This is a genomic window from Azospirillum agricola, assembly GCF_017876095.1.
GTDB classification, from domain to species: domain Bacteria; phylum Pseudomonadota; class Alphaproteobacteria; order Azospirillales; family Azospirillaceae; genus Azospirillum; species Azospirillum agricola.
Genome location: NZ_JAGINM010000011.1, coordinates 1 through 53899 on the forward strand (window position 1 = coordinate 1; position 53899 = coordinate 53899).

57 protein-coding genes (1 of these 57 cut by a window edge) are annotated in these 53899 nt (G+C 69.4%); 19 read left to right on the top strand and 38 right to left on the bottom strand.

Annotation, left to right across the window (positions count from 1 at the left end; all coding sequences use genetic code 11):
* Nucleotides 1-91: 91 nt before the first annotated feature.
* The 11 genes from J2847_RS17165 to J2847_RS17215 all read right to left on the bottom strand — a co-directional run bounded on the left by J2847_RS17165 (nt 92) and on the right by J2847_RS17215 (nt 8335).
* Complete coding sequence (locus J2847_RS17165; protein ID WP_209780134.1) at nt 92-259, bottom strand: hypothetical protein; 168 nt, start codon at nt 257-259, stop codon at nt 92-94.
* A 702-nt stretch (nt 260-961) separates the two neighbouring features.
* Nucleotides 962-1414, bottom strand: a complete 453-nt coding sequence (locus J2847_RS17170) for a DUF2155 domain-containing protein (RefSeq protein ID WP_325169434.1) — start codon at nt 1412-1414, stop codon at nt 962-964.
* Nucleotides 1415-1487: 73 nt separating this feature from the next.
* On the bottom strand, nt 1488-1937 hold the full coding sequence (locus J2847_RS34185; protein ID WP_233474591.1) for a hypothetical protein: 450 nt from the start codon (nt 1935-1937) through the stop codon (nt 1488-1490).
* A gap of 71 nt (nt 1938-2008) precedes the next feature.
* Entirely contained in the window at nt 2009-2767 is a 759-nt protein-coding gene (locus J2847_RS17180; protein WP_209780135.1) for a class I SAM-dependent methyltransferase, read from the bottom strand.
* Nucleotides 2768-2894: 127 nt separating this feature from the next.
* Nucleotides 2895-3386: an outer membrane lipid asymmetry maintenance protein MlaD gene (mlaD, locus tag J2847_RS17185; protein WP_085555069.1), complete on the bottom strand. Its 492-nt coding sequence runs from the start codon at nt 3384-3386 to the stop codon at nt 2895-2897.
* A gap of 29 nt (nt 3387-3415) precedes the next feature.
* Nucleotides 3416-3811, bottom strand: a complete 396-nt coding sequence (locus J2847_RS17190) for an NADH:ubiquinone oxidoreductase subunit NDUFA12 (RefSeq protein WP_209780136.1) — start codon at nt 3809-3811, stop codon at nt 3416-3418.
* 140 nt (nt 3812-3951) lie between these two features.
* The gene (locus tag J2847_RS17195; RefSeq protein ID WP_209780137.1) at nt 3952-4614 is read right to left on the bottom strand and encodes a LysE family translocator; all 663 of its coding nucleotides are present in this window, start codon (nt 4612-4614) and stop codon (nt 3952-3954) included.
* Nucleotides 4615-4651: 37 nt separating this feature from the next.
* Nucleotides 4652-5548, bottom strand: coding sequence for an LpxL/LpxP family acyltransferase (locus J2847_RS17200; protein ID WP_209780138.1), 897 nt, complete (start codon nt 5546-5548; stop codon nt 4652-4654).
* Nucleotides 5532-6554: a tetraacyldisaccharide 4'-kinase gene (gene lpxK, locus J2847_RS17205; protein ID WP_209780139.1), complete on the bottom strand. Its 1023-nt coding sequence runs from the start codon at nt 6552-6554 to the stop codon at nt 5532-5534. Before lpxK ends, J2847_RS17200 begins: the two co-directional genes overlap by 17 nt.
* Before the next feature lie 40 nt (nt 6555-6594).
* Nucleotides 6595-7878 (bottom strand): 3-deoxy-D-manno-octulosonic acid transferase, encoded by a 1284-nt coding sequence (locus tag J2847_RS17210; RefSeq protein WP_209780140.1) that lies wholly within the window; start codon nt 7876-7878, stop codon nt 6595-6597.
* A 121-nt stretch (nt 7879-7999) separates the two neighbouring features.
* The gene (locus J2847_RS17215; RefSeq protein ID WP_209780141.1) at nt 8000-8335 is read right to left on the bottom strand and encodes a GIY-YIG nuclease family protein; all 336 of its coding nucleotides are present in this window, start codon (nt 8333-8335) and stop codon (nt 8000-8002) included.
* Between the two features lie 101 nt (nt 8336-8436).
* Between J2847_RS17215 and J2847_RS17220 the strand changes: the two genes are divergently transcribed.
* Nucleotides 8437-9051, top strand: a complete 615-nt coding sequence (locus J2847_RS17220) for a DUF2239 family protein (RefSeq protein ID WP_209780142.1) — start codon at nt 8437-8439, stop codon at nt 9049-9051.
* A 10-nt stretch (nt 9052-9061) separates the two neighbouring features.
* On the opposite strand, the gene J2847_RS17225 is transcribed toward J2847_RS17220, so the two are convergent.
* Both J2847_RS17225 and J2847_RS17230 read right to left on the bottom strand, forming a co-directional pair.
* Nucleotides 9062-10060: a glycosyltransferase family 4 protein gene (locus J2847_RS17225; RefSeq protein WP_209780143.1), complete on the bottom strand. Its 999-nt coding sequence runs from the start codon at nt 10058-10060 to the stop codon at nt 9062-9064.
* On the bottom strand, nt 10057-10902 hold the full coding sequence (locus J2847_RS17230) for a UDP-2,3-diacylglucosamine diphosphatase (protein WP_411800599.1): 846 nt from the start codon (nt 10900-10902) through the stop codon (nt 10057-10059). Before J2847_RS17230 ends, J2847_RS17225 begins: the two co-directional genes overlap by 4 nt.
* A gap of 234 nt (nt 10903-11136) precedes the next feature.
* On the opposite strand from J2847_RS17230, the gene J2847_RS17235 reads away from it, so the two are divergent.
* A complete protein-coding gene (locus J2847_RS17235) occupies nt 11137-12069 on the top strand; it encodes a diacylglycerol/lipid kinase family protein (protein ID WP_233474593.1) in 933 nt (310 codons plus the stop codon).
* Between the two features lie 79 nt (nt 12070-12148).
* Here the strand turns inward: J2847_RS17235 and J2847_RS17240 are convergent, their stop codons facing one another.
* From J2847_RS17240 to J2847_RS17255, 4 genes are all read right to left on the bottom strand, one after another.
* A complete protein-coding gene (locus J2847_RS17240) occupies nt 12149-13504 on the bottom strand; it encodes a TldD/PmbA family protein (RefSeq protein WP_209780145.1) in 1356 nt (451 codons plus the stop codon).
* 110 nt (nt 13505-13614) lie between these two features.
* On the bottom strand, nt 13615-14091 hold the full coding sequence (locus tag J2847_RS17245) for a DoxX family protein (protein WP_209780146.1): 477 nt from the start codon (nt 14089-14091) through the stop codon (nt 13615-13617).
* A 133-nt stretch (nt 14092-14224) separates the two neighbouring features.
* On the bottom strand, nt 14225-15751 hold the full coding sequence (locus J2847_RS17250) for a UbiD family decarboxylase (RefSeq protein WP_209780147.1): 1527 nt from the start codon (nt 15749-15751) through the stop codon (nt 14225-14227).
* 228 nt (nt 15752-15979) lie between these two features.
* Nucleotides 15980-16636 carry a class I SAM-dependent methyltransferase gene (locus tag J2847_RS17255; RefSeq protein WP_209780148.1) on the bottom strand — a complete coding sequence of 219 codons (657 nt, stop codon included), beginning with the start codon at nt 16634-16636 and terminating at the stop codon, nt 15980-15982.
* A gap of 192 nt (nt 16637-16828) precedes the next feature.
* On the opposite strand from J2847_RS17255, the gene J2847_RS17260 reads away from it, so the two are divergent.
* On the top strand, nt 16829-17602 hold the full coding sequence (locus J2847_RS17260; protein WP_233474594.1) for a CHAP domain-containing protein: 774 nt from the start codon (nt 16829-16831) through the stop codon (nt 17600-17602).
* Nucleotides 17603-17865: 263 nt separating this feature from the next.
* On the opposite strand, the gene ubiA is transcribed toward J2847_RS17260, so the two are convergent.
* Nucleotides 17866-18789: a 4-hydroxybenzoate octaprenyltransferase gene (gene ubiA / locus J2847_RS17265; RefSeq protein ID WP_209780150.1), complete on the bottom strand. Its 924-nt coding sequence runs from the start codon at nt 18787-18789 to the stop codon at nt 17866-17868.
* A 237-nt stretch (nt 18790-19026) separates the two neighbouring features.
* Here ubiA and J2847_RS17270 point away from each other — a divergent pair, with 237 nt between their 5' ends.
* The 3 genes from J2847_RS17270 (at nt 19027) to J2847_RS17280 (ending at nt 21711) form a co-directional block, all read left to right on the top strand.
* Nucleotides 19027-19428 carry a response regulator gene (locus J2847_RS17270; protein WP_209780151.1) on the top strand — a complete coding sequence of 134 codons (402 nt, stop codon included), beginning with the start codon at nt 19027-19029 and terminating at the stop codon, nt 19426-19428.
* An 84-nt stretch (nt 19429-19512) separates the two neighbouring features.
* Nucleotides 19513-20301: a 16S rRNA (uracil(1498)-N(3))-methyltransferase gene (locus J2847_RS17275; protein WP_209780152.1), complete on the top strand. Its 789-nt coding sequence runs from the start codon at nt 19513-19515 to the stop codon at nt 20299-20301.
* Nucleotides 20302-20346: 45 nt separating this feature from the next.
* Nucleotides 20347-21711, top strand: coding sequence for a glutamate--cysteine ligase (locus J2847_RS17280; protein WP_209780153.1), 1365 nt, complete (start codon nt 20347-20349; stop codon nt 21709-21711).
* Nucleotides 21712-21940: 229 nt separating this feature from the next.
* On the opposite strand, the gene J2847_RS17285 is transcribed toward J2847_RS17280, so the two are convergent.
* Nucleotides 21941-22786, bottom strand: coding sequence for a BglII/BstYI family type II restriction endonuclease (locus J2847_RS17285; protein WP_085557206.1), 846 nt, complete (start codon nt 22784-22786; stop codon nt 21941-21943).
* A 191-nt stretch (nt 22787-22977) separates the two neighbouring features.
* Here J2847_RS17285 and J2847_RS17290 point away from each other — a divergent pair, with 191 nt between their 5' ends.
* From J2847_RS17290 to J2847_RS17310, 5 genes are all read left to right on the top strand, one after another.
* Nucleotides 22978-25983, top strand: a complete 3006-nt coding sequence (locus J2847_RS17290; protein ID WP_209780154.1) for a response regulator — start codon at nt 22978-22980, stop codon at nt 25981-25983.
* Between the two features lie 239 nt (nt 25984-26222).
* Nucleotides 26223-27074, top strand: a complete 852-nt coding sequence (locus J2847_RS17295; protein WP_209780155.1) for an electron transfer flavoprotein subunit beta/FixA family protein — start codon at nt 26223-26225, stop codon at nt 27072-27074.
* Nucleotides 27075-27099: 25 nt separating this feature from the next.
* Nucleotides 27100-28179 (top strand): electron transfer flavoprotein subunit alpha/FixB family protein, encoded by a 1080-nt coding sequence (locus J2847_RS17300; RefSeq protein ID WP_085555048.1) that lies wholly within the window; start codon nt 27100-27102, stop codon nt 28177-28179.
* A 27-nt stretch (nt 28180-28206) separates the two neighbouring features.
* The gene (locus J2847_RS17305) at nt 28207-29508 is read left to right on the top strand and encodes an FAD-dependent monooxygenase (protein ID WP_209780156.1); all 1302 of its coding nucleotides are present in this window, start codon (nt 28207-28209) and stop codon (nt 29506-29508) included.
* Nucleotides 29505-29798 carry a ferredoxin family protein gene (locus J2847_RS17310; protein ID WP_209780157.1) on the top strand — a complete coding sequence of 98 codons (294 nt, stop codon included), beginning with the start codon at nt 29505-29507 and terminating at the stop codon, nt 29796-29798. Before J2847_RS17305 ends, J2847_RS17310 begins: the two co-directional genes overlap by 4 nt.
* A gap of 98 nt (nt 29799-29896) precedes the next feature.
* Here the strand turns inward: J2847_RS17310 and J2847_RS17315 are convergent, their stop codons facing one another.
* On the bottom strand, nt 29897-30307 hold the full coding sequence (locus J2847_RS17315) for a response regulator (protein ID WP_209780158.1): 411 nt from the start codon (nt 30305-30307) through the stop codon (nt 29897-29899).
* Between the two features lie 213 nt (nt 30308-30520).
* Here J2847_RS17315 and J2847_RS17320 point away from each other — a divergent pair, with 213 nt between their 5' ends.
* A complete protein-coding gene (locus J2847_RS17320; RefSeq protein ID WP_209780159.1) occupies nt 30521-30820 on the top strand; it encodes a hypothetical protein in 300 nt (99 codons plus the stop codon).
* 74 nt (nt 30821-30894) lie between these two features.
* Here the strand turns inward: J2847_RS17320 and nifW are convergent, their stop codons facing one another.
* From nifW to J2847_RS17350, 6 genes are all read right to left on the bottom strand, one after another.
* A complete protein-coding gene (gene nifW / locus J2847_RS17325; protein ID WP_085555045.1) occupies nt 30895-31230 on the bottom strand; it encodes a nitrogenase-stabilizing/protective protein NifW in 336 nt (111 codons plus the stop codon).
* A 12-nt stretch (nt 31231-31242) separates the two neighbouring features.
* Nucleotides 31243-32100, bottom strand: coding sequence for a serine O-acetyltransferase (gene cysE / locus J2847_RS17330; protein ID WP_209780160.1), 858 nt, complete (start codon nt 32098-32100; stop codon nt 31243-31245).
* Between the two features lie 38 nt (nt 32101-32138).
* Nucleotides 32139-33266, bottom strand: coding sequence for a homocitrate synthase (gene nifV, locus J2847_RS17335; protein ID WP_209780161.1), 1128 nt, complete (start codon nt 33264-33266; stop codon nt 32139-32141).
* Between the two features lie 185 nt (nt 33267-33451).
* Nucleotides 33452-34666 carry a cysteine desulfurase NifS gene (gene nifS / locus J2847_RS17340; protein WP_209780162.1) on the bottom strand — a complete coding sequence of 405 codons (1215 nt, stop codon included), beginning with the start codon at nt 34664-34666 and terminating at the stop codon, nt 33452-33454.
* Between the two features lie 14 nt (nt 34667-34680).
* Nucleotides 34681-35625: a Fe-S cluster assembly protein NifU gene (gene nifU, locus J2847_RS17345; RefSeq protein WP_209780163.1), complete on the bottom strand. Its 945-nt coding sequence runs from the start codon at nt 35623-35625 to the stop codon at nt 34681-34683.
* 42 nt (nt 35626-35667) lie between these two features.
* Nucleotides 35668-36054, bottom strand: a complete 387-nt coding sequence (locus J2847_RS17350) for a HesB/IscA family protein (RefSeq protein ID WP_209780164.1) — start codon at nt 36052-36054, stop codon at nt 35668-35670.
* A 459-nt stretch (nt 36055-36513) separates the two neighbouring features.
* Between J2847_RS17350 and J2847_RS17355 the strand changes: the two genes are divergently transcribed.
* Nucleotides 36514-37008, top strand: coding sequence for a hypothetical protein (locus tag J2847_RS17355; RefSeq protein WP_209780165.1), 495 nt, complete (start codon nt 36514-36516; stop codon nt 37006-37008).
* A gap of 89 nt (nt 37009-37097) precedes the next feature.
* Here the strand turns inward: J2847_RS17355 and fdxB are convergent, their stop codons facing one another.
* The 6 genes from fdxB to nifE all read right to left on the bottom strand — a co-directional run bounded on the left by fdxB (nt 37098) and on the right by nifE (nt 41409).
* Nucleotides 37098-37391, bottom strand: coding sequence for a ferredoxin III, nif-specific (gene fdxB, locus J2847_RS17360; RefSeq protein ID WP_209780166.1), 294 nt, complete (start codon nt 37389-37391; stop codon nt 37098-37100).
* Nucleotides 37392-37468: 77 nt separating this feature from the next.
* A complete protein-coding gene (locus J2847_RS17365; RefSeq protein ID WP_209780167.1) occupies nt 37469-37669 on the bottom strand; it encodes a CCE_0567 family metalloprotein in 201 nt (66 codons plus the stop codon).
* Nucleotides 37670-37685: 16 nt separating this feature from the next.
* Nucleotides 37686-38156: a NifX-associated nitrogen fixation protein gene (locus J2847_RS17370; protein ID WP_209780168.1), complete on the bottom strand. Its 471-nt coding sequence runs from the start codon at nt 38154-38156 to the stop codon at nt 37686-37688.
* 3 nt (nt 38157-38159) lie between these two features.
* Complete coding sequence (gene nifX / locus J2847_RS17375) at nt 38160-38615, bottom strand: nitrogen fixation protein NifX (RefSeq protein ID WP_233474595.1); 456 nt, start codon at nt 38613-38615, stop codon at nt 38160-38162.
* Nucleotides 38600-39994 carry a nitrogenase iron-molybdenum cofactor biosynthesis protein NifN gene (nifN, locus tag J2847_RS17380; RefSeq protein WP_209780169.1) on the bottom strand — a complete coding sequence of 465 codons (1395 nt, stop codon included), beginning with the start codon at nt 39992-39994 and terminating at the stop codon, nt 38600-38602. The genes nifX and nifN overlap by 16 nt, the downstream gene beginning before the upstream one ends.
* Before the next feature lie 5 nt (nt 39995-39999).
* Nucleotides 40000-41409: a nitrogenase iron-molybdenum cofactor biosynthesis protein NifE gene (nifE, locus tag J2847_RS17385; protein WP_209780170.1), complete on the bottom strand. Its 1410-nt coding sequence runs from the start codon at nt 41407-41409 to the stop codon at nt 40000-40002.
* A 274-nt stretch (nt 41410-41683) separates the two neighbouring features.
* Between nifE and J2847_RS17390 the strand changes: the two genes are divergently transcribed.
* Nucleotides 41684-42193 carry a hypothetical protein gene (locus tag J2847_RS17390; RefSeq protein ID WP_209780171.1) on the top strand — a complete coding sequence of 170 codons (510 nt, stop codon included), beginning with the start codon at nt 41684-41686 and terminating at the stop codon, nt 42191-42193.
* A 142-nt stretch (nt 42194-42335) separates the two neighbouring features.
* Here the strand turns inward: J2847_RS17390 and nifK are convergent, their stop codons facing one another.
* From nifK to J2847_RS17410, 4 genes are all read right to left on the bottom strand, one after another.
* Complete coding sequence (gene nifK / locus J2847_RS17395) at nt 42336-43895, bottom strand: nitrogenase molybdenum-iron protein subunit beta (protein WP_209780172.1); 1560 nt, start codon at nt 43893-43895, stop codon at nt 42336-42338.
* 31 nt (nt 43896-43926) lie between these two features.
* Nucleotides 43927-45366, bottom strand: coding sequence for a nitrogenase molybdenum-iron protein alpha chain (gene nifD / locus J2847_RS17400; protein WP_085555033.1), 1440 nt, complete (start codon nt 45364-45366; stop codon nt 43927-43929).
* Between the two features lie 181 nt (nt 45367-45547).
* A complete protein-coding gene (nifH, locus tag J2847_RS17405) occupies nt 45548-46450 on the bottom strand; it encodes a nitrogenase iron protein (RefSeq protein ID WP_085555032.1) in 903 nt (300 codons plus the stop codon).
* Between the two features lie 253 nt (nt 46451-46703).
* Nucleotides 46704-48032, bottom strand: a complete 1329-nt coding sequence (locus J2847_RS17410) for a hypothetical protein (protein ID WP_209780173.1) — start codon at nt 48030-48032, stop codon at nt 46704-46706.
* Nucleotides 48033-48222: 190 nt separating this feature from the next.
* On the opposite strand from J2847_RS17410, the gene J2847_RS17415 reads away from it, so the two are divergent.
* The 4 genes from J2847_RS17415 (at nt 48223) to J2847_RS17430 (ending at nt 51689) form a co-directional block, all read left to right on the top strand.
* The gene (locus J2847_RS17415; RefSeq protein ID WP_325169435.1) at nt 48223-49104 is read left to right on the top strand and encodes an NAD(+)--dinitrogen-reductase ADP-D-ribosyltransferase; all 882 of its coding nucleotides are present in this window, start codon (nt 48223-48225) and stop codon (nt 49102-49104) included.
* A gap of 86 nt (nt 49105-49190) precedes the next feature.
* Complete coding sequence (draG, locus tag J2847_RS17420) at nt 49191-50084, top strand: ADP-ribosyl-[dinitrogen reductase] hydrolase (protein WP_209780174.1); 894 nt, start codon at nt 49191-49193, stop codon at nt 50082-50084.
* Between the two features lie 6 nt (nt 50085-50090).
* On the top strand, nt 50091-50519 hold the full coding sequence (locus J2847_RS17425; RefSeq protein WP_209780175.1) for an ArsC/Spx/MgsR family protein: 429 nt from the start codon (nt 50091-50093) through the stop codon (nt 50517-50519).
* 87 nt (nt 50520-50606) lie between these two features.
* Nucleotides 50607-51689, top strand: a complete 1083-nt coding sequence (locus J2847_RS17430) for an anhydro-N-acetylmuramic acid kinase (RefSeq protein WP_209780333.1) — start codon at nt 50607-50609, stop codon at nt 51687-51689.
* 7 nt (nt 51690-51696) lie between these two features.
* On the opposite strand, the gene aat is transcribed toward J2847_RS17430, so the two are convergent.
* A complete protein-coding gene (gene aat / locus J2847_RS17435; protein WP_209780176.1) occupies nt 51697-52335 on the bottom strand; it encodes a leucyl/phenylalanyl-tRNA--protein transferase in 639 nt (212 codons plus the stop codon).
* Nucleotides 52336-52473: 138 nt separating this feature from the next.
* On the opposite strand from aat, the gene J2847_RS17440 reads away from it, so the two are divergent.
* The gene (locus tag J2847_RS17440) at nt 52474-53235 is read left to right on the top strand and encodes a ribonuclease T2 family protein (protein WP_209780177.1); all 762 of its coding nucleotides are present in this window, start codon (nt 52474-52476) and stop codon (nt 53233-53235) included.
* A gap of 4 nt (nt 53236-53239) precedes the next feature.
* Here J2847_RS17440 and J2847_RS17445 read toward each other — a convergent pair whose 3' ends face one another.
* Nucleotides 53240-53899, bottom strand: partial view of an NAD(P)H-hydrate dehydratase gene (locus J2847_RS17445; RefSeq protein ID WP_209780178.1) — the 3' portion only. 240 nt of this gene lie beyond the right edge of the window; 660 of the gene's 900 nt are visible here — the last part of the coding sequence; its start codon lies off the right edge, out of view — the gene reads right to left on this strand; the stop codon is at nt 53240-53242.

Here is a 53899-nt window from a genome sequence, read left to right on the forward strand (position 1 = left end):
GCGCAGATCCTCACCTGCGCGCCGCTCCGATGTCCCTGCTGTCGGTGCTGGCTCGTCCCGCACCGGCGGGAGTAGAACTGCCAAAGTAGTGCTAGAAGGGACCGAACCGGTCATAGGCCCAGACCAGGGCCACGATGGCCGCCAGCCAGACGGCGGCGTTCCGCAGCGCCGTCCCCCGGTTGCGCCGCAGCGCTCCCGGCACCACCAGAATGGCGACCATCGCCAGCGCGATCAGCGACATCCAGTCCGCGGTGTCCATGCCTGCTCCACTCTCCCGGTTGCGCCGCTTGCCGAGCGGCCCCTTCCATATGGGGTGGAATCCGCCACTCACAATCATCGGCATACTTGCGTATGCTTTTCTTGGGTGGAGGGCCGCCTGTCCGGCCAGTTTTCCAAGAATTGCCGGATGACGGCCGAGACGACGGGACAAAAGGCCGCACGCCGGAGCCCCCCTGCATTTGCCGCTTTGCCATGCAACCCTCGCCACCGACCACCGCAAAAGATGAGCGGCCCGGTCGGTTATGGCGAAAGGCCAATTTTTATTCCCTTGGGCAAGGAAACGCGCTATCTCAGGGGCGCCTCGTGCGGACGTGGCGAAACCGGTAGACGCAGCAGACTTTAATTGGAGTGCGCCTGGGGAAATCCAGGACGTAGAACCGCTCAAATTCGGGGAACGCTAACGGCATCCGCCCAGGCCAATCCCGAGCCAAGCCCCGGTTCCGGGGAAGGTGTAGAGACTAGACGGGCGGCACCTAAGGCCGGAAGGCGAGGGTGAAGGGATAGTCCAGACCACGAACGCCCGGCCGGGGGACGCCGGTCCGGGCGGCGGCGAAAGCCGAAGCTGGTAAGAAAATCTGTTTCTTTCTGAGAGTGGGGGTTCGAGTCCCCCCGTCCGCACCAAAAACCTCCAGACCATAGGGCTGTCACGCCGGAGCGTCACTCCCGGATCGGCGGCCGCCCGTCAGGCGTTTCCGCAGGACAGCACCCACACATCGTAGATGGCGTGCTCCATCGCCGACAGGGCGGGGCTGGACGCGAACATCCAGCCGCTGAACACCGGCTCGGCCTGCTCGCCGGGTTTCATCTCGACCACCTCCAGGAAGGCGGCGGATTCCGGCGGCTCGATCGGCGGGTTCTCCTTGCAGGCGCGCAGGGTGATGCGCAGGCTGCCCATCGTCCTGGTCTCCCCCACCGCGATGGTGAAGGTGGAGGTGCGGGCCGTCACCTTGTCCAGCCATTGCAGCTTGGCGCTGGACCGGGCGAGCATCTGCTCGGGCGCCGGGGCGGCGGCGGCGGGAAGGGCGCCAAGCGCGACGGCGGCGGGCGCAAGCAGAAGCGCGGCCGCAAGGGCCGCGCTCTTCAACCGGGCGGACGACGGAGTTTGCGGCTTCGTCGGCGTTTGGAACTTCGTCACGTCGGGTCGCTTCCGTGGTTTCGGACGGCGCTTGAGACAGGCTCCGCCTTCTATCCCGGAACGGCGCCGCCGTCTACTGCGCGGAGGTGCCCGACGGGGTGGTCGTCGTGGTGGTCGTGGTCGTGCTGCCGTCCGGCGAGGTGGTGGTCGTGCTGTTGCTGCTGCCGGACGTGCCGGTGGTGGTGGAGCTGTTGCTCGGCGTCGACCAGCTCGTGCCCGAGGTGCCGGTCCCCGAGGTGCCGGTCGTCGTCGGTTTCCGCTTCACGGCCTCGCGATGGTGGGTGGACGACTTCGTGGCCGAGCTGCCCGACCCGGCGGTGCCGTTGCGCTCCTCGACCTTCTGGGTCGTGGCGCCGGCACCCGCCCCGGCCACGCCGCCGACCACGGCGCCCACCGGGCCGCCGACCACCGCGCCGGCGGCCACCCCGCTCAGGGCGCCCGTCGACGCTTTCTCCTCCATGGTGTTGCCGCACGCGGTGGTCAGCAAGCCCAGGCCCAGCACGGCCAGAACAGACACGCGCATCGCACATCCTCCTGCGTTCTTGACATCCGTTGCAGGGGAAACGGGCAAGCGTGACCTTTGGTTCCGGACCCTTACGCCGAGGCGTCGGCGGCGAAGCGCAGGCGGACGTAATCGGCGGTCCAGCGTCCCTCCGCGTCCCGCAGCTCCGGCGCTACCGCGTCGAGGACCTCGGCGACCAGCGCCGGTCGTTCCGCTTCCGAAACACGATTGAGAAAGCTTTGCGCGAAGGTGGCAAGCCAGCCGGCCATGTCGGTCGGCAGCGGCGTCGGGCGAGGGATCAGCGCGATCGAGCGGACGGCGAAGCCGGCGCCCTCCAGCTTTTCGCGGTACTCCTCCGGCGTCGGGAAATACCAGGGGTTGGCGGCGCGGCCGTCCAGCCCCCGGCGGTCGAGCGCCGCTTCCAGCGCCGTGACGATGCGGCCGACGTTGCCGGCCCCGCCGAACTCGCCGACGAAACGCCCGCCGGGCTTCAGCGCCCGCGCCACCCCGGCGACCACCGCGTCCGGCCGCGTCATCCAATGCAGGGCCGCGTTGGAGAAAACGGCGTCGAACTCCGCCGCGAAGGGCAGGGCATGGCCGTCCACCACCCGCGCGTCGAGCCCGCGCGCCTTGGCCGAGGCGACGAACTCGGGGCTGGAATCGGCGCCGACCACCAGGCAGCCCAGCGCCGCCAGCCGCTCGGTCAGTGTGCCCTCGCCGCAGCCGAGGTCGAGGATGCGCTCGCCCGGACGCGGGTCGAGCAGCTCCACCACCGGCATGCCCAGCTCCGGCACGAAGCCGGCGTGGTGCTTGTAGCCGCCGGCTTCCCAGCGTTGAGCGGTGGTGGTCATGGCGGGGTCCTTTCCCTGGCGGAATGATCGAACCGGCTGATCCGGTTCCGAAACGACAAAGGGGGCCGAACGGCCCCCTTTGCATGAACATCGATCCGGCGATGCCGGGGGTTCACATCTTCGGCGGCTACATCTTCGGTGGCTGGGCGCCGGCGGCCTGGTCGGCCGGCTTGCTCATGCTTTGCAGCGAGAAGATGACCTGCCCAAGAAGCTGTTCCAGCCCCGGCGTGCTCTGGGTGTACTCGATGCGGCCGTTCGGCTGGATCGTGTCGGGGTCGCCACCCGGCTCCAGCGACAGGAACTTGCCGCCCAGCAGGCTTTCCGAGGCGATCACCGCCGCCGTGTCCTTGGGCAGCTTGACCGTGTTGTCGAGCGACAGGTGGACGACCGCCTGGTAGCTCTTGGGGTCGAGCGTCAGGGCGGAGACGGAGCCGACCTTGACCCCGCTGATCCGCACGTCGGCGCCGCTTTGCAGCCCGGTGATGCTGGAGAAGTTCGCGGTCAGCTCGTAGCCCTGCACCTTGCGCAGGTCGGCGCTCTTGTAGGCGAAGGCGAGGAAGACGGCGGCCGCGGCGAGCACGACGCCGCCCAGCACGGTTTCGATCACGTTCCGGCGCATGGGATGATCCTAGTCCGACTGCCGGCCGATCAGGCCGGAGTCCAGGGCTCGTAATCGCCGGTCGCGGCAACGCGCTGCCCGCCCGCCAGGGCGTGGCCGGGCGGCCGGTAGGCCTGCACCGAGCCGGACAGGTTGGGCAGATGCTCCTGCTGCCACGGCTTGTGGAAGGCGCTGTTGCCCTCGGGCAGCGGGTCCTTGGTGGTGTGGTGCAGCCAGGCGTGCCATTCCGGCGGAATCTTCGACGCGTCCGGCTCGCCGGCGTAGATCACCCAGCGGCGCTCGCGGACGCCGCGCTGCGGCGCGTCCTTGCCGCGGTAATAGACGTTGCCGAAGCGGTCGCTGCCGACCTTGGCGCCCCGGCGCCAGGTCACGTACCGGATGTGAATGTTCGCCAGTTTGGTGAACAGGGAGAGAGGCTCGCTCATCGTCGCTCACGAATTCGGGGGCTGGACCGCCCCGTTCGAAAGGGGCCGTTGGAATGCGGGCCGCACTATGACACCGCAACTCCCCGCCGTCCACACCCGCCGTCCACGCCGGATCACCCGCGTTCGCCGGCGCTTGGGGGTCAGGCGAACCGGCGGTCGGTCAGCAGCAGGCGCACGGCGAAGCCGAGGAACAGCACCCCGGCGAAACCGTCGAGCGCCGTCCGCACCCGCGCGCTGGCCAGCACCCGCCGCGCCGCGCCGGCGCTCAGCGCCGCGACCCCGGCCAGATAGATCCCGCCCAGCACGGTGATGATGTTGCCGAGGATGAAGATCTGCACGGCCACATGGCCGAGCGCCGGGGCGATGAACTGCGGAACGAAGGCGAGCTGGAACAGGATGACCTTGGGATTCAGCAGGTTGGTCAGCAGCGCCTGGAGGAACACCGCCGTCGGCGGCGCCGAGTCGGCCGCCTGGACCGGAGCCTCCGCGTCCTGGCCCCGGCTGGTCCAGGCGCTCCACAGGGCGCGCGCGCCGATCCAGGCGAGATAACCGCCGCCCGCGTAGCGCAGCACGTCGAACAGGGCGGGCGACGCGGCGATCAGCGCCGAGATGCCGGCGGCGGCGAGCAGCGTGTGGATGAGGTTGCCGAGCGAGATCCCGAGCATGGCGATGATCCCCGTCCGGCGCCCGTCGGCGATGCTGCGGGTCAGGACCAGCAGGAAATCGGGGCCGGGCGCCAGGATCAGGACGCCGACGGCGACCAGATAGAGCTGGACCAGATGGGGATCGAGCGGCAGGGGCATTGCGGGAAACTCGCGGGGGCGGGGGAGCGCGTGTGGGTCAGTCGGGCCAGCGCCGGTGCAGCCACAGCCACTGGGCCGGGCGCTCGCGGATCCAATCCTCCAACAGACGGTTCAGGCGTTCCATCAGAATCCGGCTGTCGGCGTTGCGGTCGCCGCTGGTCGGGTATGCCTCGGGCGGCAGGACGGTGATGCGGAAATTGGCGCCCTCCAGCCGCTCCGTCCGTACCGCGCACAGCGGGACGCCGAACCGCATGCCGAGCTGGGCGGCGGCGGTCACCGTCATGGCGTCGCGGCCGAAGAAGGGGACGGGGATGCCGTCGTTCATCTTCTGGTCGATCAGCATCCCGACATGGCCGCCGTTGGCCAGCACGCGCATCAGGGTGCGGGCCCCCTCCGCTCCCTTGGGGATGTGGGTGGCGGTCGCGGCGCCGCGCAGCTCGACCAGCAGCTTTCCGACATAGGGGTTGTTGGGGGCGCGGTAGACCAGCGCCAGCTCCAGCCCGAGCTTGCGCGAGGCGACCGACTGGATCTCCCAGTTGGCGAGGTGGCCGGACACCATGATGCCGCCCTTGCCATCCTCGCGCATGGCGACGGCGTGCTCGCCGCCGATCACCTCCACCCGTTCGCCGCCGATCCGGTCGAGATGCGGGTACTCGGCGATGGTGCGGCCGAGATTGTCCCACATGCCGCGCAGGATCGCGTCGATCTCCGCGCCGGGCTTCTCTGGAAAGGCGCGGGTCAGGTTGCGGCGCGCCGTCCGGTTGCCCGGCAGCCACGGCCCCACCGTCCGCCCGATCCAGCCGCCGAGTGCCGAGGCGCGGTCGAGCGGCAGCGCGCGGAACAGGGCGTTGACGCCATGGACGAGGGCGGCCTCCAGCGGATGGCCGAGGTTGCGGGTCAGCCACCTGGACAGCGGGCTACGCGGCTTCGCCATGCGGGCCTCCGTTCGGTCGTGCGGTGAGGGGCAGCCGGTCGAGCAGGGCGTCGAGCGCTCCCGGATCGTCCCAGGCCACCGCGACCGGCAGCACGCGCAGGCGGGCGCGCAGGCCGGGCGGCAGGCGAACGGCGTCCTTGGCGGTGGTGACGGGCAAGGCGCCCAGCGTCGCCGCCCGGTCGATCAGGGCCGCGATCTCGGCCGGGCGGAAGGGGTGGTGGTCGGCGAAGGGAACCCGCTGCACCAGTTCGGCGCCCAGCGATTCCAGCGTCGCGAAGAACTTCTCCGGCCGGCCGATCCCGGCGAAGGCCAGCAGACGCCGGCCGCGCAGGTCGGCGGCGTCCGCCGCCGCCGGCTCCAGCCGGGCGCGCAGCACGGGAAGGCCGGGCCTTTGCGCCGCCACCTGGGCCGCGACTCCGGCGCGGTCCTCGCCCAGCACGACCAGCGCGTCGGCGCGGCGCAGGCCGTCGGCGACTCGCTCGCGCAGGGGGCCGGCGGGGATCAGGCGGCCGTTGCCGAAGCCGACCGCGCCGTCGGCGACCAGCAGCGACAAATCCTTGGCGAGACCCGGATTCTGGAAACCGTCGTCCATGACGATGGCCCGTGCGCCGGCCGCGACCGCCGCGTCGGCCCCGGCGGCGCGGTCGCGCGCCACCCAGCAGGGGCCGGCCGCCGCCAGCAGCAGGGCCTCGTCGCCGACGTCCGCCGCGCCATGCCGGGCGGGATCGACGCGCAGGGGGCCGGGCTCGCGTCCGCCATGCCCGCGCGTCAGCGCGTGGGCGGTGACGCCGCGCCGCGCCAGGGCGGCGGCGACCGCCAGCCCGACGGGGGTCTTGCCGGCGCCGCCGGCCACCAGATTGCCGATGCAGATCACGGGGACGGCCGCGCGGTGCGGGGCGGCGGCGGCCATCCGACGCCGCCCGGCCGCGCCGTACAGCGCGCCCAGCGGCGCCAGCAGCGCCGCCGCCAGCCCCGGCGGGCCATACCAGAAGCCGGGAGTCCTCACGCCGCCGCTCCCCAGCCGGGCAATCCCGTCGGCCGCCCCATCAGGTGGCCGTGCGGATGCCGGCGGCGCCCAGCACCGGGGCGAGCGCGCCGAGCGCGCGGTCGACGATGCGCCGGTTGTCCTCGGTCACGCGGGCGGCCCCGGCGACGACGCGCGCGCGGGCGCCGTCGTCGGTCAGCAGCCGCCGGGCGGCCAGCGTCAGGGCCGGGCCGTCGGCGACGGGCAGGGCGCCGCCGGCCGCCTCCAGCTTGTGGGTGATCTCGCCGAAATTGAACATGTGCGGGCCGTAGAGCACCGCGCAGCCGAGCTGCGCCGGCTCCACCGGATTCTGCCCGCCGTGGGGAATGAAGGAGCCGCCCATGCAGACCACCGGCGCGGCGCGGTAGAACAGGCCCAGCTCGCCCATGGTGTCGGCGACGTAGACGGAATCCTCCGGCCGCGGCAGGACACCGCCGGCCCGCCGGGCGACCGTCAGGCCGCGCGCCCGCATCAGGTCGGCGATCGCCTCGCCGCGATGGGCGTGGCGGGGGACGACGACGGTCAGCAGGCTGGGCAGGACGGGGGCGAGCGCCGCGTGGACGGCGGCGGCGATCTCGTCCTCGCCGGGGTGGGAGCTGGCGAGCAGCCAGACCGGACGGCCGTCCAGCGCGCCGCTGAGCGCGTTCATCGCCGCGTCCGGCGCCGGGGGCGGCTCGGCGGAGAATTTCAGGTTGCCGACGCTCGCGACTCCGGAGGCACCCAGCCGGCGCAGGCGGTCGGCGTCGCCCTCGGTCTGCGCCAGCGTCACCTGGAAGGTCGAGAGCAGCGAGCCGATCAGCCCCGGCGCGTTGCGCCAGCGCCCGAAGGAACGTTCGGACATCCGCGCGTTGACCAGCGCCGCCGGGATGTTGCGGGCGCGGATGCCGGCCAGCAGGTTCGGCCAGATCTCCGATTCCGTCCACAGCACCGCGTCGGGGCGCCAATGGTCGAGGAAACGGTCGACCGCCGCCGGCAGGTCGACCGGCACATACTGGTGGATGGCGCCGGCCGGCAGGCGCCGGGCCATCAGCTCCGCCGAGGTGACGGTGCCGGTGGTCATCAGCACGGTCAGGCCGGGCGCGTCGGCCAGCAGCCGGCCGACCAGCACGAGGACCGAGTTCGCCTCGCCGACGCTGGCCGCGTGGATCCAGGCCAGCCGCCCGTCGGGCCGCGCGCGCGAGGCCGTGCCGAACCGCTCCGCCTGACGGGCGGGGTCTTCCTTGCCGGCGGTGCTGCGGCGGTCGAGGTAGAGGCGCACCGCCGGCCCGGCGATGGTCGTCAGGCCACGGTAGAGGGTGTGCAGCATGCGGCTCGGAACAGGAACGTGACAAGGAGGGCGCCGCCGGAGGTCCCGGCCGCGCGGCCGGCCGCACCTTAGCACGGCGCCCGGGCGCGTGTGAGGCGGAAACGCAGGGCCATGCGCGCGATCAGAGCGCCGCCGCCCCCAGATGCTCCCGCCAATGCGCCAGCCGCTTCCTTATCAGGGCCTTGCGGGCGAAGGGCAGCTCCTCGTCCTCCAGCCGCTCCAGCGTTTCCAGGGAGAAGCTGCCGGCGCCGTGGGCGGTCCAGGCCGCTTGCAGGTCGCGGTGAGGGTCGGTTCCGGTGCGCAGCGTGAACCACAGCCGGTTTCCGATGGTGTCGAGGTCGGGGGCGTGGCCGACCCAGACCTGTCCCGACGCGGCGCAGCGCAGGGCGTAGATGCCGGCGGGGGCCGTGCGTTCCTTGTAGGCCGCCACCGCGGCCTTCCTGTCATCGTTGGTCATTCAATCCTCCGGGGTGCGGCGGCTTTATACCCGGATAATAATTGCGCCGTCAATATCATCCGGGTATAAAGCCGCCAACACTCCCTGGAGGTTTCCTGCCCATGTCCGATGCCCTGCTCAAACCCTGCGCCGCCTTCGTCGGCGACCGCCTCCTGTCCGCCGGTCCGCTGGGCAAGGTGGCGGTTGCCGTGCACCGTCACGCCGGAGAAGCCGCCGACGGTGCGGTGCTGGTGTTCGACGACGCGACGGGCCGCGTGGTCGATCTCGATCTGCGCGGCGGCGAGGCCGACATTCTCGCGCGCCTGTCCGAACCGGCGGCCCCGGTTGCGGGAGACGGGCCGGTGAATGGAGCACCGGACGCGCCGCGCGGGCGGGGGCGGCCCCGGCTGGGGGTGGTCGCGCGCGAGGTGACTCTGCTGCCCCGCCATTGGGACTGGCTGGCGGCGCAGCCCGGCGGCGCCTCGGTGGCCTTGCGCAAGCTGGTCGAGGAGGCGTCGCGGCGCGACGGCGGCCAGACCCGGACGCGCGAGCGGCGGGAGGCGGCCTACCGGTTCCTGTCGGCGATGGCCGGCGACCGGCCCGGCTTCGAGGAGGCGTCGCGTGCCCTGTTCGCCGGCGACCGCGCCGGGCTGGAACGGCGCATGGCGGGGTGGCCGGCCGATGTGCGGGACCACGCGCTCCGGCTCGCGCCGGGCGGTGACGGCCCGATTGAGTGAGGGCCGCCTTTCAGGAAAACGGCCGCAGGTTGGAAAGGAACTGCTCGGCCGAGCGGCGCCAGGAGTAACCCAGCGCGTAAGCCCGGCATTTTTCCGCCGGGATGGTCAGGGCCGTCTCCACCGCCCGCTTCAAATCCTCGTCGAGGCAGCCGGCGCCCGAGCCGTTCACCACGTCGAGCGGTCCCGGCACCGGGTAGGCGGCGACCGGCACGCCCGAGGCCAGCGCCTCCAGCAGAACCAGCCCGAAGGTGTCGGTGCGCGACGGGAAGACGAAGACGTCGGCCGCCGCGTAGTGCCGCGCCAGCTCCTCGCCATGCTTGGCGCCGACCCAGTGGGCGTTCGGGTATTTGCGCTGAAGCTCCTCGCGGGCCGGGCCGTCGCCGACCACCAGCTTGGTGCCGGGCAGGTCGAGCCTGAGGAACTCCTCCAGGTTCTTCTCCACGGCGACGCGGCCGACATACAGCGACACCGGGCGGGGCAGGTCGAGGAACGCCTTGTCGCGCGGGCGGAACAGCGCGGTGTCGACGCCGCGCGTCCAGCGCCGGATGTTGGCGAAACCGCGCCCGGTCAACGCGTCCTCGATGGTCTGGGTCGCCACCATCACCGCCGAGGACGGCTTGTGGAAGCGGCGGACCACCGCGTAGGACAGCGCCAGCGGAACCGGCGCGCGGTCGCGCAGATATTCGGGGAAGCGCGTGTGGTAGGCGGTGGTGAAGGGCCTGCCGTGCTTCAGGCAGTAGGAGCGGGCGGCGAAACCCAGCGGCCCCTCGGTGGCGATGTGGATGCAGTCGGGGCGCATCGCCTCGATCATCGCCCACAGCCGCCGCCGGGCGCCGATGGCCAGCCGGATCTCCGGGTATGTCGGCATCGGCAGGGTGCGGAAACGGTCGGGGCCGATGACCTCGACGCTGTGGCCCATGGCCTCCAGCTCCTGGCGGACGGTGCCGATGGTGCGGACGACCCCGTTGACCTGGGGGTGCCACGCGTCGCTGACGATCAGGATGTTCACGCCGCCGCCCCGGTCAGGGCCTTCGGTGCGGTGGTGCGCCGCGCCATGGCGTCCGCCCAGTGGATGATCTCCAGGGCCCCGCTGTCGTGCTCGACCAAGGCGGTGCAGGACTCGACCCAATCGCCGTCGTTGCAATAGAGGATTCCTTCGATGTCGCGCATTTCGGCGGTGTGGATGTGGCCGCAGACGACGCCGTCGACCTTGCGGCGCCGCGCTTCCTCGCCCAGCGCCTCTTCGTACTTGCCGATGAACTCGACGGCGGTCTTGGCCTTGTGCTTCAGGTAGGCCGACAGCGACCAGTAGCGGAAGCCGAGCTTGCGACGCGCCCAGTTGAAGGCCGTGTTGACCTGGAGCAGCACGACGTAGGCGTGGTCGCCCAGCAGGGCCAGCCACTTGGCGTAGCGCACCACCGCGTCGAAGCGGTCGCCGTGGGTGATCAGCAGGCGGCGGCCGTCGGCGGTGGTGTGGATCCATTCGTCCACCACATGCACGCCGCCGAACTGGAGGCCGACATAGTCGCGCGCCGCCTCGTCGTGATTGCCGGGGATGTAATAAACCTCGACGCCCTTGCGCGCCCGGCGCAGGATCTTCTGCACCACGTCGTTGTGCGCCTGCGGCCAGTACCAGGTCTTCTTCAGCCGCCAGCCATCGACGATGTCGCCGACCAGGAACAGATGGTCGGATTCGTTGTGCTTGAGGAAATCGAGCAGCAGTTCCGCCTGGCAGCCGCGCGTTCCCAGATGAACGTCGGAGATCCAGATGCTGCGGTAGCGTCCGGCCGCCCGCGGCTCGTCCGGAATTGCGCCGTCCAGGATCGCGCCGCCCACGTATGCGCCGTCCATCATCCGCTCCGTCATCGCCATGGCACAGGTCGTCACAGAGTCTTCAAAAGACGATGCGGGTATAATCGCAATCGATTGTCTTGACAATGCCTGGAGGTTGCCACATCTGGGGCGGAATTGATTTGTCCCAGCGAAAAACAAAACCGTCCCTTCTCTGCAATATGTTCTTCAAATTAACGTCACGTTGCTGCAACAAAGGGCGCTTGCGCGCCGCCGTACGGGAGCGAATCGTTGTTGGACTCAGTCGAAGAGGTGGGCGTGCTCGATCGGCCGGCGACGGCGCGGCGGCTTCTGGTGATCCACAACCCGGTCGCCGGGGGGCGGCGGGCGCGCCGGCTGCGCGCGGTGGTCGAGCGGCTGGAGGGGGCGCACGGCGCCGCCGTGCTGGTGCGCTCCACCGGCGGGCGGGGCGACGCCGAGGCCTTTGCCCGCGCGGTCGAGCCGGGCAGCGTCGACGCGGTGGTGGCGGCCGGTGGCGACGGCACGATCAACGAGGTGATCAACGGGCTGGCGGTCCACGCCGCCGCCGGACGGCCGGTGCCGCTCGGCATCGTGGCGATGGGGACCGCCAACGTGCTGGCCGGCGAACTGGGCCTGCCGGCGGATGCGGAGGGGATCGCGCGGGTGCTGGCCGGCGGCCGGACGGCGGGGATCCACCCGGCGGTCGCCAACGGACGGGTCTTCTCGATGATGGCCGGGGTCGGGCTGGACGCGCGGGTGGTCGAGCGCGTCGACACGAGGCTGAAGCGCCTGATCGGCAAGGGTGCCTATGTGGCGGAAACGCTGGTGCAACTGGCGGTGCGGCCGGACCACCGCTACCGCGTGGCGCTGGACGGCGGTGCGGCGGAGGAGGTGGCGGCGGTGATCGTCGCCAAGGGGCATTTCTACGGCGGGCGCTTCGTCTGCGCGCCCGATGCCCGGCTGACCGAGCCCGAGCTGCACGTCTGCCTGTTCCCGCGTGGCGGGCGGTGGAACGCGCTGCGCTATGTCTGGGGCGTCACCGCTGGGCGGCTGCATCGTTTCCCGGATTACCGGGTGGCGACGGCGCGGCGGGTGGTGATCGAGGGGCCGGCGGACGACGCGGTGCAGGGCGACGGCGACATCGTGGCGCGTCTGCCGGCGGAGATCGCGCTGGCCGGCTGGACGCTGCCGGTGCTGGTGGGGTGAACACCCTTGTCCCCAACCCCGACCCTCCCCCGCTGGACGGGGGAGGGTCGGGGCGGAGGCAAGGGCGGGGACCGGAGGTTTACAGCCCGGCGATGGTCATCCCGTCGATCCGCACGGTCGGCGCGTCCATGCCGAAGCGCAGCTCCAGGTCGTCGGCGGCCTCGATGTTCAGGAACATCTCCTTGAGGTTGCCGGCGATGGTCATCTCGTTGACGGGGAAGGCGATCTTGCCCTTCTCGATCCAGAAGCCGCCGGCCCCCCGGCTGTAGTCGCCGGTGACGCCGTTGACGCCCATGCCCATCAGGTCGGTGACGTAGAAGCCTTCCTCGATCTCGCCGAGGATGTCCTCGCGGCTGCGCTTGCCGGCGGCCATGTAGACGTTGGCCGGGGCCGGGCCGGGCGGGCCGGAGGTGCCGCGCGCGGCGTGGCCGGTCGTCTGGAGCCCGAGCTGGCGGGCGGAGCGCAGGTCGAGCAGCCAGGTCGTCAGCCGTCCGTCCTCGATCAGGGTGCGGCGGCTGACCGCCACGCCCTCGGCGTCGAAGGGGCGGGAGCGCAGGCCGCGCTTGACGTGCGGGTCGTCGACGATGGTGATGCCGTCGGCGAAGATGCGCTCGCCCATCTTGTCCTTCAGGAAGCTGGTGCCGCGCGCAATGCTCGGCCCGCTGATGGCGCCGGTCAGGTGGCCGAGCAGCCCGCGCGAGGCGCGCGGGTCGAACACCACCGGGAAGCGCCCGCTCTTCATGCGGCGCGGGTTCAGGCGGCCGACCGCGCGTTCCCCGGCCTCGCGGCCGATCTCCCCGGCGTCGCGCAGGTCGCTGCCGTAGACCTTGCTGTCGTAGTCGTAGTCGCGCTCCATTCCCGTCCCGGTGCCGGCCAGCACCGACACCGACAGCGATTGGCGCGACACGCCGTAGCTGCCGGCGAAGCCGTTCGAGGCGGCGATGGCGATCGTCGAGCGGCTCCAGCCGGCGTCGGCGCCCTCGGAGTTGGTGACGCCGGCCACCGCCAGCGCCGCCTCCTCGGCCCGGCGGGCGCGCTCGATCAGGATGTCGGTCGCCGGCTCGTCGGGGTCGAGGATGTCGAGCGCCGGCAGGCTGGTGGCGAGCTGGTCGGGATCGGCGAGGCCGGTGAAGGGGTCCTCCGGGACGACGCGGGCCATGGCGACGGCGCGCTCCACCAGTTCGGCCAGCGCCGTGGCGCTGCGGTCGGTGGAGGAGACGATGGCCTGGCGCTTGCCGATGAAGACCCGCAGGCCGAGGTCGCCCGACTCCGACCGCTCCAGCTTCTCCGGCTTGCCGAGGCGCTGGCTGAGCGACACGGACGCGCTGTCGAACAGCACGGCGTCGGCGGCGTCCGCCCCGGCGGCGCGCGCCTTGGCGATCAGGTCGTCCAGCAGGTTCAGGACCTCGGGCTGGTCGTTCGGCGAAACGGGCATCAGGAACTCCGGTTGGTCTCCGTCCTGTCTAGCAAATGGGGCGCCGACGCGGAACGGGGAAGAGGCGTTCTGCCTCCTCCCCGTTCCGCGTGGGTTGTGCCGGTGACCGATCAGGCGGCTTGCGAGCGGCCGGCGGTGGCCGGGGCGGTGGCGGTCAGCGCCGGGACCTTCACCGCGAAGGCGCCGTCGCCCAGCAGGGCCTGCACCGCCAGCAGCGCGGTCCAGAAGGCCGGGAACTCCCAGCCGCCGTTCGGCGCGGTGAACAGCCAGCCGTTGCCGACATGCTGGAGGGTGGCGCCGATCATGATCGGCAGCAGGGCGAGCGATATCCAGCGGGTGTACGCGCCGGCGATCAGCAACAGGCCGCCGCCGATCTCGCCGAGGATGACCAGATAGGCGAGGAAGCCGGGATAACCGAGGCTCTCGAAGAAGCCGACGGTGCCGGCGACGCCGAAGGTCAGCACCTTCAGCAGCAGGCCGTGGGCCAGGAACAGCAGGCCGAGGCCGACGCGCAGGACCAGCGCGGCGTAGGGGGCGGTGCGGCTGTCGATGCCGGCGGCGGCGGTGTTGCTGGCGGTGGCGCTCATGATCGTGATCTCCTCGTCTCATGCAAGCCCGTTGGTGGGCGGTTCGTCTGACGAGGAGATTACGTGTTTCGGTGTCGGCGATAATCCGCTTTGTGAATGACGGATTGTTGCCTTCGGAAGAACGAACTGCCGCTCACTTCCAGATCGGCGTGCCGCTGCCGGGCAGGCCGTAGAGGTCCCATTTGCGGCTGACCCGCTCGATGACCTCCTGGTCCATGGCGATCTTCTGGCCCCACTCGCGCTTGGTCTCGGGCGGCCATTTGTTGGTGGCGTCCAGCCCGACCTTGCCGCCGAGGCCCGACTCGGGGCTGGCGAAGTCGAGATAGTCGATCGGCGTGCCCTCGATCACCGTGATGTCGCGCGCCGGGTCCATGCGGGTCGACATCGCCCACATCACGTCCTTCCAGTTGCGCGCGTCGATGTCGTCGTCCACGACGATCACCCATTTCGTGTACATGAACTGGCGCAGGAAGGACCAGACGCCCATCATCACCCGCTTGGCGTGGCCCGGATAGGCCTTCTTCATGCTGACCACCGCGATGCGGTAGGAGCATCCCTCCGGCGGCAGCCAGAAATCGACGATCTCCGGGAACTGCTGGATCAGCAGCGGGATGAACACCTCGTTCAGCGCCTCGCCCAGCACAGAGGGCTCGTCGGGCGGCCGGCCGGTGAAGGTGGAGAGGTAGATCGGGTTGCGACGCATCGTCATCGCGGTGACGGTGAAGACCGGGAAGGACTCGACCGAGTTGTAGTAGCCGGTGTGGTCGCCGTAGGGCCCCTCGTCGGCGTATTCGTCGAGGCTGACATGGCCCTCCAGCACGATCTCGGCCTGGGCCGGGACCTTCAGCGGCACGGTCTTGCAGTCGACCAGCTCGACCTTCTTGCCGCGCAGCAGCCCGGCGAACTGGTACTCCGACAGCGTGTCCGGCACCGGCGTCACGGCGGCGAGGATGGTGCCGGGATCGGCGCCGAGCACGACGGCGCAGGGCAGCGGCTCGCGCTTGCCGCCCATTTTTTCCTGGTGGGCCTGCCAACGGTGGTGGTGCTGGGCGCCGCCGCGGTGCTTCAGCCAGCGCATGATGGTCTTGTTCTTTCCCAGCACCTGCATGCGGTAGATGCCGAGATTGAAATCATCCTCGCGCTTGCCGGTCGGCCCCTTGGTGACCACCAGCGGCCAGGTGATGAGCGGCGCCGGCTCGCCCGGCCAGCAGCCCTGCACCGGCAGGCGGCCGAGGTCGATCTGGTCGCCGGTCAGCACCACCTCCTGGCAGGGGGCGGAGCCGACGGTCTTCGGCTTCATCGACATCACCGTCTTGGCGAGCGGGATCAACTCCATCGCCTCGCGGAAGCCGCCGGGCGGCTCCGGCTGCTTGAGGAAGGCCAGCGTCTCGCCGACCGCGCGGAGCTGGTGCGGCTCGCGGTCCATGCCCCAGGCGACGCGCTCCACCGTGCCGAACAGGTTGACCAGCACCGGCATCTCCGAGCGGGTGCCGTCGGCCTTGACGACGTTCTCGAACAGCACCGCCGGGCCGCCTTCCGCCAGCAGGCGGGTCTGGATCTCGGTCATCTCCAGATGGGTGGAGACCGGCTCCTTCACCACCACCAGCCGCCCCGCCTTCTCCAGCCGGTCGATGAAGTCGCGCAACGAGGTGTAGGGCATGGGATGGGCTTCCGTCAGGACTCTGTCGAGGGCGCGTAAGGTTCCGCGCGGCGTGACGGGCGTCAAGGGGGGAGGGGGATTTTTACACGGATGAACACGGATCGAGGCACGGATGAACACGGATGAAAAGGAAGCCGGTTCCAAGGACGGACGCGCGGTCCCTTGCGAAATCCGTGTCTATCCGTGCCAAATCCGTGTTCATCCGTGTAGAAAACACTGCCGCACCCGTCACTCCGCCAGCAGCCGCCAGATCGTCGTCTCGCGCGTCTCGCGGTCCTCCAGTTCCAGCGAGGTCGGCACCGTGTAGGTCGCCACCCGCTCCAGCCCGCTGGTCGGCACATAGGCGCGGCCGGGATCGCCCAGCAGCACCAGCGTGCCGGTCGCCGCCACCCCGCGCAGCCACGCCGTCACCCGCTCCGCCATCGGCCGCTCGTAGCAGACGTCGCCGGCCAGCACCACGTCGATGCCCGGCAACTCGCGCCCGACGAGATCGACGCTGACCGCCTTGATGTCTACCCCGTTGGCCTCGGCGTTCGCCGCGATGGCGGCCAGCGCGAAGCGGTCGATGTCGCAGGCCTGCACCCGCGCCGCCCCCGCCTTCATCGCCGCGATCCCGACGATTCCGGTTCCAGCGGCGAAATCCAGCACCGACTTGCCGGCCACCAGATCGGGCCGGTCGAGCAGCAGGCGGGCCACCGCCTGGCCGCCCGGCCACGCAAAGGCCCAGTAAGGAGGTGGGAGATTTTTCTCGGCCAAGGTCTCTTCGGTGGCCTGCCACAGGGGAGTGACCTCGGTGGCAAGATGAAGTTGAAGTTCCGGCAGCAGCGGGGTGGTTGCCAGCGTCGTGTTGTCGCGGACGAAGTCGAGCGGAGACGGGTTGTTCATGCCTGGATTCTCACGATGTTCCGCTGGTTTGGGCGAAGGCGCCGGCGTCCATCACGGTTACATAATTCAAACGGTGTAGACAGAGCCTGGAAACCCGTGTTACCCGTTCGTAAGGGGAAAGACAAAGGGAATGGGGGAGTCATGCGGCCCAGGGGAAACGCCATCAGCCTTTCGTTTGCGGCTTTGATCGCGTTGAGCCCCCTTGCCGCCACGCCGGCCGCCGCGACGGACTGCGTGCGCACCGTGCGGGCGATCTCCGACTTCACGATCCGCGGCGACGCCTGGACGTGGTGGAACCACGCCGCCGGGCAGTATGACCGCGACAACCATCCCGCCGTCGGCTCCGTCCTGGTCTTCAAGAAGACCGGCCATATGCGCCGCGGCCATGTCTCGCTGGTCAGCGCGGTGATCGACCGCCGCACCATCGAGGTCGACCACACCTGGATCGACGGCGACGGGCTGCGCCGCGGCATGCGCGTCGTCGACGTGTCGAAGGGCAACGACTGGTCCGCCGTGCGTGTCTGGCACGAGCCGACCGACCAGCTCGGCCTGCGCGTCTACACCGCCTACGGCTTCATCCTGCCGGAAGGCGAGGAGGCTCCGAAGCGCGGCCGTGTGCTCGACGCCGGCGATCGCGGCATGGACAGCGGTTTCACCGTCTCGCCGCAGGGCCGTGGCGCCAAGCGCGGCGAGCCGCGCATCGTCGAGGCGTCGCTGGCGAAGGGCCACGCCGTCGGCGTACCCGGCCGCAAGCCGCAGGTCCTCACCGCCGCGCTGACCGCTCCGCAGAAGCCGGAGCGTCTCGACGTCGCCGTCCTGCCGTCCCGCAAGCCGGCCACCGTCACGGACGGTGCCGCCGCCGCCAAGGGCCTGGTCGCCTCGGTGGACGGTCTGCGCACCCAGATGCCCGGCCGTAAGCCCGGCTCCAACGCCGTCGCCCAGCTGGTGGACGATCTGGAGCGGTAGGAGGGGCGTTTCGGCGCTCCGCCCGTTTCGGCGCTCCGCCGCATCCGGCCGGCCTCTCCTTACATCCATGCTCTCCCGGCCCGGCGCCCCAGGCAATCAGGGGAAATCCCAGGGGCGGGTTGACGGCACCGGCTCGACATCACCCGTTCACCTTACCGATTCGCGCCCCGTCGCGGGGATGACATTTCGTGGCGAATCGGCGGAGCGGCCGACGCCGAAGCGCCGGCCGGATCGAAGCCTTCCCGGCTCACAGCTTTACGGCCTCACAGCTTCCCGGCGAGGATCGCCGCCAGGACGAGCCAGCCGAACCAGCGGTTCGACTTGAACTTCGCCAGACAATCGTTCTGGTCGTCGGGGCGCCACGTCGCCACCTGCCACGCCAGATGCAGGGCGGCCACCGACAGCAGCGGCAGGAACAGCCCGCCCAGGCCCGCCAGACGGCCGGCGATGCCCAGCCCGGCATAGGTCAGGGTGTAGAAGCCGTAGATCCAGATCTTGCTGGTGTCGCCCAGCCGCAGGGCGGTGGATTTCACGCCGATGCGGGCGTCGTCCTCCTTGTCCTGGTGGGCGTAGATGGTGTCGTAGCCCAGCGTCCAGGCGACCCCGGTGACGTACATGGCCACCGCCGGCCAGTCGAGGTCGCCGCGCACGGCTGCCCAGCCCATCAGCGCCCCCCAGTTGAAGGTCAGGCCGAGGAAGGCCTGCGGCCACCAGGTGATGCGCTTCATCAGCGGGTAGGTGAAGACCAGCGCCAGCGACAGCACGCCCAGTCCGATGGCCGCCGGGGAGAGCTGCACCAGCACCAGCAGGCCGAGCAGCAGCTGCGCGACCAGGAAGGCGACGGCCTGGCGAACCGACACCTGACCCGAGGGGATCGGGCGCGAGCGGGTCCGCTCGACCTTCGCGTCGAAATCGCGGTCGAGGATGTCGTTGACGGTGCAGCCGGCCCCGCGCATGACGATGGCGCCGACGGCGAACAGGACCATCATCCACAGGTCGGGCCAGCGCGGGGCGGCGAGCGCCACGCCCCACCAGCAGGGGAACAGCAGCAGCCAGGTGCCGATCGGCCGGTCAAGCCGGGCCAAGGTCAGGTAGGGACGCAGCGGGGCGGGAGCCCAGCGGCCGATCCAGCCGTCCTGGCGAATGTCGGTGAAGCCGGCCGGGCCGGGCTGGTCGGTGCTGGTCATGGCGGGGAGTCGCTTCCGCTCTCGTGGCGAATGTCGGTGAAGCCGGGCGGCAAGGTATCGGGCGCTTCGGGGCAGGGCAAGGCGCAAGGATCTCCGCCTCATCCCTTCGGACGGAGGCTCTCTCAAAAAGGAGTTGCGCCCGCAGGATTGCGCTGCCCTGGACGAAAAGAGCTTGCTCTTGCCGCGCGCCGGTCGATACTGTTTTTCACGATCAACCGAACCGGCTTGCCATTTAAAATGGATTCGACCGACCGCACCGACCGGCTGGCCGTCATCATCGATGACGAGGCGATCATCCTGGCTGGCATGGAGATCATGCTGGAAACCTGGGGCTACCGTGTCGTCGCGGTCGAGGACGCCGCGTCGGCGCTGACGGCGCTGGCCGAGGCGCCGCCCGAAGCGCCGCCGCCCTCGGTGATCGTGTCGGATTACCGGCTGCGCAACGGCGTGTCGGGCGTCGACGCGGTGCGCGCCGTGCGCGAGGCCGCCGGGGCTGCGGTGCCGGCGATCATCCTGACCGGCGACACCGGCGCCGCGCTGGCCGCCGCCGCCCAGCGCGAGGGCTTCCTCGTCCTGCACAAGCCGGTGCAGCCCGCCGAGCTGCGGCGCCAGATCGACCGGTTGGTCGAGGCGGCCTGAGGGGCGCCTCCATGCTCGTCGAAAGGCTGACGGATTCCCGCGCGGAGAGCTATAGTCGGCTCCGTTTCGCGGAGACCCGACACCATGGCCGAACAGCCCAAGACCCGCCTCTACGTCGACAGCCCGCTGACCGAGGGCCAATCGGTCGGGCTCGACCATGAGCGCGCCCATTTCCTGCGCCATGTCCTGCGGCTCGACCGCGGCGACCCGGTGGCGGTGTTCAACGGGCGCGACGGCGAATGGGGCGCCGTCATCGACGGCTTCGGCAAGGGCTGGTGTTCGCTGACGGTGCGGGCGCAACGCCGGCCGCAGACGGGCACCCCCGACCTCTGGCTGGTCTTCGCGCCGCTGAAGAAGGGGCGCATCGATTTCGTGGCGGAGAAGGCGACGGAGATGGGCGTGTCGCGCCTGTGTCCGGTCTTCACCCGCCGCACCGACCCCAACCGGGTGAACACCGACCGGCTGCGCGCCAACGCCGTCGAGGCCGCCGAGCAGTGCGAGCGGCTGAGCGTGCCCGAGGTCGCCGACCCGCTGCCGCTCGACCGCGCGCTGGCCGCCTGGCCGGAGGGGCGCACGCTCTATCTCTGCGCCGAGGCCGGGGCGGCGCGGCCGATCGCCGAAGCCATGCGTTCGGCGGGGTCCAGCCCCGCCGCGCTGCTGGTCGGGCCGGAGGGGGGCTTCGACCAGTCGGAACTTGACGAACTGATCAAACTCCCCTTTGTTGTCCCGGTGGGTTTGGGGCCGCGCATCCTGCGGGCCGACACGGCGGTTGTGGCGGCACTGGCCTGCTGGCAGTCCCTGGCCGGGGACTGGACGGCCGACGGCGGCGACACCCGGCCGCCCTTCCGCTCACCGGTCGCTTCCATCGACTGAACACGCCGCTGAACACGCCATTGCAACCCACCCGCGGGAGCCTTCATGTCCGCACCCCCGACAACGCGCGGCGAACCGATCACCGACCGCCGCCAACTGGTCGCCTATCTGGAATCGGGCTGCAAGCCGGCCGAGGCTTGGCGCATCGGGACGGAGCACGAGAAATTCGCCTACCGCGCGTCCGACCTGCGCCCGCTGACCTATGACGGGCCGGACGGCATCCGCGAACTGCTGACCCGCCTGACCCGCTTCGGCTGGGAGCCGGTGGAGGAGAAGGGCAACGTCATCGCGCTGGTCCAGGGCATGGCGAACATCACGCTGGAGCCGGGCGGGCAGGTCGAGCTGTCGGGCGCGCCGCTGGAAACCCTGCACCAGACCTGCGCCGAGGTGCACCGCCACCTGCGCCAGGTCAAGGAGGTCGGGAACGAACTGGGCATCGCCATGATGGGGCTGGGCTTCCAGCCGAAATGGACGCGCGGCGACATCCCCTGGATGCCCAAGGGCCGCTACAAGATCATGGGCGACTACATGCCCAAGGTCGGCGGGCTCGGGCTCGACATGATGCTGCGGACCTGCACCGTGCAGGTCAATCTGGACTTCGCGTCCGAAGCCGACATGGTGAAGAAGTTCCGGGTGTCGCTGGCGCTCCAGCCGATCGCCACGGCGCTGTTCGCCAACTCGCCCTTCACCGAGGGCAAGCCGAACGGCTTCCAGAGCTTCCGCAGCCACATCTGGACCGACACCGACCCGGACCGCACCGGCGACATCCCCTTCGTCTTCGAGGACGGCTTCGGTTTCGAGCGGTATGTGGACTATCTGTTGCAGACGCCGATGTATTTCGTCTACCGCGACGGGACCTACATCGACGCGGCCGGCCAGTCCTTCCGCGACTTCCTGGAGGGCAAGTTGCCGGCCCTGCCGGGCGAGGTCCCGCTGCTGACCGACTGGGCCGACCACACGACGACCGCCTTCCCGGAGGTCCGGCTCAAGAAGTATCTGGAGATGCGCGGCGCCGACGGCGGCCCGTGGCGCAGCCTGTGCGCGTTGCCGGCCCTGTGGGTCGGGTTGCTCTACGACAGCCAGGCGCTGGACGCGGCCTGGGACCTTGTGAAGGACTGGACGACGGAGGAGCGGGCGCATCTGCGCGCCGAGGTTCCGCGCTCCGGCCTGCGCACGCCCTTCCGCGACCGTACGGTGCGGGACGTGGCTTTGGAGGCCCTGGCCATCGCCCGCGACGGTCTGGCGCGGCGCGCCCGCAACGACAATTGGGGCGACGACGAGACGCATTTCCTCGACACGCTCCAGGCCATCGCCGAGAGCAACCGCAGCCCGGCGGACGAACTGCTCGCCAAGTTCAAAGGCGAATGGGGCGGCAGCGTCGATCCGGTGTTCAAGGATTGCGCGTACTGAGATTGGGTTCGATCGATTGGACGCCGCTCACGCTTCTTATGCGTGGGCAGCGTTTTTATTTTTGACACAGATGAACACAGATAGACACAGATGAACGGGGATGCGCGACAGGCTTCGTATGAAATCTCTCGGATGAGAAATTATATTTAATCTGTGTTTATTTTCATCTGTGTCTATCTGTGTTCATCTGTGTCAAAACCCCAACCAATCCAACGAAGCCACGCTCTGATCACCCCAGATCGTCCTCATCCTCCGACGCCGCGTCCACGTCGAGGGCGGCGACCTGCCGGATGACCGGGTGGCGCTCCTTCCAGTCCTCGAAGTCCGACACCAGCGCCGGGCGGATGCCGAGCGCCAGGATCGGGCAGCCGCCGCCGCGCCCGGCGTCCAGACGGTAGAGCAGCTTCTTCATCCAGGTCGTGCTGGCGCCGTACTTGTTCTGGAAATTCTTCATCTCGACCCGCCGCGCCACCTCGGTGAACAGCGGGGCCAACTCGGCGCTGCGGGTCAGAAGCACGCCGGCGCTGATGATGCCGCATTCGTAGAAGGTCCGCGCCGCGTAGAGGTCGCGGTCGAAGGTCTGGTCCTTGCTGTTCCATTCCAGGTCGAAGGAGACGCGCCCCTTCACGAAGTCGATCTTGTGGCCGTCGATGAAGCCCTTGACCTTGTAGATCTCGTCGCGCTGGCGGTGCTCGACCACGGTCTGGCCACGGTTCTTGCCGGAAATGCGCCGCTTCTCCTCGTGCGTGACGATCATCTTGGTGATGAAGAGGTCGCCGCGGATCCGCGTCTCGTGCCAGCCGAGCGGGTTCAGCATCAGCTCCATCGACTTGGCGATCTGCGATTTGTTGCCGCCCGACGCCACGATGTCCTCGGTGCGGATGCGGAACTCCATCAGCCGGGCGACGATCTCCTGGAACTCGGCGGTGCAGGCGTGGGCCAGGATGCGCGCGGCGTTGCGGTAGCTGTGGACCTCGTACAGATCGAGGAAGCCGGGCGGGAACAGGTCGCCCAGATCGGCGTCCCTGGCCTCGATGATCGGGGCGGTGTCGTGGACGCAACTCAGCAGGTTCATGGACGGCATCGCGGCAGGAAAGGGCGGGGCCGCCACCATGGCGGTTGCGGACCGGCAAATCCACCCCTTCCATCGGTTGACGGCGGCCGGCGCGCCGGCCGGGGCCGTCTGGCAGGCGCTCGGCGGGTTGTGCTATCGTCGCGCGCGCGATAAGGCGCGGTTGGCGGCGGCCTTGGGACTGGGGGCGGGGGATGAGCGACGAGTTTCTGTTCGCCGACGAGGACCCGGCGGCCGAGGCCGTCTCGGTTCCGCCGGTCCCGCCCGAGCCGGTCGAGCCCTGGGTGATCCTGATCGTCGACGACGATCCCGCCATCCACGCCACCACCAAGATGGTGCTGCGCGGCTTCACCTTCGAAGGGCGGCCGGCGCAGTTCCTCTCGGCCGGCACGGCGACGGAGGCGCGCGCCGTGCTGCGCGCCAATCCGGCCATCGCCGTGATCCTGCTCGACGTGGTGATGGAATCCGACGACGCCGGCCTGCGGCTGGTCCGCCACATCCGCAGCGAGATGAGGAACCGCCGCGTCCGCATCATCCTGCGCACCGGCCAGCCGGGGCAGGCGCCGGAACGCGACGTCATCCTCAGCTACGACATCAACGACTACAAGTCGAAGACCGAGCTGACGGCGCAGAAGCTGTTCACCTCGGTGGTCGCGGCGCTGCGCGGCTACCAGGACATCACCGCCATCGAGGACCACCGCGAGGGGCTGGAGCGCATCCTCGACGCCTCCTCCTCCCTGCTCGACAAGCGGACGATGGCCGAGTTCGTCGGCGACGCGGTGGCGCAGATCGTCGGCGTCTGTCCGCCCGGCGACGGGGTGGCGCTGGTCAGCCGCCTGACCCAGGACGGCGCCGCCTTGGGCGAGCCGCTGCTGCTCGGCGGCAACGGCGTCTACGCGGGCGGGGAGGGTCGGCCGCTGCGCACCACCCTGCCGCCCGAGGCGGTTTTCGCCGTGACCGCGGCGCTGGGCGACGGCCGCAATCGGTACGAGCGGACCCACAGCGTGCTGGTGTTCCGCTCCGCCTCGCGCCATCACGAGACCGCCTTCTACCTGACCCACGCGCGGTCGCTGACGGCCGACGAGCGGCGGCTGCTGGAGGTCTTCTGCGCCAAGGTGGCGATCGGTTTCGACAACGTCCATCTCTACGAGGAACTGACCGAGCTGAACCGCAGCCTGGAGCGGCAGGTCGCGGAGCGCACCCGCGACCTCGTTGCCGCGACCGAGGCGGCGGAGGCCGCCAACCGGGCGAAGTCGCTGTTCCTGGCCACCATGAGCCATGAGATCCGCACGCCGATGAACGGGGTGCAGGGCATGCTGGAGCTGCTGGAGCACACCAGCCTGACCGCCGACCAGCGCGAGCTGGTGGAGGTGGTGCGCGATTCGGCCGGCTCCCTGCTGACCATCATCAACGACATCCTGGACTTCTCGAAGATCGAGGCCGGACGGCTGGATCTGGAGCGGGTCCCCGTGTCGCTGCCCGCCGTGGTCGAGGGGGTGGCCGACACGCTGGCCCCCGGCGCCCGCGCCAAGGGGCTGTCGCTGATCACCTTCGTCGACCCCGACCTGCCGGCGACCGTGCTGGGCGATCCGGTGCGCATCCGGCAGGTGCTGTTCAACATCGCCGGCAACGCGGTGAAGTTCACCCAGGGCGGGTCGGTGACGGTGAAGGCCGAGCTGGCCCGCTTCGACGGCGATCGCGTCACCATCCGCATTGCCGTCACCGACACCGGCATCGGCATCTCGGCGGAGAACCAGGCCCGCCTGTTCCGCCCCTTCACCCAGGCCGAGGCGTCGACCACCCGCCGTTTCGGCGGCACCGGGCTCGGCCTGTCGATCTGCCGCCGCCTGGCCGAGCTGATGGGCGGCGAGATCGGCGTCACCAGCGCGCCGGGGATGGGATCGACCTTCTGGTTCACCTTCGCCGCCGATCTGGTGGCGGAGCCGGATGCGGTGACGGAACCGGTGGCGGCCCTGGGTGGCGTCACCGTCCTGCTGCTGGCCCCCGACGAGGCCGAGCGCGGTTTCCTCGCGCGCTACCTGAACAGCGACGGGGCCCTTGTGGTCGACGCTCCGGACAGCGCCACGGCTTTGCGCACGCTGCTGCCGACCGCCGCCTGCGACGTGCTGGTGGTGGCGTCGGACATCGACACGGCGGCGCTCGACGCCGATCCGCGCGGACGTGTGCGCGGACGTGTGCGGCTCTGCGGACCGAACGATCACGCGCCGCCCGCCGGATCGCTGGCTCCCAACCGAACGGTCGCGGTCGCGCGTCCGCTGCGCCGGACCCATCTGGTGCGGGCGGTGCTGGCGGCGGCGGGGAGGGGGGCGCCGGTCGAATCGCTCGCCGCGGAGTGCCCGAGCGACTCCGGCCCCGCGGCGGCGCGGCGGCCGCCTTCGGTGGAGGAGGCCCTGGCGCGCAACCGGCTGATCCTGGTGGCGGAGGACCATCCGACCAACCGGCACGTCATCCAGCGCCAGCTCGCCCTGCTCGGGCATGCGATGGAGATGGCGGAGGACGGCGTCCAGGCGCTGGCGATGTGGCGCACCGGCCGCTACGCGCTGCTGCTGACCGACTGCCAGATGCCGGAGATGGACGGGCTGGAGCTGGCCCGCGCCATCCGCGCGGCGGAGGCCGCGTCGGGGATCGGAGCCCGCCTGCCGATCGTCGCCATCACCGCCAACGCGCTGGAGGGCGAGGTGCAGACCTGCTTCGCCGCCGGCATGGACGACAGCGTGTCCAAGCCGGTCGATCTCGGGCAGCTGCGCCGGGTGCTCGACCGTTTCCTGCCGCCGGACGTCGCCGCGGAGCCGCTGCCCGAACCGGCCTCTTCGCCGGAATCCCCGCCCGCCTCGACGCCGGCCTCCGCACTCCCTCCGCTGGACATCGACGCGCTGGCCGGATTGTTCGACGGCGACACCGACTTCGTCCGCCAGCTTCTCGGCGAGTTCGTGACGTCGAACACCGCGTCGCACCGCTGGCTGGTCGATTCCCTCGCCGGCGCCGCCTGGGACGAGGTGCGGCAGGCCGCGCACAAGCTGGCCGGGTCGTCGCGCACCGTCGGCGCCCGCGATCTGGCGGCGGCGGCGGACGCCGTCGAACTGGCGGCGCTCGACCGGCGGCTCGACGGCATCGACATGATGGTCGAGCGCGTCGGCCGCGAGCTGGACCGGGTGGTCGCCTGCATCGCCGCCGCCTGAGCGGGGCGCCACCATCCCACCGCCAAGCTGTAAAGAACCCGACACGCGTGGGGTTTGTCGCCTTTGCGACAACCTCGCGGTGCGTGGCGATGCCTTGCAAGTCATTATGAGAAAAGGGTTTTCCTAAACGCATCCCGGCTGGCACGAAGCTTGCTTTTGAAAGGGCGCGCCGGTTTTCAGCCGGCATCCCCACAGCGCTTCGGCCCAGCGTTATCCCCAGCGTTCTCAAGGAGACCGGGATGCACATCGTCGTCTGTATCAAGCAGGTGCCCGACAGCGCCCAGATCCGCATCCATCCCGTGACCAACACGATCATGCGGCAGGGCGTCCCCGCCATCATCAACCCCTTCGACCTGTTCTCGCTGGAAGAGGCGCTGCGGCTGAAGGACAAGGTGGGCGCGCGCGTCACCGTGCTGACCATGGGTCCGCCGATGGCGGAAGCCTCGCTGCGCAAGGCCCTGTCGCTGGGCGCCGACGACGCCGTGCTGCTGACCGACCGCAAGTTCGCCGGCTCCGACACGCTGGCCACCTCCTACGCGCTGACCTCGGCGATCCTCAAGCTGTCGGAGGAGGACCCGGTCGACATCGTGTTCTGCGGCAAGCAGACGGTCGACGGCGACACCGCCCAGGTCGGCCCCGGCATCGCCACCCGCCTCGGCTTCGAGCAGCTCACCTACATCACCAGGATCGAGGAGCTGAACGAGTCCGCCAAGGAGATCGTGGTGCAGCGCCGCTCCGAAGGCGGCGTGCAGGTGCTGAAGACCCGGCTGCCCTGCATGATCACCATGCTGGAGGGCACCAACACGATGCGCTTCGGCAAGATGGACGACATGTTCCGTGCCGCGCGCTACGAGCTGAAGACCTGGAGCCGCGACTTCACCGGCGCCGAGGAGGCCAAGGTCGGCCTCAAGGGCTCGCCCACCGTGGTGTCGAAGGTCTTCGTGCCCAAGCCGCGCGCCGAGAAGGCCAAGATGATCACGGCCGACGGCTCCTCGCCCGACGCGCTGGCCGCCGCCGCCCTCGACGCCATCTTCGCCGCCCAGCCCAAGCTGGCCGACGATCTGCTCGCCCGCGCCGCGGCCGGGCTTTGACGATCCTTCCGCCGGAGACCCGACGATGAGCGAACCGAGCAAGCCCCAGGGCCGCAAGTTCCAGCTTCCCGAACACCTCAAGGTCTACAAGAACGTCTGGGTGATCGTCGAGCAGGAGCGCGGCATCGTCCATTCCGTCTCGCTGGAGCTGCTGGGCGAGGCCCGCAAGCTGGCCGACAAGCTGGGCGTCGAGGTCGGCGCCGTGGTGCTGGGCGCCGAGGGCCCCGACCTGAACCGCATCTGCGGCGACGCCATCAGCTACGGCGCCGACATCGTCTACAAGGTGACGGACCCGGTGCTGGCCGACTACCGCACCGATCCCTACTGCCGGGTGATGACCGACGTGGTCAACGCCTACAAGCCGGAGATCGTGCTGCTCGGCGCCACCACGCTGGGCCGCGACCTCGCCGGCGCCATCGCCACCACGCTGGCGACCGGGCTGACCGCCGACTGCACCGAACTGGACATCTACGCCGACAACCGCTCGCTGGCGGCGACCCGCCCGACCTTCGGCGGCACGCTGCTCTGCACCATCCAGACGCTGGCCTACCGGCCGCAGATGGCGACCGTGCGCCCCCGCGTGATGGCGATGCCCGAGCGCGACGACAGCCGCACCGGCCGCGTCGAGGAGGTCTTCCCCAACCTCCAGGAGGAGAGCGTCGTCACCAAGGTTTTGAACTTCATCGCCGACCGCGAGCAGAACGAGGCGCAGCTCGCCTTCGCCGACGTCATCGTGTCGGCCGGCAAGGGGCTGGGCAAGGCCGAGAACATGAAGCTGGTCTTCGACCTCGCCAAGGTGCTGGGCGCCGAGGTCGGGGTGACCCGCCCGCTGGTCCAGGCCGGCTGGGCCGGCAGCGACCGGCAGGTCGGCCAGACCGGCAAGACGGTGCGCCCCAAGCTCTACATCGCCGCCGGCATCTCCGGCGCCATCCAGCATCGCGTCGGCATGGAGAAATCCGACCTGATCCTGGCGATCAACACCGACCCCAACGCGACGATCTTCGACTTCGCCCATCTCGGGCTGGTCGGTGACGCGCTGACCATCCTTCCCGCGCTGACCGACGCCTTCGGCCGCCGCCTGTCGGTCAACCGGCTGGCCGGCTGACCCTACGGACGAAAGGAGCCTTCCGACATGGTCGAAAAGTTCGACGCCATCGTCATCGGTGCCGGCCCGTCCGGCAACGCCGCCACCTACACGTTGGCCAAGCAGGGGCTGAAGGTGCTCCAGCTGGAGCGCGGCGAGTATGCCGGCGCCAAGAACGTCCAGGGCGGCATCATGTACGCCCACGAGCTGGAGAAGATCATCCCGGACTTCCGGGACGACTGCCCGACCGAGCGCCACATCATCGAACAGCGCATCTGGCTGCTCGGCGACGACAACTACATCGGCACCAACTACCGGTCCGAGGCGTACAACAGCGACACGCCGAACCGCTACACCATCATCCGCGCCAACATCGACAAGTGGTTCGCCGAGAAGATCCGCGCGGTCGGCGGCCTCCAGATCTGCGAGACGACGGTGACGGAGCTGATCCGCGACCCGTCCGGCAAGGTGATCGGCGTGCGCACCGACCGCGAGGGCGGCGAGATCCACGCCGACGTCGTCATCATGGCCGACGGCGTCAACGCCCTGCTGGCGCGCCGCTCCGGCTACCAGAAGGAGGCGGCGCCGGAGAACGTCGCGCTGGCGGTCAAGGAGATCCTGTTCATCGATCCCGAGCTGATCCAGCAGCGCTTCGGCATCAAGGACGACGAGGGCGTCGTCATCGAGATCATGGGCAAGGTGACCAAGGGGATGGTCGGCACCGCCTTCCTCTACACCAACAAGGAATCGCTGACGATCGGCATCGGCTGCCTGGTCTCCGACTTCAAGAAGGGTGACTGCCCGCCCTACAAGATGCTGGAGGACCTGAAGAACCACCCCGTCATCAAGCCGCTGATCGAAGGCGCCGAGATGAAGGAGTATTGCGCCCACCTGATCCCGGAGGGCGGTTTCAAGGCGATCCCGCAGCTCTACGGCGACGGCTGGATGGTGGTTGGCGACGCCGCCCATTTCAACAACGCGGCGCACCGCGAGGGCTCCAACCTCGCCATGGCCTCGGGCCGCATGGCGGCGGAGACGGTGATCGAGCTGAAGGCCGCCGGCAAGGATTTCAGCGCCGGCAACCTCGCCGGCTACAAGGCGAAGCTCGACGAGAGCTTCATCATCAAGGATCTCAAGAAGTATCGCGAACTGCCGGGGATCATGCATTCCAACAAGCAGTTCTTCGGCGCCTACCCGGACGAGATCACCCAGGCGGCGCACAACTGGTTCACCGTGGACAGCGTCGACAAGCGCACGAAGGAGAAGGCGATCATGAAGTCCTTCGTCAAGCGCCGCTCGGTGTTCGGTCTGGTCGGTGACGCAATCAAGCTGGTGAGGGCGATGCGATGAACATGATGGTGAAGATCGAAGAGAAGCTGTACCAGAACCGCTACATCGTCGACGAGAACCGTCCGCACATCACGATCAAGGACGAGGCGCACTGCGCCGCCTGCACGTCCAAGGCCTGCACCGTCTGCTGCCCGGCCGGCTGCTACTCGACCAACGAGGCGGGGGGCGTGACGCTGGCGACCGACGGCTGCCTGGAATGCGGCACCTGCCGGGTGATCTGCCAGGACAGCGGCAACATCGAATGGAACTATCCGCGGGGCGGCTACGGCATCAGCTACAAGTTCGGCTGAGCCGGGTTCCCCGGATCGCAGGACCCGGACCGCAAGACGCATCCAGCCCCTCCGCTCCGGCGGAGGGGTTTTCCCATTCCGGCCTCCCCATTCCGGCCTCAGCGGGCCAGGGCGAGCTGCCGGGTGGCGTCGGCAAGGACGCGGTCGAGCTGGTTGGGGAAATAGGGCTTCTTCACGAAACCGAAGGGCTGGCAATCCTCGGCGCGGCGGCGGGTGTCCGGGTCGCCGAAGGCCGACATGAAGATGCTGCGGATGCCGAAGCGGGCGCGGATCGCCGCCGCCGTCTCGATGCCGTCGCGGGGGCCGTGCAGCCGGATGTCCATCATGACGATGTCGGGGCGCTGCCGCTCGGCCGCCACGATGGCGTCCTCGGCGTTGTCGGCGGTGCCGCAGACCTCGTAGCCCAGCATGCCCAGGATCTCCTCCAGCGCCATGGCCGCGAGGCTCTCGTCCTCGACGATCAGGACGCGCGGCGGATGGGGCAGGGTGGGCGGGTCGTCGGTCATCATGACTGCCTGATGGGTGTCACGCCGAGTCTACAGGTGGAACGGGGTGCCCGGACAGGAGGATTCGCGCCTCTATGACCAACGGTGGGGGCAAGGGGTGGCGGGGGCTTGTCGTTGGGGGGTGAGGGGCACCATCTTTGAGGCAGCTCTGTTTCCGGACCAGGGACAGCGACCGGCCGGCCGCCGGCGCGCCCGCAGCCTTGAGGGAGACTGGCCATGGATCTGCGTGTCTGCTTTGAAAACATGGAAACCGTCAACGTCAACGACGCGGCGATGATGGAGCATTACGCCAAGAGCTACCTGGCGGATTTCAATCCCGAATGGGCGGGCTTCATCATGCTGCCCCATGACGAGACCAGCCGCGCGACGATGGAGCCGGCCTGGCAGGTGCTGATCCGCAACGCCACGGCGAAGACGGAGCGCGCGCTGCTGGACTATCTCGACGAAAACCCGATGGCCGCCTACCACGTCCACGTCTACCGCCGCGACACCGGCAACGAGCGGAAGATCCACTGAACAGGAAGAACCGCGAAGAGCCGTCCGGCCTTCGCGGTTCACACACGCCCGGATGAACGAGGCGCCGGTTTCCGTCAGCCGACCGGCGCGCCGAGCAGGCTGTCCAGCGGCACGAAGCGGTCGGCCATCTTGCGCGCCTCCTCCTTGTGGACCTTGAAGGTCTTCTCGGCGATGGCGTTGGACAGCACGAAGTCCTGGTAGGCCCGCTGGAGATGCACGCGGTAGCGGGACGCCATGCCCTCGTCGTCCAGCCCCTCCATTCCGCTGTCGGCCGACAGATAGTCGTGGAAACGTTGCAGGATGTGCAGGCGGTTCACGTTGACCACCCGCTGGTCGTAGGTGACCTGGAAGAAGCGCAGGAAGTCTTCGGCGGTTTCCAAATCGTCGAGATCGTCGGTGAAATCGCTCATCGTGGTCGCTCCTCAGGCGTGCTGCTGGGTGGAGGGGGAGGGCGCGCGGCCCTCCTGGTCGCAGAGATTGCCGCAGGAGTCGCAGGCCACGCCGTCGAGCCGGATGTCGGCGAGCCGGAGATCCCCCAGTGGAATCTTCGAGAGCGGTGTGCGGGCCTGTTCGGCGGCGGTGTGGGCTTCCAGCCGCTCCTCGATGCGGTTGATGTGGTCGATCAGGCAGGCGATCGCCTTGCCGACCGGGTCGGGCATCAGGTGATGCTCCAGGTCGATGCCGTGGGCGCCCAACTCGCTCTGGTTCTGGCGCTGGGTCTCGGCACGGACGACGCGGCCGGGGATGCCGACGACGGTCATGCCGCCGGGCACGTTCTTGGTGACGACCGAGTTGGCGCCGACCCGCGCGTTGGGGCCGACGGTGATCGGCCCCAGGACCTTCGCCCCCGCCCCGACCAGCACACCGTCCTCCAGCGTCGGGTGGCGCTTGCCCTTGGTCCAGGAGGTGCCGCCCAGCGTCACCCCGTGGTAGAGCGTCACGTCGTCGCCGACTTCCGCCGTCTCGCCGATGACGACTCCGGCGCCATGGTCGATGAAGAAGCGGCGGCCGATGGTGGCGCCGGGGTGGATGTCGATGTTGGTCAGCCAGCGCCCGAGATAGGACAGGAAGCGCGCCGGCCAGCGCAGGCCGCGCCGCCACGCCGCGTTGGCGATCCGGTGCGCGACCAGCGCGTGGATGCCCGGATAGCAGGTCAGCACGTCGAGGACGTTGCGCGCCGCCGGGTCGCGGTCGAAGACGCAGGCGACGTCCTCGCGCAGCAGGGCCAGGATGCCGGGCTGCGTCATGCGGCGGTCCGTGTCGGCGTCGATGGCGGCCATGGGCGGGGTTCCCTCATCGGAATGCGGTGAAGGCGGTGTCAATGCCGGACGGCGGCATGGAAGGCGCGCAACTCGTCGGGGGTCGGCGCCCGCTTGGCGCGGGTGGCGAGCGCGCGGACCTGCGGCAGCACCGCCCGGGCGGTGGCGTCGTCGCAGGCGAGGCCAAGCCCGTCGTAGGCCATCTTCACCGCCGCCGTGCCGGAATGCTTGCCGAGCACGATGCGGTGCTCGCGCCCGACCTCGGCCGGGTCGAGATTCTGGTAGGTGGCGCGGTCGCGCAGCAGCCCGTCGACGTGGATGCCGGCCTCGTGGGTGAAGACCGCGTCGCCGACGATCGACTTGTTCACCGCCACCGGCCGGTTGGAGGCGCGCTCGACCAGATCGGAGATGCTGGCGAGCGCGCGGGTGTCGATGCCGGTGTCGCGGCCGTAGAGGTGCTTCAGCGACACCACCACCTCCTCCAGCGGGGCGTTGCCGGCGCGCTCGCCCAAGCCGTTCACCGTGGTGTTGACGTGGGTGGCGCCGCCCAGCACGGCGGCCAGCGAGTTGGCGTTGGCGAGGCCGAGGTCGTCGTGGGAATGGATCTCGATCTCCAGGTCGGTGGCCCGGCGCAGCCGTTCGATGCAGGCGCGCGTCTGGAAGGGGTCGAGCACGCCGAGGGTATCGGCGAAGCGGAAGCGGCGGGCCCCGGCGGCCTGCGCCACGGTGACGGCCTCGACCAGGAAATCCATGTCGGCGCGCGAGGAATCCTCGCCGCCGAGGCTGACCTCAAGGCCGTGGTCGCGGGCCTGACGGATCCTGCGGTCGATCTCCGCCAGCGCCCAGGCGCGGTTGCGCTTCAGCTTCCTGGTGATGTGGATGTCGGAGACCGGCATGGACATGTTGACGAAGCCGACGCCGCAGGACAGCGCCGCCTTCAGGTCGGTGTCGTGCATGCGGCACCACACCATCAGCCGGCCCCTGAGGCCGAGCGACGCCACGGCGCGGATGCCGTCCCGCTCCTCCTCGCCCATGGCGGGGATGCCGATCTCCTGCTCGGGCACGCCGGCCGCGTCGAGCGCGCGGGCGATGGCGATCTTCTCGTCGAGCGTGAAGGCCACCCCGGCGGTCTGCTCGCCGTCGCGCAGCGTCGTGTCGTTGATGATGGTGGCGGCGGGAGAGGGCATGGGCGTCGTCCCTGTGTGGAACCTTGCCCCCTCCCCCGCGAAGGCAGGGGAGGGTTGGGGTAGGGGCACGGTGGATGGGCATGCCCCCGACAAGTGTCGCAGACCGGGCCGGGACACCGCCCCGACGGGGTGTCGTCGGGCGGGGTGTCGGAGGCGGCCCCCCGACCCGGTCTGCGATCCCGGTGTTAGGAATAGACCGGCGCGAACTCCTTGGCCTTGCCGGCGGCCTGTTCCCAATAGGGCGACAGGCTGCGCAGCTTGGCGATGATGCCGGGGACCACGGCGATCACATGGTCGATCTCGGCGTCGGTGGTGTCGCGCGACAGCGAGAAGCGGGTCGCCCCGTGCGCCGCCGTGTAGGGAACCCCCATGGCGCGCATGACGTGGCTCGGCTCCAGCGATCCCGAGGTGCAGGCGGAGCCCGACGAGGCGGCGATGCCCTGCTCGTTCAGCAGCAGCAGGATCGCCTCGCCCTCGATGTATTCGAAGGCGATGTTGCAGGTGTTGGGCAGCCGGTTCTCCGGGTTGCCGGTGACGAAGCAGGCCGGCACGGCGGCGAGGATCGCCTGCTCCAGCCGGTCGCGCTGCGCCTTCACCCGCGTGTTCTCCTCGGCCATGTGGGTCAGAGCGAGGTGGGCGGCGGCGCCCAGGCCGACGATGGCCGGCGCGTTCTCGGTGCCGGCGCGGCGCGAGCGCTCCTGGTGGCCGCCGCGCATCATCGGGCGGAAGCGCAGGCCGCGCTTGACGTAGAGGGCGCCGATGCCCTTGGGCGCGTGCAGCTTGTGGCCGGACAGCGACAGCAGGTCGATGGCGCTGTCGGCGAGCTTCATCGGGATCTTGCCGACCGCCTGCACCGCGTCGGTGTGGAAGATGGCGCCGACCGCCTTGGCCATGCGCGCCAGCTCCTCGACCGGGAAGATCGTCCCGGTCTCGTTGTTGGCCCACATGATGGAGACGATGGCGACCCGGTCCGACAAGGCCGCCTTGTAGGCGTCCATGTCGAGGTTGCCCTTGCTGTCCACCGGGATGCGGTGGATCGTGTAGCCGCGCTTCTTCTCCAGGTAATCGCACAGCGCCAGCACGGCGGGGTGCTCGACCACGCTGGTGACGATCTCCGTCTTCTTCGGGTAGGCCTCGATGGTCGAGAGGATCGCGGTGTTGTCGCTTTCCGTGCCGCCGGAGGTGAAGACGATCTCGCTGTCGTAACCGGCGCCGAGCAGCGCCTGCACCTGCTTGCGCGCCCACTCGATCTTGCCGCCGACCGCGGCGCCGAAGCCGTGCATCGAGGACGGGTTGCCGAAATGCTCGGTGAAGAGCGGCAGCATCTCGGCCAGCACCTCGGGATCGACGCGGGTGGTCGCGTTGTTGTCGAGATAGATGCCGCTGTTGGGAATGCTCATGGCGGTGGCTCCCCTCAGTGGGCGTGGGCGGGCAGCAGGGAGGCCGGCTTGACGCGGACGAACTCGCCCAGCGCCTCGACCAGCTTCATCTGCACCCCCATCATGGTGCCGGCCGACTGCGAGCAGCCGGAGCAGGCGCCGGTCAGCCGCACGTAGATGTCCTTGCCGTCGATGTCGACCAGCTCGACGTCGCCGCCGTCGCGCTGGATCTGCGGGCGCATGCTCTCGATGGCGGCCATGATGGCCTGCATGCGCTGGACGTTGGTCAGCTTCGGCGTGGCGGCTGCCGCCTCGGCCGGCTTGGCGGCGAGCGGCTGGGCCAGGGGCTGGATGGCGTCGAGTCCGACGACTCCGGCCGGCGAATGCTTGGCGGCGGGCTTGAGGGCGCCGGTCCTGGCCATCACGGCCTCCAGCACCTCCTCGATCTTCTCGTGGCAGGTCTGGCAGGAGCCGCCGGCCTTGGTGTAGTGGGTGACCTCCTCCAGCGTGGTCAGGCCGTTCACCGTCACCGCGCGCTCGATCATCGCGGCGTCGATGCCGAAGCACTTGCAGACCAGCTCGCCTTCCTCGTGGTCGTCCTCCCACGCCTCGCCCTTGAAGTTGGCGATGGCGGCGCGCAGCGCCTCGGCGCCCATGACCGAGCAGTGCATCTTCTCCGGCGGCAGCCCGCCGAGATAGTCGGCGATGTCGCGGTTGGTCAGGGCCAGCGCCTCGTCCACCGTCTTGCCGATGATCATCTCGGTCAGCGCCGACGAGGACGCGATGGCCGAGCCGCAGCCGAAGGTCTGGAACTTGGCGTCCTGGATGATCTGCGTGTCGGGATCGACCTTCAGCATCAGGCGCAGCGCGTCGCCGCAGGTGATGGAGCCGACCTCGCCCACCGCGTTGGCGGTCTCAAGGACGCCGGAATTCTTCGGGTTGAAGAAGTGTTCCTTGACCTTGTCGGTGTAGTTCCACATGTCGCTGCTGCCTTTTCTCTGGGTAAGCGCCGTGAGGAGCGTTCAGTGCGTGGCCGAAGAAGGGCCGCAGCCCGAGGACGCGGTGGAGCAGGAGCCGCCCGGCCCGCCGGCCGAAAAGGACTTGCCGCAGCCGCAGCTGCCGGTGGCGTTGGGGTTGTCGAACTTGAAGCCGGAGCCCTCGATGCCCTCGACGAAATCGACCACCACGCCGTCGAGGTAGGGCTGGCTGCCGGAGTCCACGAAGATCGTCACCGGGCCGAAGCTGAGCACGGCGTCGTCGTCGCCCGCCGCGGCCTCCAGGCCCATCTGGTACTTCATGCCGGCGCAGCCGCCGTCGGTCACCGCGATCCGCAAGCCGGCGGCGGCACCGCCCGACTTCGCAAGAACCCGTTCCAGGGTGGAAACCGCCGCATCCGTCAGAGTCACCATGTCCCGCCTCCTCCAACCGCACCGCCGGGGGTGCCGACCGTCTGTGATTGAATAAAGCAAGTGGCGTGCCAAATGCTAAGTTATTGATTTCATGTGATTGTCATGGTGAAGCGGGCTGGCAAGATTCCGACAAAGTTTCGCTCACGAACGATTTTGTCGGGTTTGGGGCGTGTCGGGTTCGCGACAGCCGCGACACTTCGCCGCATAAAAATATTGTGGTCTTTCGCCGCGCGCACGCGCGGCGCAGGATGGGGGCACGCAGAAACAATCGCTCCGCCGGTGTTTCCCGTCATGACCGGGCTTGCCCCGGTCATCCACGCGGAACCACCGGATTTGCCCGTGGATGCCCGTGCCGAGCACGGGCATGACGTGCCGGAAAAGAATCGCGCGGCTGTTTCTGTGCGCATTCCTGGATCGGAGAACGGCCGGGGAAACGGCCAGACAATGGAGGGTGACGAGATGGACCAGCCGATCGAGCTGCGCATGTCCAACGGCCGCATGGCCTTTGGGGATGTGCCCGAACACATCGACGAGCTGTTGCAGGAGGCGGTGAGGGCGCGGGACATCCCCGACCGCTGCGAGGCGATCCTGTGGGACGCCCACCGGGCGGCGCCGCGCGTGCTGCCGGTCTATTACGCGCTGTACAAATTCTACTTCAACCGCAAGCGCCTCGCCGACGCCGAGCGGGTCGCCCGCATCGGGCTGGACGCGGCGGCGCGCGAGGGCGGCTTCCCGGCGGACTGGAGCCTGCTGACGGCGCAGACCACCGACTGGACGGCGCTGGGGGCGCCGCGCTTCTTCCTGTTCACCATGAAGGCGCTGGCCTTCATCGAGCTGCGCCGGCACAACTGGGAGAAATCCTTGGCGATCCTGGCGAAGATGGCGGAGATCGACCCGGTGGACCAGGTCGGCTACGGCACCATTGTCGCGCTGGCGAAGGGGTTGGGGGAGTAGGGGCGCGGCGAAGCCTGCACGCCGACAAACAAAAAGCCCGGCCGCCTTCCGGCGCCGGGCTTTTTGTTTCCAGGAAGCGGAACGACCCGTCAGGCCGCCACCGCGCTGTGGGTGATGCAGCTCTTCGAGCAGACCTTGGAGCAGCTTTCGCAGCCGATGCAGTTGGCGGCCTCCTTGACGGTCATGACCTTCTTCTCGGCCTCGTCGTCGAAGGCGTCGACGATGTCGCCGTCCTCGGTGATGCCGATCATGTCCAGCACGCCGCGCCCGCAGACCTTGAAGCAGCGGCCGCAGCCGATGCACTGCTTCTGGTCGATGGTCTCGACGAACTTCGGTGTCCAGCTCTGGCCACCGCGGGTGGTGCCGGTCACGAACTCAGCCATGGGATGCTCCTCTCGAAAGGCGCTGGAATGGGGAGGGGCGCCTAAGCCTTGCGGGTTTGTGGGGACGGTTGCGGAAATCAGGCTTGTTCCAGGGCCTTCAGGGCGGCACGCTTCTCGGTCAGCGCCCGGTAGGCGTCATGGGTTTCCTGCGCGACGGTCAGGATGGACTGCCAGTTCTGCGGGAGTTCCTCCGACAGGTCGTGCAGGTCCATCTTCATCTTCGTCGCGCGGGCGTTCAGTTTCTTGATCTCGTCCTTCAGGGCGTCGATGTCGCTCATGATGGGCTCTCCCCTGTCAGAGATTGGCGACGTCCGGGTGTTTCCGGATCAGCGCGACCGCGTCGGCGACCAGCTTGGCGCCGTCGGCGGCCAGCTTCTCCTGGCTGGGGAAGCCGAAGCGGTGGACGTCGCGCAGGCTCTTGGAGATCACCACCAGACGGCCGGTGGTGAGGATCATGCGGCCGAAGCCCTCGTGGCTGATCTTCATCATCGGCGAGGCCATCAGGCCGGTCTGCTTCTCGATGGTGATGCCGACCGCCTTGTAGAACAGCTCCAGCCGCCACAGCGTGTCCGGATCGGGATCGCCCATGATCGGGATGGCGGCGCGGGCCTCCTTGTCCAGGATGAAGGGGGCGAGCAGCAGCTCGTCGGCCTTGCCCTCCCAGGCGCCGTAGCTGTCCTCGGCGCGGAACAGCAGCACCAGCGTCTTCAGGAACTGGTCGGCGACATCGACCTCGGCAGCCGGGGCGGCGGCAATGTCCGTCATGGGTCAGTCCTCCTCATCGTCGAAATTGAGTTCTTGGGTTTCGCCCAGCGCCTTGCGCAGCCAGGGCGGCGGGTTGCCGTTCAGCGTCGCCACCAGCTTGTCGAGCAGGGCCGGGATGGTGTCGGTCGCCTCGACCTTCACCGGGTGGATCTTCTTCGCCACCACGCGGGCCGCCGCCGAGGCGCCGATCGCCGACAGGTAGACGATGGAGACGTCGGCCAGCGCGTCGAGCTTCGGCACCAGCTTGTCCTCGTTGCCGTCCTCGAACATCGAGCCGCCGAACTGGAAGGTCTCCAGGAAGGCGTGACCCGCCTTGTCCACCCGGTAGACGGCGATGTTCTTGGCCCAGCCGAAATGCGCGTCGACGTGCTGCATGTCCTGGGTGCAGAAAGCGACCTTCATCGATCCTCCATTGGTCGGGCGAGCCTCGAAGCTCACCACGCTCAGACGGCGCTGCATCCGCATGATCCGCCTCCACAGGCGTGACCGTCCCCGCCATGGGGGGTGGGATGGGCGTCGTGGTCCATCTCGCGGGACAGGAACAGGTTGCCGATCTCGAACATCAGCTCGCGTGTGCCGCGATAGCCGACGCTGACCTTCAGCCCGGCGCCGAGCCGGTCGAACATCGGAAGCCCCATGCGGTGCAGCGGCACGCCGAGCCGGGCCGCCCCCTGCCGCCCGTGCGAGTTCGAGACGATCAGGTCGGCGTCGCGCGCCAGCGTCTCGACGTCGGAATGGTCGCCGACCATCACGGTCGCCGCCTTCAGCTTCTCCAGCACCGCGTTCTGGGTCGGCGACACGGCGGCGACCACCTCGGCGCCCATGTCGGCCAGGAAGCTGGTGACGGCGTAGAGCAGGTCCGGCTCCAGCGCCACGGCGATGCGCTTGCGGCTGTAGAAGAAATGCCCGTCGAGCATGCCGTCGACCAGGCTCTCGCGCTGGCGTCGCAGCTTCGCCGCCACCGGACGGCCGGAGATTTCGGCCAGCGTGCGGATCAGCCTGTCCGACGCCTCCAGCCCGGTCAGCCGGCTGAAGAAGTGGCTGGGTACGTCGGTCTTCAGCTCCAGCGCCGCGCCGGCGATGCGCATGTGCTCGCCGATCACCAGGGTCGCCACCGAGGCGCCCATCGAGCGGATCTGCTCCACCGTGACCCCGCCCAGCGAGGTGGCGGTGAAGTCGCTCGGCTGGCGGCCCGACATCGACAGCGACAGGTCGGGCAGGAAGATCGGCGACAGCCCGAAGGATTCGATGATGTCGCGCAGTTCCTCGACGTCGCCCGGCGACAGGTGGCTGCCGGCCAGCACGTTGAGCTGGGTCTTCACCGTGGTCGGCGAGGGCTCGACCAGCCGCTCGACGATGGCGGTCACCGCCTTGCCGAAACCCTCCTCGAAGCCGCCGGCGAAGTCGGGCGTGTTGGCGAAGACCAGCGCCGTGCCGGCGAGGTCGGGGTTGCGCTGGCGGAACAGGCTGTACTGCCCGCCCATGTCCTCGCCCTTGGTCTCGGTGACGCCGGTGGTGGCGACGCCGATCATCGCCGGGTTGTTGCGCTCGACGATGGTGCGCAGCGCCTGTTCGAGGTTGTCGTAGCCGCCGAGGATGGTGGAGACCTGATCCATCGCCGTGGTCTGGAGCGGGATCGCCTCGCGGAAATGGCGGACCAGCAGGACCAGCCCGAAGGCGGTGCAGCCCTGCGAGCCGTGGAACAGCGGCAGGCAGCGGTCGACCCCGAGATAGGCGAGCGCGGCGCCGAGCGGCTGGCTCATCTTCAAGGGGTTGGTCGAGGCGGCCTTGGCGGCGTTGGGGAAGCGCTGGCCGGTGGTGCGTTGGATGTGGGACATCGGCGTCACTCCGCGGCGGCCAGCAGCGATCGCGCGGGGGCCGGCTCCCACGGGGCGGGCAGGCGGACCTGGCGCCAGATCGGGTTGGACAGCGTCTTGTCGATCTCCTCGCAGAGATTGACGATCCCGTCGTAGCCGGCGTAGGCGTGGTGGCGCTCCTGGTTGATGTCGAGCCAGGGAACCTTCGCCTTCAGCGAGATGAACTGCGACCGCCCGCCCGACATCATGATGTCGGCCTTGTCCTCGGCCAGCATCTTGTAAATCTCGCGCGGCTTCAGGTCGTCCCACTGGTGGAACTCGTCGCCCTTCATCTTCTTGATGCGTTCCTTGTCCTGCGGCGTCGACTTCTTGGTCGAGGTGCCGAGGATGGTCAGGCCGGCGCCTTCCAGCGCGCTGACCATCGACCAGCTCTTGACGCCGCCGGTGAACAGCAGCACGCGCTTGCCGTCGAAGCGCGGCCGGTAGGGCTCCAGCCGGCGCCAGACGCGGCTCTCCTCGCGGGCGATGACGCCCTCGGCGCGGTCGATCAGGCCCTTGTCGGCGCCGCGCTCCACCAGCATGCGGGCCATGGTGCGCAGCGTGTCCGACATGTCCGACACGCCGTAGAAGGAGCCCTCGAAATAGGGGATGCCGTAGCGCTCCTCCATCTTGCGGCCGACATTCACCAGCGCCTGGCTGCACACCATCATGGTGACGCGCGCCCGGTGGGCCTGGGCGACCTCGTTGTAGCGGCCGTCGCCGGAGATGCAGGACAAGAGGCGGATGCCGATCTCGTCGAGCAGCGGCTTGACCAGCCACAGCTCGCCGGCGAGGTTGTACTCGCCGACGATGCAGACGTCGGTCGGCGTGGTGTACTCCGGCTCCACCGTGCCGATGACATGGTCGAGCAGCGTCTCGCCGGCCAGCTTGTTGCCGAGATTCTTGGAGCCGACGAAGCCCGGCGCGTCGACCGGGATCACCGGCTTGCCGAGCTTCTTCGCGGCGAACTTGCAGACGGCACCGATGTCGTCGCCGGTCATGGCGGGCACGCAGGTCTGGTAGACGAAGACGGCCGGCGGGTCGTACTGCTGCACGATCTCCTTGATGGCGCGGTAGAGCTTCTTCTCGCCGCCGCCGATGACGTCCAGCTCCGACAGGTCGGTGGTGAAGCCGGTGCGGTAGAGCTGCGATCCGGACGAGCGGGTGCCCCGGTTGTCCCAGGCGTTGCCGAGGCAGGCGATCGGGCCGTGCACCAGATGGGCGGCGTCGGCGATGGGCTGGAGCACGATCATCGCGCCGTCATAAGCGCAGCCGCCGGCGGCGGCCCCCGGCTTCAGGGACTTGGTGCAGCCCTTCTTCTTCTCCTTGGCCGACTTGGCCTGGTTGGCAGCACAACCCGGTTCGTTGAAGACGTCCTGGATCTTGTCCTGGAGCATGCCCGCTCTCCCAGCTTGACGCCGAAATGGCTCGGGGAAGAGGGAATGCAGGGGGTGTGCCAATAGGCAATGCATTGGAAAACAAAGATTGTTCGTTTTGGCGCGGCTGTCCGATACCCGACAATCGGCGGGGCGGGGCGGCGGGCGCCGCGGTGATTGTCGGGAGTCCCACACGAGGGAAGGGGCGGGGCGGGCCACTGGAGGGGCGTTGGTCCGGCCGTATCAGTTGGTGCCGCGCGGCGATGGACGCCGCGCCTCGAGGGGAACGGGACGAATGGCGGGCGGATGGAGGGGGCGGACGGCAAGGCTGGGGGCATGGCTAGCGGCGGGCGCCCTTTCCGCCGCGATGGCGGCGGGGCCATGCCTCGGCAAGCCGATCAGCCTGCCGGCGGAGGAGGGCGCGCAGATCGGCGTGCTGTGCCGGGTGTTCGACGAAGATGGGAAGGACGCCTCGGCGAACATGACAGCGCTGTGCGCGGCGGCCGGCGACATCGTCGAGCAGCGTCTGGCGGGGCGGAAGTCGCTCGTCCGCCTCGGCATCACCGACGACGCGCCGGGCGCGGTCGACGGGCCGATCATCCTGATCGCCATGGAAGCCCGTCCGGCCTGGGCCGGCGGTGTCCATCCCCGCGTGCTGCTGCGGACCATGGCGGTCCGCGACGGCTTGGTCGCCCCCAGCGTCGGCCTGCCGCCGATTCCGGTCGAACTGGAGGGAAGCGGCTGGGAGGAGCGTGCCCGGCATGGCCTGCGGCGCATGATCGACTTCATCCTGCGCGACCGCTGAGCGGCCGCGGGGACCATGCCCCAGACACAAAAAAACCGGAGAGCGCTGTCGCGGGCGCTCTCCGGTGTGTCGAGTTGGCCGGCGGGGCAGGGGGATGGACACCCCGCTCCGCCGGGTTTGCGAAGGGACCGTCGCAGACCGGTCAGCGGACCAGATCGAACGAGTAGTCGGTCTGGCCGACGGTGTTGGTGTTGGCGTCGATGTCCTCGAAGATGCGGTCGAGGATGCGGACCAGCACGTTCAGCGCGCCCTGGTAGCCCCAGGTCGGGTAGCGGTGGTGGTGGTGACGGTCGAAGATCGGGTAGGTCAGGCGGATCAGGGGCGTCTTGGTGTCACGCTCCAGATACTTGCCGTAGCTGTTGCCGATGATGTAGTCGACCTTGTCGGTGAAGATCAGCGAGCGCAGGTGCCACAGATCCTTGCCGCCGTAGGCCTTGCCCGACTTGCCGAAGGGCGAGCCGTCCAGCACCTTCTGGACCTGCTTCTCCCACTTCTTCGAGCCGGAGGTCGACAGGATGTGCACCGGCTCCGCACCCAGCTCCAGCAGGAAGCGGGTCATGCCGATGCAGAAGTCCGGGTCGCCGTAGACCGCGAAGCGCTTGCCGTGCAGGTGGGTGTGGCTGTCGGCGATGGCGTCGACCAGACGGCCGCGCTCCAGACGCAGGGAGTCCGGAACCGCCTTGCCCGACAGCTCGGCGAGCTTCACGACCAGCTCGTCGGTGGCGGTGACGCCCATCGGGTAGTTGAACTTGGCGACTTCCTGGCCCTTCTCCTTGATGAACTGCAAGGATTGGGTCGTGTTGTACTCCTGCATGGAGATGGTGGCCTTGGAGTGGACCGCCGCCTTCACGTCCTCGATCTTCGTGCCGCCGTCGTACATGCGGTACTCGCCGTCCATCGGCGTGTCGAAGTTGTCGGAGACGTCCGACAGGATTTGCAGCTTGATGCCGAACTGGTCGGCGATCTTCTTCAGTTCGCGGTTGTTGCCGACCGCGAAGCCATCGAAGCCGGGGATCAGGTTGATCGTCTCGTTCTTCGGCGTGTCGAAATTCTCCGACGTGCCCCAGAAGTAGCTCAGCACGCCCTTGATCATGTTGTCGTAGCCGACGATGTGGCTGCCGACGAAGGCCGGGGTGTGGGCGAAGGGAACCGGGAAGTCCTCCGGAACGCTCTCCTTCTTCTTCGCGTTGGCGATGAAGCCCTGGAGGTCGTCGCCGATGACTTCGGCCATGCAGGTGGTCAGCACGGCGATCATCTTCGGCTTGTAGAGCGAATAGGCGTTCGCCAGGCCGTCGATCATGTTGTTCAGGCCGCCGAACACCGCCGCGTCCTCCGTCATCGACGAGGAGACCGCCGAGTTGGGCTCCTTGAAGTGGCGGGTCAGGTGGGTGCGGTAGTAGGCGACGCAGCCCTGCGAGCCGTGCACCAGCGGCAGCGTGCCCTCGAAGCCCTGGGCCGCGAACATCGCGCCGATCGGCTGGCAGGCCTTGGTCGGGTTGATGACGACCGCCTCGCGGGCGAAGTTCTTTTCCTTGTACTCTTCCGTCTTGGTCCACTCGGAGACCCGGGCGACCTCCTCGTCGGAATGACCGTATTCGAACTCGGCCTTCTTCTTCTCGAACATCGCCTTGTATTCGGGCTGACGGAAGAGGGTGAAGTGGTCGAGAACCTTGTCGGCGCTCTGAGAAAGCTTATCGGACATCGTCAAATTCTCCAGTTCCAGAGGCCGTCGGTCAGAACGGGGCCTTCATCACGCCCCAGACGGGGTTGTTGATGGCCAGATCCATGTCGCGCGCGAAGATCGCGAAACCGTCGTAGCCGTGGTACGGGCCCGAGTAGTCCCACGAGTGCATCTGGCGGAACGGCAGGCCCATCTTCTGGAACACGTATTTTTCCTTGATGCCCGAGGCGACGAGGTCGGGACGCAGCGCCTCGACGAACTTCTCCAGTTCGAACGCGGTCACGTCGTCGTAGATCAGCGTGCCTTCCTTCACATAGTGGGCGGTGCGCTGGTAGTCGTCGTTGTGGGCGAACTCGTAGCCGGTGCCGATGATCTCCATGCCCAGGTCGTGGTAGGCGTCGGCGACGTGGCGGGGGCGCAGGCCGCCGACATAGATCATCACCTTCTTGCCTTCCAGGCGCGGCCGGTACTTGGCGATGACCGCGTCGACCATCGGCTGGTAGCGGGCGATGACCGCCTCGGCCTTTTCCTTGATGCTGTCGTCGAACAGGGCGGCGATCTTGCGCAGCGACTCGGCGATCTGCGACGGGCCGAAGAAATTGTACTCCATCCAGGGGATGTTGTACTTCTCTTCCATGTGGCGCGCGATGTAGTTCATCGAGCGGTAGCAGTGGATCAGGTTGACCTTGGCCTTCGGCGTGTTCTCCAGCTCGGCCAGCGTGCCGTCGCCCGACCACTGGGCGATCACGCGCAGGCCGATCTCCTCCAGCAGGATGCGGCTCGACCAGGCGTCGCCGCCGATGTTGTAGTCGCCGATGATGGTGACGTCATAGGGGGTGGAGACGAAGCCGGCCTTCGGCTCGGTCTTGTCGAACACCCAGTCGCGGATCACGTCGTTGGCGATGTGGTGGCCGAGCGACTGCGACACGCCGCGGAAGCCCTCGCAGCGCACCGGGATGACCGGCTTGCCGATTTCCGCCGACTTGGCGCGGGCGACCGCCTCGATGTCGTCGCCGATCAGGCCGATCGGGCATTCCGACTGGATCGAGATGCCGTTCACCAGCGGGAAGAGGTCGTTGATCTCCTCGATGACCTTGTGCAGCTTCTTGTCGCCGCCGAAGACGATGTCCTTCTCCTGGAAGTCCGAGGTGAAGTGCATCGTGCCCCAGCTGTCGATGCCGGTGTCGCCGATGTAGTAGTTGCGGCGGCCCGACCACGAATAGTAGCCGCAGCCGACCGGCCCGTGGGAGATGTGGATCATGTCCTTGATCGGACCCCACACCACGCCCTTGGAACCGGCGTAGGCGCAGCCACGGATGGTCATGACGCCGGGGATCGACTTGATGTTGGACTTGACGCCGCAGTCCTTCGCCTCGGCCTCCAGCACGTTCAGGTGCTTGGCGCGGCGCTTGCGGGACTTTTCGGGATAGGCTTCGAGGACGTCGTTGATGACGGACTTCACATCGACCGGAGTGTTCTCGGACAGGCTCATGGCCAGCCTCCTGCTTGATTCGTCGCGCCCCTACAGCGCGGGACCGAGCCCCTCCCTCCCTCGCGGACGCCCCTGTGGGTGTTGGGTCGACGTTGTGCGGGGCTGGGGATAGGGTCAGTGTTCAAGCCCCGCCCCCGGAAAAGGGGGGCGGGGGTACGCGGTCCTGAACAAGGAGCCGTGATCAGGCGCCGGCGGCGGCGGCCTTGGCTTCCTTGGCGGCCAGCTCGGCCAGCTGCTGCTCCTCGGTCTTCATGATGCCGAAGTCCATCAGCATGTCTTCCAGCTCTTCCATGGTGATCGGGGTCGGGATGCAGCCCTGGCCCGAGTTCGCGTGCACCTTGTTGGCGAGCGCGCGGTACTCACCGGCCTGCTTGCTGTCCGGGGCGTACTCGATGACCGTCATGCGGCGCAGCTCGGCGTGCTGGACGATGTTGTCGCGCGGCACGAAGTGGATCAGCTTGGAGCCCAGGCGCTTGGCCAGGGCGTCGGCCAGATCCCATTCCTTGTCCGTCTGGCGCTCGTTGCAGATCAGGCCGCCGAGGCGGACGCCGCCGCTGTGCGCGTACTTCAGGATGCCCTTGGCGATGTTGTTGGCGGCGTACAGCGCCATCATCTCGCCGGACATGACGATGTAGATTTCCTGGGCCTTGTTCTCGCGGATGGGCATGGCGAAGCCGCCGCACACCACGTCGCCCAGCACGTCGTAGGACACGTAGTCCACGTCGTCGTAGGCGCCGTTCTCCTCCAGGAAGTTGATCGAGGTGATGACGCCGCGGCCGGCGCAGCCGACCCCCGGCTCCGGGCCGCCCGACTCGACGCACTTGATGCCCTGGTAGCCGATCTTGAGGACGTCCTCCAGCTCCAGGTCCTCGACCGAACCGGCCTCGGCGGCCAGGTGCAGCACGGTGTCCTGGGCCTTTGCGTGCAGGATGAGGCGGGTCGAGTCGGCCTTCGGGTCGCAGCCGACGATCAGGATCTTCTGATCCAGCTCGACCAGCGCGGCCAGCGTGTTCTGCGAGGTGGTGGACTTGCCGATACCGCCCTTGCCGTAAAAGGCGATCTGACGCAGAGGCGCTTTGCTCATGGGGTGTCGCTCCTGTGCTTTGGACTGTAATGGGTGGGCCTGGATTTCGGGGCGGCCCCATCGTCGGCCGCTTCGGATATCCCGGATTGCACGGCCCGTGCCAAAGCGCGAAAAATTCATAAGATATTGATTTTCAATAATAATGTATGAGGCCGGGTAACGGCGGCGGTTTGTCGGGGTCCCGACACACACGACAAAGCCCGACATTTTGTCGGGTCTTTTGCGGGGAGGGGCGGCGCATGGCGACGGAAAGCTACCGCCCGTCCGGCCCCAGCGCCTCGGCGGCGATGACCAGACGCAGCGCCAGGCCCTCCACCGCCTCGTCACGGCCCATGTCGTAGAGAAGCTGCGCCAGGAAACGCCCGCGCGTCAGCAGCCGCCGGGCCATCGCCGGATCGGCCGGGCGGGCGAGCAGCGCCGCGGTCAGCCGCTCGCCGGTCAGGTGGGCCAGCGCGTCGCTGCGCTCGACCAGCCGCCGCCTCAGCGTGTCCACCGCCGCCGGGCGCCCGGCGTGGGTCAGGTCGGCGCAGAAATGGTGGAGGCTGCGGAGTTGGCGCAGCAGCGCCTCGAACAGCAGGTCGGCCAACTCGCCGCCGGCCGCCGCCTTTCCGACCAGATCGAACAGCGTGTCGGAAAGCCGCCACGCCGCCGACAGCCAGTCGGTCATCGCCTTGCGGTCGGCCGGTTCGACGAAGGGGCCGGATTCCTCCTGCGTCTCCTCCTGGTCGTCGAGGTTGCGCAGGGCGATGACGATCAGCCCGTCGGCCTGGGCGAGCGTGGCGAGGCTGGCGTGCAGGCTCTTCAGCCCCCGGTCGACGACGAAGCCGTTGATCGCCTCGGTGGCCCGGCGCAGCGAATAGCGGGCGAGCCGGCGCGACTGGTAGACGCTGTCCTGAAGGGCGGCGCCGCCGCCCAGCGTGTCCAGCACCATCCGCCGCACCTCGAAGCGCAGCAGGGCGCGGGCCAGCCGGTCGATGCCGCCGGCGTCGATGGGGGCCGTCTCGCGCGTCATGCGGTCGGCGGTGGCGCGGGCGTCGCTCTGGATCGCCGTCACCACCGCCAGCAGATGGCCGCGCCCGCCGCCGTGCATCCGCCCGATCAGCGCCCGCATCGCCTCGGCGAGGTCCACCGCGCTCGGCAGGCTGTCCTCCTGGAGGCTGCGTCCGGCGACCAGCCGGTCGATCAGATGGTCGCGCACGCCGGGCAGCAGCACGTCGGTGATGATCTGCCCGATCGGCCGCAGCAGCGCGTCGAGCATCCGCCCCTGCGGCTGTCCGGCCAGACCGGCCAGCGGGTTGACCGGCTTGGGAACGAGGCGCGGCCGGTGGGGCTCCAGCAGGGCCAGCACGTCGTCGGCGCGCATCGGCGTGATGGTGCCGCGCAGCAGCTTGGCGAGGCGGACGGCGGTGCGCGCCTCGTCGATGCCGCGCGGCGGGGTGTCGGCGGCGGGGAAGGCGGGGGCCGGGGTGGGCGGGGCCGGCTTCGGCAGCACCGGCGGGGCGGTGCCGCGCGGACGGTTACCCCCCGGACGCTGGCGGTCCGGGCGGTGGCTGTCGTCGTATCTGGTCGGCCAAACGGCCATGCCCGGTCCGCCGCATCGTGAGCGTTGCCATTCCCGAGTATGGGGACTGCCGGCTGTGGCTTCAAACCGACAAAATCGTGACAAGCCCGGTCACAGGGGGAACGCGGGCCTTGGCGCGGCGGCGATTCCGGATTATCCATAAAGAAATTGGTGTCTTTCGATCCGGACAGGGCGGCGGGGGCGTGGCGGCGTGGCGGCGGACGGTGCGGTGATCCGGGATGGGAATGGTCGCGAGGTCGATCCCGATTCGCCCCTGGCCCTGCGCGCGCACCGCGCCAACCTGCTGAACATCCCGGCCGCGATCCTGTGCGGCGAATCCTACAACGACGAGCCGCGCCGCCTGCGCATCGGCGCCACCCGCAGCGAGCACGCCACCCTGTTCGAGGCGCTCGACGAAAGTCCGGACGCGCTGACCGCGTCGGATCTCTTCCAGCGCCACATGGCGGCGGTGTTCGGGGTCAACCCGGATTTCTCGGGCTCGGCGGGGCCGGACGGCCGGCGGCGCTTCCGCGCCAGCTACCTGCGCCTGCTGAAGGGCTGGATGTTCGACAGCAACCGGGCGGAGGGCGCCGTCCTCAAGGGCTGGGTGGAGAGCCGGTTCGGCCTGCTGCCGACCTTCCACAAGGAGCCGCTGCGCCGCTTCGCGTCGCCCGCCTGGAGGGCCTACGGCGAGGAGAAGGGCTCGACCCGCTTCCACAACAACCACATCCATTTGCAGCTCGACCTGCTCTACGAATATTGCCAGTGGACGATCCGCCGTGGCTGGCCCGACGCGCCGATGCCGGCCTGGGCGTCGCACATCCGGCTCTACCGTGGCGTCAACGATTTCGCCGAGCATCACGTCGTCGCCCGCCCCGACAAGCGGACGGCGGTGCTGCGGCTGAACAACCTCTGTTCCTTCTCCATCGACCGCGACATCGCCGGCCAGTTCGGCGACCACATCCTGGAAGCCTGGGTGCCTCTGCCCAAGGTGGTCTTCTTCCGCGACATCCTGCCGCGCTATCCCTTCCAGGGCGAAGGGGAGTATCTGGTGGTGGGCGGGGATTATCGGGTGAGGGTGTCGCTTCTCTGACAACCAACGCCCGAAGCGTTTCGGCGGCACGGTCCGGCGAGGCGCTTCCGGCGCACCAGGAAAGGGCGGCTCCGGCCGCTCGGGACATGACCGATCCGACGATCCGATCGCGCGCGCTGGGCGCCTATCTCGGGCTGGCCTGCGGCGACGCGCTGGGCGCCACAGTCGAGTTCCTGACCAAGGGCGAGATCGCCCACCAGTACGGCGTCCACAAGCACATCAAGGGCGGCGGCTGGCTGAAGCTGGCGGCCGGGCAGGTGACCGACGACACCGAGATGGCCCTGCATCTCGGCCGCGCCATCCTGTCCGGGCCGGAGTGGGACGTCCGCCGCGCCGCCGGGGAGTTCGCCGTCTGGCTGAAGGGCGTTCCGGTCGATGTCGGCGACACGACCCGGCGCGGCATCCGCCGTTTCATCATGCACGGCACGCTGGAGGAGCCGGAGTCGGAGTACCACGCCGGCAACGGGGCGGCGATGCGCAACCTGCCGGTGGCGCTGGCGACCATCGGCGACGACGCGGCGCTGGAACGCTGGTCGCGCGAGCAGTCGCGCATCACCCATTGCAACGCGCTGTCCGATTCGGCGGTGCTGGCGCTCGGGCGGATGGTGCAGCGGCTGGTGCTGGGCGGCGGCGTCCGCGCCGCGCGGGAGGAGGCGAACGCGCTCATCGCCACGCACCGCCAGTTCAAGTTCGAGCCCTACCGGGGCCTGTCCACCGCCTTCATCGTCGATACGCTGCAAACGGTCTTCCATTACTACTTCCAGACCGATTCGGTGGAGGCCTGCGTGGTCGAGACGGTCAACCAGGGCGGCGACGCCGACACCACCGGCGCCATCGCCGGCATGCTGGCCGGCGCCACCTACGGGGTGGAGGACATCCCGGCGCGCTGGCTGCGCAAGCTCGACCGCAAGGTCTACGACGAGATTTGTCAGCAAACCGACGCGCTGCTCGCCCGCGCGCCGCAGTTCCGAACGGAGTGACGACCCATGGCCGACGTGATCTTCTTCGAGAAACCCGGCTGCGGCGGCAACGCCCGCCAGAAGGCCCTGCTGGAGAAGGCCGGGCACCGCGTGCTCGCCCGCGACCTGCTGGCCGAGCCCTGGACCGCCGAGAGCCTGCGCCCCTATTTCGGCGACCGTCCGGTGGCCGACTGGTTCAACCGCGCCGCCCCGGCGGTGAAGTCCGGCGCGATCGTGCCCGAGGCGATGGACGAGGCGGCGGCGCTGGCCGCGATGCTCGCCCAGCCGCTGCTGATCCGCCGTCCGCTGATGCGGGTGGGCGACCGTCGGGAGTGCGGCTTCGAGACCGAACGGGTGGATGCCTGGATCGGGTTGGCCGAGGGCGTGCCCGACGGAAGGCTGGAGGGCTGCCTGCGGCCCGGCATGGCCCCCTGTCCGCCGCCGCGCCGGGACTGACGCGGCGCCTCCGCCTTTTGTCGATGCCGGCCGTGTCCGGCTTCCGCTAGAGTGCGCGCGCATCAAGCGGAGGCGGGCAACATGACCATGCGGACGGTCATCGGGTTGATGAGCGGAACCTCGATGGACGGCATCGACGCGGCGCTGCTGCGCACCGACGGGGTGGCGAAGGTCGAGTCGCTCGCCTTCGTCACCATCCCCTACGGGGACGGCTTCCGCGCCGAACTGCGCGGCTGTCTGGGCAAAAGGAAAGACAGCGGCAAGGGGCCGGTGGCGGCGGTCGAGCGCGCCCTGACCGACGCCCACGCCGACGCGGTGCGTCGCCTTCTCGACAAGGCCGGCGTGGCGCCCGCCGCCATCGACCTCATCGGCTTCCACGGCCACACCATCCATCACGCGCCGGACGAGCGGCGGACCTGGCAGATCGGCGACGGCGCGCGGCTGGCGGCGGCGACCGGCATCGCCGTGGTCGACGATTTCCGCAGCGCCGACGTCGCGGCGGGCGGGCAGGGGGCGCCGCTGGTGCCGCTGTTCCACCGCGCGCTGGCGGAGGATCTGCCGCGCCCGCTCGGCGTCCTCAACATCGGCGGAGTCGCCAACGTGAGCTGGATCGGCGCCGACGGCTCGGTCGTCGCCTGCGACACCGGGCCGGGCAACGCGCTGGTCGACGACTGGGTGCTGCGCCACGGCGCCGGCCGCTACGACGACGGCGGCGCGCTGGCGGCGTCGGGCCGGGTGGACGCGGCGGCGCTCGCCGCCCTGCTGCGCCACCCCTATTTCGACCGTCCGGCGCCCAAGTCGCTCGACCGCGACGCCTTCGACCCGGCCCCGGTGGCCGGGCTGGCGGTGGCGGACGGGGCGGCGACGCTGACCGCCTTCACCGCCGAGTCGGTCGCCCGCATCGTGCCGCATCTGCCGGCCGCGCCTCGGCGCTGGCTGGTCTGCGGCGGCGGGCGCCACAACGCCACGCTGATGGCGATGCTGGCCGAGCGGCTGGGCGTGCCGGTGGCGGCGGTGGAGACGGTCGGCTGGGACGGCGACGCGCTGGAGGCGCAGGCCTTCGGCTATCTGGCGGTGCGCAGCCGCCTGGGCCTGCCGCTCAGCGAGCCGGCGACCACCGGCGTGCCGGTGCCGACCACGGGCGGGCGGTTCCATCCGATCGAGGCATAGCCCGGACTCAAGACCCTTCCAGCAGCGCCGCCACCGCGCGCGCCTGATCGACGGCGGCGAAGTCGGTCTTGATCTCCAGCGCCCGGTTCAGGCGGCGGCGGTATTCGGCGCGCGGAATCTCCTCCGCCCCGAAATGGCCGAGATGCCCGGTGACGAACTGGGTGTCGAGCAGTGTGAAGCCGCCCGCCCGCAGCCGCGCCACCAGATGGACCAGCGCCACCTTGCTGGCGTCGGTCTCGCGGCTGAACATGCTCTCGCCGAAATAGGCGCCGCCGATCGACACGCCGTACAGCCCGCCGACCAGCCGCCCGTCCCGCCAGCACTCGACGCTGTGCGCGAAGCCGGCCTCGAAGAGCTGGGTGTAGAGGGTGACGATGTCGTCGTTGATCCAGGTCTTCGGCCGGTCCTCGGTGGTTTCGGCGCAGGACTCGATCACCCGGCGGAAGGCGCTGTCGCAGCGCACCTCGAACACGCCGCGCCGCACCGTCTTGCGCAGGCTGCGCGCGACGTGGAAGCGGTCCAGCGGCAGGATGCCGCGCCGTTCCGGGTCGAACCAGTGGAGTTCCTTGGACTCGGCGCTTTCGGCCATCGGGAAGATTCCGGCGGCGTAGGCGCGCAGCAGCATCGGGGCGGACAGCGTGAACATCCGTCGAGTATAGCTTGCGCGGAGAGTTCCCGCGACGGGGCGAAGGAGGTTCCTCGCGGTGAACGACACTTCCGCGCGACAGCAACCACCTTCCATGGTATGCAACGCGCGGACGCATCGCCGTTGGGGAATATCGTCATGCGCACTGCTGCCGCCGCCTTCCTGTCCGCTCTGGTTGCGGTTCTGCTTCTGCCGGCCCCGTCCTGGGCGCAGAAGCGGGCCGAGCCCGGATCCTTCGATTACTACGTGCTGTCGCTCTCCTGGTCGCCGACCCACTGCGCGCGGGCCAAGGGCACGCCCGATCCCGACCAGTGCGGGATCGAGCGCAAGTTCGGCTTCGTCGTCCACGGGCTGTGGCCGCAATACACCAACGGCGGCTGGCCGGCGACGTGCAGCCGCGACCGCATGGTGCCCAAGGCGGTGGTCGACGAGACCATGCCGATCATGCCCAGCGTCGGGCTGATGGTTCATCAATGGAGCAAGCACGGCACCTGCTCCGGCCTGAGCGTCACCGACTATTTCGCCAAGCTGCGCGCCGCCTACGCCAAGGTGGCGGTGCCGGAGGGGCTGAAGACCCCCGGCGCCACCGTGCCGGCGATGCAGGTCGAGCGCCTGTTCCTGGAAGCCAACCCCGGCCTGACGCCGGAAGGGGTGGCGGTGATCTGCTCCAAGCGCGACGTGTCGGAGGTGCGGATCTGCCTGGACAAGGATCTCGGCTTCAAGGCCTGCGGCCAGAAGGTGGTCGACCGCTGCCGCGACCACAGCGCCGTGCTGTCGGCGTCGGTGGCCCCGCTGTCCAAGCCGGCGATGTCCGTTCCGGCCCCGGCGGCGCCCAACGTTCCGGCGCCCAACGTTCCGGCGCCCGCCATCCCGGCGGCACCGGCCGTCGGCAAGCCGTAAGGCGTCAGCCCGACAGCTCGGCCATGGCGGCGGGGATCTCGGCCAGCAGCTCGCGTGCCAGGAAGCCCAGCGGGCCGTGGCGCCGGGTCAGCCGGTTGCCGGCCTCGCCGTGCAGCCAGACGCTCCAGACCGCCGCCTGGAGCGGGGTGGCGCCGCGCGCCAGCAGCCCGGCCAGGATGCCGGCCAGCGTGTCGCCCGATCCGGAGGTGGCCAGCCCGACCGCGCCGTCCCGGTAGGTCCAGGCCTCCCCCTGCGGGGTGACGATGCGGGTGAGCCCGCCCTTCAGCACCACCACCGCCCGCAGCCGCGCCGCCGCCCGGCGCGCGGCGTCGAGCGGATCGGCCAGCACCTGGTCGCGGCCGCAGCCGAGCAGCGCCGCCATCTCGCCGGCGTGCGGGGTCAGCACGATCCGGCCGCCATGGCGGTGCAGCGGCGACGGCGCCCCGTCCGCCCCCCGGCCCAGACCGGCCAGCGCCGCGGCGTCCAGCACGAAGCTCGGTCCGTCCAGCCCGGTCAGCAGGGCGGCGGTCAGGGCGGCGACCGCCGGCTCGTCCATCATGCCGGGGCCGATCAGCACGGCGTCGCAGCGCGTGGCGCGCGCCGTCAGCCGCTTGGCCGAATCGGGAGCGATGCCGCCGTCCGGCGTCTCCGGCAGCCCGGCGAC

What these genes read in the sequence shown, in the direction of transcription:
- J2847_RS17165 (WP_209780134.1), bottom strand. Translation starts at nt 259, where the DNA reads ATGGACACCGCGGACTGGATGTCGCTGATCGCGCTGGCGATGGTCGCC.
- J2847_RS34185 (WP_233474591.1), bottom strand. Translation starts at nt 1,937, where the DNA reads ATGCGCGTGTCTGTTCTGGCCGTGCTGGGCCTGGGCTTGCTGACCACC.
- J2847_RS17180 (WP_209780135.1), bottom strand. Translation starts at nt 2,767, where the DNA reads ATGACCACCACCGCTCAACGCTGGGAAGCCGGCGGCTACAAGCACCAC.
- mlaD (WP_085555069.1), bottom strand. Translation starts at nt 3,386, where the DNA reads ATGCGCCGGAACGTGATCGAAACCGTGCTGGGCGGCGTCGTGCTCGCC.
- J2847_RS17190 (WP_209780136.1), bottom strand. Translation starts at nt 3,811, where the DNA reads ATGAGCGAGCCTCTCTCCCTGTTCACCAAACTGGCGAACATTCACATC.
- J2847_RS17195 (WP_209780137.1), bottom strand. Translation starts at nt 4,614, where the DNA reads ATGCCCCTGCCGCTCGATCCCCATCTGGTCCAGCTCTATCTGGTCGCC.
- J2847_RS17200 (WP_209780138.1), bottom strand. Translation starts at nt 5,548, where the DNA reads ATGGCGAAGCCGCGTAGCCCGCTGTCCAGGTGGCTGACCCGCAACCTC.
- J2847_RS17210 (WP_209780140.1), bottom strand. Translation starts at nt 7,878, where the DNA reads ATGCTGCACACCCTCTACCGTGGCCTGACGACCATCGCCGGGCCGGCG.
- J2847_RS17215 (WP_209780141.1), bottom strand. Translation starts at nt 8,335, where the DNA reads ATGACCAACGATGACAGGAAGGCCGCGGTGGCGGCCTACAAGGAACGC.
- J2847_RS17220 (WP_209780142.1), top strand. Translation starts at nt 8,437, where the DNA reads ATGTCCGATGCCCTGCTCAAACCCTGCGCCGCCTTCGTCGGCGACCGC.
- J2847_RS17230 (WP_411800599.1), bottom strand. Translation starts at nt 10,902, where the DNA reads ATGGACGGCGCATACGTGGGCGGCGCGATCCTGGACGGCGCAATTCCG.
- J2847_RS17240 (WP_209780145.1), bottom strand. Translation starts at nt 13,504, where the DNA reads ATGCCCGTTTCGCCGAACGACCAGCCCGAGGTCCTGAACCTGCTGGAC.
- J2847_RS17245 (WP_209780146.1), bottom strand. Translation starts at nt 14,091, where the DNA reads ATGAGCGCCACCGCCAGCAACACCGCCGCCGCCGGCATCGACAGCCGC.
- J2847_RS17250 (WP_209780147.1), bottom strand. Translation starts at nt 15,751, where the DNA reads ATGCCCTACACCTCGTTGCGCGACTTCATCGACCGGCTGGAGAAGGCG.
- J2847_RS17255 (WP_209780148.1), bottom strand. Translation starts at nt 16,636, where the DNA reads ATGAACAACCCGTCTCCGCTCGACTTCGTCCGCGACAACACGACGCTG.
- ubiA (WP_209780150.1), bottom strand. Translation starts at nt 18,789, where the DNA reads ATGACCAGCACCGACCAGCCCGGCCCGGCCGGCTTCACCGACATTCGC.
- J2847_RS17270 (WP_209780151.1), top strand. Translation starts at nt 19,027, where the DNA reads ATGGATTCGACCGACCGCACCGACCGGCTGGCCGTCATCATCGATGAC.
- J2847_RS17275 (WP_209780152.1), top strand. Translation starts at nt 19,513, where the DNA reads ATGGCCGAACAGCCCAAGACCCGCCTCTACGTCGACAGCCCGCTGACC.
- J2847_RS17280 (WP_209780153.1), top strand. Translation starts at nt 20,347, where the DNA reads ATGTCCGCACCCCCGACAACGCGCGGCGAACCGATCACCGACCGCCGC.
- J2847_RS17285 (WP_085557206.1), bottom strand. Translation starts at nt 22,786, where the DNA reads ATGAACCTGCTGAGTTGCGTCCACGACACCGCCCCGATCATCGAGGCC.
- J2847_RS17290 (WP_209780154.1), top strand. Translation starts at nt 22,978, where the DNA reads ATGAGCGACGAGTTTCTGTTCGCCGACGAGGACCCGGCGGCCGAGGCC.
- J2847_RS17295 (WP_209780155.1), top strand. Translation starts at nt 26,223, where the DNA reads ATGCACATCGTCGTCTGTATCAAGCAGGTGCCCGACAGCGCCCAGATC.
- J2847_RS17300 (WP_085555048.1), top strand. Translation starts at nt 27,100, where the DNA reads ATGAGCGAACCGAGCAAGCCCCAGGGCCGCAAGTTCCAGCTTCCCGAA.
- J2847_RS17305 (WP_209780156.1), top strand. Translation starts at nt 28,207, where the DNA reads ATGGTCGAAAAGTTCGACGCCATCGTCATCGGTGCCGGCCCGTCCGGC.
- J2847_RS17310 (WP_209780157.1), top strand. Translation starts at nt 29,505, where the DNA reads ATGAACATGATGGTGAAGATCGAAGAGAAGCTGTACCAGAACCGCTAC.
- J2847_RS17315 (WP_209780158.1), bottom strand. Translation starts at nt 30,307, where the DNA reads ATGATGACCGACGACCCGCCCACCCTGCCCCATCCGCCGCGCGTCCTG.
- J2847_RS17320 (WP_209780159.1), top strand. Translation starts at nt 30,521, where the DNA reads ATGGATCTGCGTGTCTGCTTTGAAAACATGGAAACCGTCAACGTCAAC.
- nifW (WP_085555045.1), bottom strand. Translation starts at nt 31,230, where the DNA reads ATGAGCGATTTCACCGACGATCTCGACGATTTGGAAACCGCCGAAGAC.
- cysE (WP_209780160.1), bottom strand. Translation starts at nt 32,100, where the DNA reads ATGGCCGCCATCGACGCCGACACGGACCGCCGCATGACGCAGCCCGGC.
- nifV (WP_209780161.1), bottom strand. Translation starts at nt 33,266, where the DNA reads ATGCCCTCTCCCGCCGCCACCATCATCAACGACACGACGCTGCGCGAC.
- nifS (WP_209780162.1), bottom strand. Translation starts at nt 34,666, where the DNA reads ATGAGCATTCCCAACAGCGGCATCTATCTCGACAACAACGCGACCACC.
- nifU (WP_209780163.1), bottom strand. Translation starts at nt 35,625, where the DNA reads ATGTGGAACTACACCGACAAGGTCAAGGAACACTTCTTCAACCCGAAG.
- J2847_RS17350 (WP_209780164.1), bottom strand. Translation starts at nt 36,054, where the DNA reads ATGGTGACTCTGACGGATGCGGCGGTTTCCACCCTGGAACGGGTTCTT.
- J2847_RS17355 (WP_209780165.1), top strand. Translation starts at nt 36,514, where the DNA reads ATGGACCAGCCGATCGAGCTGCGCATGTCCAACGGCCGCATGGCCTTT.
- fdxB (WP_209780166.1), bottom strand. Translation starts at nt 37,391, where the DNA reads ATGGCTGAGTTCGTGACCGGCACCACCCGCGGTGGCCAGAGCTGGACA.
- J2847_RS17365 (WP_209780167.1), bottom strand. Translation starts at nt 37,669, where the DNA reads ATGAGCGACATCGACGCCCTGAAGGACGAGATCAAGAAACTGAACGCC.
- J2847_RS17370 (WP_209780168.1), bottom strand. Translation starts at nt 38,156, where the DNA reads ATGACGGACATTGCCGCCGCCCCGGCTGCCGAGGTCGATGTCGCCGAC.
- nifX (WP_233474595.1), bottom strand. Translation starts at nt 38,615, where the DNA reads ATGCAGCGCCGTCTGAGCGTGGTGAGCTTCGAGGCTCGCCCGACCAAT.
- nifN (WP_209780169.1), bottom strand. Translation starts at nt 39,994, where the DNA reads ATGTCCCACATCCAACGCACCACCGGCCAGCGCTTCCCCAACGCCGCC.
- nifE (WP_209780170.1), bottom strand. Translation starts at nt 41,409, where the DNA reads ATGCTCCAGGACAAGATCCAGGACGTCTTCAACGAACCGGGTTGTGCT.
- J2847_RS17390 (WP_209780171.1), top strand. Translation starts at nt 41,684, where the DNA reads ATGGCGGGCGGATGGAGGGGGCGGACGGCAAGGCTGGGGGCATGGCTA.
- nifK (WP_209780172.1), bottom strand. Translation starts at nt 43,895, where the DNA reads ATGTCCGATAAGCTTTCTCAGAGCGCCGACAAGGTTCTCGACCACTTC.
- nifD (WP_085555033.1), bottom strand. Translation starts at nt 45,366, where the DNA reads ATGAGCCTGTCCGAGAACACTCCGGTCGATGTGAAGTCCGTCATCAAC.
- nifH (WP_085555032.1), bottom strand. Translation starts at nt 46,450, where the DNA reads ATGAGCAAAGCGCCTCTGCGTCAGATCGCCTTTTACGGCAAGGGCGGT.
- J2847_RS17410 (WP_209780173.1), bottom strand. Translation starts at nt 48,032, where the DNA reads ATGGCCGTTTGGCCGACCAGATACGACGACAGCCACCGCCCGGACCGC.
- draG (WP_209780174.1), top strand. Translation starts at nt 49,191, where the DNA reads ATGACCGATCCGACGATCCGATCGCGCGCGCTGGGCGCCTATCTCGGG.
- J2847_RS17425 (WP_209780175.1), top strand. Translation starts at nt 50,091, where the DNA reads ATGGCCGACGTGATCTTCTTCGAGAAACCCGGCTGCGGCGGCAACGCC.
- J2847_RS17430 (WP_209780333.1), top strand. Translation starts at nt 50,607, where the DNA reads ATGCGGACGGTCATCGGGTTGATGAGCGGAACCTCGATGGACGGCATC.
- aat (WP_209780176.1), bottom strand. Translation starts at nt 52,335, where the DNA reads ATGTTCACGCTGTCCGCCCCGATGCTGCTGCGCGCCTACGCCGCCGGA.
- J2847_RS17440 (WP_209780177.1), top strand. Translation starts at nt 52,474, where the DNA reads ATGCGCACTGCTGCCGCCGCCTTCCTGTCCGCTCTGGTTGCGGTTCTG.